This is a genomic window from Pedobacter sp. GW456-11-11-14-TSB4, assembly GCF_059424425.1.
This window is the reverse complement of sequence record NZ_JBWKZK010000001.1, coordinates 230,685-288,355: the sequence shown is the minus strand read 5'-3', so window position 1 is coordinate 288,355 and position 57,671 is coordinate 230,685. Positions and strand designations below refer to the sequence as shown.

Below are 57,671 nucleotides of genomic sequence, written 5' to 3'. Positions count from 1 at the left end.
ACATCGGTTTTACTGATGTAGAAGTTGCTGCAAAATTGCAGATTGGAACTATTCGCTTGAATTCTGCTTCAAATGCTTTAAGCGATGTAATTATTACTGGTTACACCAATTATAAGAAAAACCAATCGGCCAATGCAAGCACATTAGTTGCTGCAGATAAAATTAATACTGTGCCGGGTTTAACTTTAGACCAGATTTTACAAGGTCGTGTACCTGGTATGAGCGTTATTTCTAGCTCAGGTCAGCCAGGTCAAAGCGCTTCGGTAGTTATTAGAGGTATAGGAAGTGTAAATGGAACTTCATCACCATTGTATATTTTAGATGGAGTGCCTATAGAAGCTGGTTTTTTTCAAACAATTAACCCCGAAGATATTGAGAATGCGACTGTTTTAAAAGATGCATCTGCTAAAGCATTATACGGGTCTAGAGGTTCAAATGGTGTGGTGGTTTTAACTACAAAAAAAGGGAAAGCAGGTAAATTGGCTGTTGATTATGCTTCACAGTATGGTTTTTCTAATTTAAGTAGACCAAATTTCGAGATGATGAATGCTGCACAGCGTTTACAATTTGAAGAGGAAATAGGAGCTTCATTTGGTAGAAATATTGGCCCAGGATGGACGTACTCTCCAAAAAACCCTACTTATGCAGCTGGTACAACTGCAACACGTGCTCGTGCCGATTTTATTATTGATAGTTTAAGAAACAGCAATACAGATTGGAGAGATATTTTCTTCCAAACAGGTCAATTCCAAGAGCAACAAGTTGCCGTAAGTGGTGGAAGTGAAAAATTGCGCTTCTATAATTCATTAAATTATTATCAACAAGAAGGTGTAGCTAAACGTACTGGTTTAGATCGCTATGCGCTAAGAAGTAACCTTGATTTTAACGATGGCAAATTTAGTGGTGCAGTTAATCTTTCGATAGGTTATTCTCAATCTAGCTTTACCGAGGGCGAAGGTGGTACAGGTGCTGGAACTGCAATGGCATCAGTATATTATGCTTTGCCTTATGAAAAACCATATGCTTCTGATGGCACTTTGGTTCATCCAGGTAATAGGTCTTCTTACTTTATATTAGATCAGCGAGAAGGAACACAAGGTTTAGAGCGTTTGCTAAATTCATCTGATAAAACGGAACAGTTAAAGTCTATTATCAGTACTTCATTTGCTTATCAAATTTTACCAGAATTAAAAATTACAACTAGAGCAGGTATCGATTACAGAAACTCAACAGATCAGGTTTTCATCAATCCAGATTCTTATTATGGATCTCGAAGTGTTGCTAATACTTTAGGTGGTAGAGGTCGTTTTACCGAAGGAAGTAGAAGAAACTTTAATTTAATTTCAACTTCGGGTCTAACTTTTGCAAAAACCTTAAATACAAAACATGATTTTGAGGTTTCTGCATTTTATGAATATGTGTATAATAACTTCAATTCTTTTGGCTTTAGCGCTTATGGTATTGATGGTCGTTTACCAGAAACTCCGGCAGGTGCAACAAATGGCAGTGCAACATTTTTACCTTCGGTTTCTGGTGGTAAAACCAGAAGCGCTTTGGCATCAATAATGGGTATTGCTCGTTATACTTTTGATGAGAAATATACCTTAACCGGAAGTTATCGTTACGATGGATCAAGTAAAGTTGCACCAGCAAATAGATGGCATGGCTTTTACTCGGTAGGTGCAAACTGGAATGCAAAAGCTGAAGATTTTCTAAAAAATGTTGCTTTAATTTCAGATCTACGTATTAGAGCAAGTTATGGTACAACAGCAAGTCAGTTTAGTGGCGATTTCTTATACCTGCCAACTTATTCGGTTAGTACAAGTTATGGCGGTGTAGCGGGTATCAGGCCAGTTTTAGCAGGCAATCCTAATTTTGATTGGGAATATGTTGATGAATTTAACGTTGGCTTTGATTTAGGAATGTTTAGAGGTAATAGACTAAGAGTTAGTGCCGATTATTATAACAAAATCACTAATAACATGTTTATCGATCAACCACCTTCAATTACTTCGGGTTATTCTACTTTACAATTAAGTACAGGTAAAATGAGAAACCGAGGAGTTGAGTTTGATGTTAGCGGTGATGTAATTAAAGCTAGAGATTTTGTATGGACAATTGGTGTAAATGCCGGCTACAATAAAAACAAAGTGTTAAAAGTAACAGATGTAACCGATTCATATCCTGATGGCGACACACGTATTTTAAAAGTTGGTTTACCGTACGGAACTTATTTCGCACCAGACTGGGCTGGCGTAAATCCGCAGACTGGTGAGGCTCAGTATTACAATTTGGATGGCACAATTACCACTGCTTACAACGTTAATACACAAAGCACAACGAATTCTGGTAGTTTATATCCAACATTTACTGGCGGCTTTAATACCTCATTAAGTTACAAAGGTTTTACAGCTTCGGCGTTATTCTCATTCGTATCTAATGTAATGAGATGGAATAATGAAGATTTTTATAACGAAAATCAGCGCTATGCAACCAGTAACCAAACGGTAAGAATGTTAGAAGACAGATGGAAACAACCAGGTGATAATGCAATTTTGCAAAGATTTGATATTCCAAGAAACTTTACTTCTAAAGACATTCAGGATGCATCATTCTTAAGATTAAGAAACGTAAACTTAGGATACGCAATACCTAAATCAATTTTAGAAAAAACCAAGTTTGTAAAAGGAGTTAGGGTTTTTGTACAAGGACAAAACTTGTTTACTTGGACAAGCTGGAGAGGTTTAGATCCTGAGAACAATTCAGTTTCCGGTCGTTTCCAATATCCGAACACCAGAACATACACTGCAGGTTTAAATGTTAACTTTTAATACATACAACAATGATTAATAAGATATATAAAAAATACATCCTTGTATTTACTTTGTTGGTAATCACAGCATCCTCATGTAGTAAGCTAGATTTAAGCCCAACAGATTCAATAGATCCAACAAAAGCTTTTCGTAATGCTAGCGATATCAATTTAGGTTTAATTGGTGTTTATGCATTAGTAGACAATTCAATGGGAACTTTAAGCTCTACAGTTTCAGATGAAAACACTTTTCCAACAGAAAACACTGTTGGTAACAGCGATGCTTTCAGGTGGCTGTATAATGCAGGTAGCGGCTCAGTTACCTCATTTTATAACAACAACTATATTGCTATTGATAGAACAAACAGAGTTTTAGAAGCTATTAATAATTTAACTTTTACTGGTGCTGATGTTGCATTGGCTGCAAGATATAAAGGCGAATTATTGGCATTGAGAGCATATTTGCATTTCGAATTATTGAGAGCTTATGCATCATCATATCAGGCAGGCGCAATGGGTGTGCCTTATATGGAAACCTCAGTAATTAGCTATCCGGCTAGAGATAATTTTGAAACTGTAATTGCAAAAGCAAAAAATGATTTGTTAACAGCAAAAGGTTTATTACCAACAACTTTTACAGATAAAACCAGAATTACTAAAAATGCGGTTTCGGCCATTCAAGCTCGTGTTGCATTGTACGAGAAAAACTGGGCAGAAGCAATTACTTATTCAACAGAAGTGATAGCAGCTTTGCCTTTAGCTACAAAAGCTCAGTTTCCGGGTATTTGGACAGATGCAAATGATAACGAGGTTGTTTGGAAATTGAAACGTGTAGGTACAACCGATTCTAGAGTTGGCGATTTCTATTTCAGACAAACCGGAGGTATTGTGCTTTATGCGCCATCATTTAAATTGATTGGCACTTTTGATCAGGCAAATGATTTGCGTTTCCCTGCATACATCAAGTTTGATGCAACTCGTACTGGTATTAAATCTCAATATTTAGTTAACAAATATATTGGAGGAACAGCTAGCGCACCTGGATTAACAGATATCAAAATGTTTAGAACAGGAGAAATGTATTTAATTAGAGCAGAAGCTAGAGCAGAATCAACAGGTGATGCCGCAAGCGATATCAATACCTTACGTGCAATAAGAATTAACAATTATGTAAACTCAACTTTTGCAGATAAACAAGCGCTAATTGATGCTGTTTATGCAGAGCGATTTAAAGAACTGGCTTTCGAAGGCCATCGCTTTTTCGATTTAAAAAGAAGAAACTTGAGTGTACAAAGACCAGCAGCAGACGCGGTGAATGCATCGGGTGCAGTTACTTTAACATCTAGTCAAGCTCAATATGCATTCCCAATTCCTGCATTAGAGATTTCTGTTAATAAAAACACCAAGCAAAACCCGCTTTATTGATTAATTATTTTTGGGGAAGAGATTTTTTCTTCCCCAAAATTTTAAAATGCTACTATGAAAAAGTCACTTTTAGTTTTGCTTTTAGCAGCTGGAATATCATTTACAAGCTGCGGAAAATCAACCGACAAGCCAACTCCAGATCTAACAACATCACCGGTTGTTGTAAATCCTATTGTTACTAGGCCAGGTTCAATTGGCATTATTGGCGATAGTAGCAATGTAGTAAAACCTACAACAAGCGGTTTAGTTTTAATGGGTGGTGGTGCCGATGTAGAGGCTGCTTTTAAATGGATGATTAACAAAAGTGGCGGTGGCGATGTAGTAATTTTAAGAGCTACAGGAACTGATGCGTACAACCCTTTTGTAAATGGTTTAGGAACCGTAAATTCTGTAGAAACCTTACTCATCAATTCTAAAGAATTGGCTAATAATGATATTGTAGCCTATATTATTCGTAATGCAGAAATGATATTTATAGCTGGCGGCGACCAATCTAATTACATGAATTTTTGGAGAGGAACTAAAGTAGAGCAGGCCTTAAATTATTTGTTAACTGAAAAGAAAGCGCCAGTTGGTGGCACTAGTGCTGGCTGCGCAATTTTAGGCAGCATATATTATAGTGGCGAGAATGGAAGTACAACTTCTGCAGTTGCTTTAGAAAATCCTTTTGATGAAACTATTAAATTGTACAATAACGACTTTTTGAAAGCCCCTTTTTTGCAGAATGTAATTACCGATCAGCATTATTTAGCCAGAGAACGAGAAGGAAGATCGATGGTGTTTTTAGGCAGAATTTTGAAAGATTGGAACGTGGCCGCAAAAGCTATTGCAGTTGACGAACGTACAGCAGTTTGTATTGATGAAACTGGAAAAGCAAAAGTTTTTGGCGATTACTCGGCAACAAGGCCATATAGCAATGCCTATTTTTTGGCTACCGACATTAATAAAAAGCCAGAAAGCCTGCTAGCCAATACCAAGGTAAATTGGAACCTTGCAGAAAAAGCAGTGAATGTTTATGAAATTACTGCATCAGAAAATGGAAGTGGAAATTTTAATGTTGCTAATTTCAATTTCACAGAAGCAACAGGTGGTAAAGCTTTTTGGTGGTGGGTAAATAACGGAGTGCTTGTAAAAAAGGCTCAGTAGTTTCATTTCTAGAAGCGCAGTTTAGGTAGTAACTATGAATGCTACACCTGCTTTACACTTTATTTTTTGCGTATTTTACTGCTAAAAATTGGGTGTGAAGTGATGATAGAACCGCAAAAAGATACCGTTCCAATCAGGGCTAAAGTTCAGGGCTTGTGCAACTTAAACCCCTCATAGCTGCACAAGCTTGTGTTTTTAAACCTGATGGAAATGGAAAACCCGGATCCCGATTTTTATCGGGTGAGGATTTGAAATGAACAGCAGGACCGAAGCCAACAAAAGAGCTTCGATGCTGCTTTTCGAAAAATAAAATAAAAATGTTTGTCAGTCTGACTTCCCGAAAGATCAGGATAATTATGGAAGAATAAAATGTTAATTATGAGAAGATTTTTTTTAACGGTAGTTTGTTTAGTTATAGCAATAGTTGCTGAAGCTCAAAATGCAAAAGGTAGTTTGTTTATTATTGGTGGAGGTGATCGTTCTGATGCTTTGATGCAACAAATGCTTAATACGGCTAATTTAAAACCTAACGATTATATCATTGTGCTGCCCATGTCTAGTGAAGTGCCTGATGCAGGTTTCGAATTCTTTTCTAAGCAGATGAAAAAGCTAAAAGAAGGAGTAGTAATTAAAAATTTCAATTTTGCAAAGCACGATGTAAATGACAAAAAGTGGATTGACTCATTAACAGGAGCAAAGCTGATTTATATTTTAGGAGGCGATCAAAATCGTTTCATGAAAGTTGTTTTGGGTACACCAATTTATACAGCCATACATAGCGCTTATAAAAATGGTAGTACAGTTGCAGGTACAAGTGCCGGTGCTGCGGTAATGAGTAAATACATGATTACCGGAAAACACTTAATAGATACCGCAGCTAAAGATGGTTTTAATAAGCTTTGGCATCAGAACATTGAATTTTCTGAAGGACTTGGACTTTTGCAAAATACCATCATCGACCAACATTTTATTAAGAGAAACAGATATGGTAGATTAATTTCGGCATTGGCAGCTCATCCCGAGATGATTTGCGTGGGTATTGATGAGAGCACAGCAATTATTGTACAAGGTAGTAAAGCTAAAGTGGCTGGCGATAGTCAGGTTTTAAAATTTGCCAAGCCTAAAAACTTACAGACTACCCAAAAAGGATTAATTAAATTTAACCAATCAGAGTTTGGTATTTTTACAGAAGGCGATATTTTTCCGATTAAACCTTAGTTTATTTTTTATCGAGTTGATCTTCTGTGTACGTAGTAACTGTTTTACCGCCAACTTGTTCGGTACGCTGTTGAGTTAAAACAATGCTGGTATTTCGCATAAATTTAATATTCCAAGTTGCTGTAGGCGTGGTATTGTAGGTTATATTTTCTCCGGCAGCATCTATGGTGTAACCAACAGTTATACCTCCTCTAGTATATTGCCCTTCTGCGGTATAAACTAAGGTATCAACAGGCAAATACGGTATGGTATCGTTTCTTACAGTGTCTTTAAGGTTCTCAATTTCGATAATAACCTGGTTTTTTAGCGGCCATTTGCCTATAAACTTTTCTTTTACAAAATCTGCTCCAGCAATTTCATCTTCTTTTTTACAAGCATAAATTACCATTATAAGAGTTGCTAACAGAATTGTTGTAATTTTAAAATTTTTCATTGTTGCCATTTGCTAAGTAAAGATATAAATGCTAACGTCCTTTTTTATCAATTGTTGATACTTTTTAGGCTAAAATTTAAAAAAATCATTAACCCAAAAGAAAATTTTCTATATTTCACGTTGTAATTAATCCCGATGAAGCATATTTTCTCCAATTTAACTTTTCAAGTTTTAGTAGCCATTTCCTTAGGTATTTTAGTAGGTGTATTTTATCCTGGCTTCTCATCTTATGCCGAATTAATTAGCAAGAGTTTTATTAACATGATTAGCATGTTAATTGCGCCAATTATTTTTTTTACCATTGTTTTAGGTATTGCCCACATGGGCGATATGAAAAAGGTGGGAAGAGTAGGTGGCAAAGCTCTATTGTATTTCGAAATTGTAACTACCCTTGCCATTATTATAGGGATGGTTGTTGCCAACGTTTTAAAGCCTGGTGTTGGTGTAAATGTGCCAACTGGCGATGTGACCAAAATTGCTACTTATACAGCACAAGCAGGAGAAATCAATTGGTTGGAGTTTATTGCTCATATTATTCCGAAAAATATATTTGAGGCTTTTACCAAAGGCGAAATTCTGCAGATTTTGTTCTTTGCTATTTTGTTTGGTTACGGCTTAAATAAGATGGGAGAAGCTGGTCATTCGGTAATCAGCACATTTGATAAAATCTCGAAAGTTTTATTTAACATCATGAAAGTGGTGATGCGTGTTGCCCCAATTGGCGCATTCGGCGGAATGGCTTTTAGCGTTGGTAAATATGGTTTAGGTACTTTACTGCCAATGATGAAGCTAATGGGAGCAGTTTATTTAACGTGCTTTCTATTCATTTTTGTAGTGCTAAACGCCATATGCAGGTATTACAAATTCAGTTTGTGGAAATATTTAAAATACATTCGTCAGGAGATTTTAATTGTTTTGGGTACATCTTCATCAGAATCGGTTTTGCCGAGTATGATGAAAAAGATGGAGGATATTGGCTGCGAAAAATCAGTAGTAGGTCTGGTAATCCCCACTGGTTATTCATTTAACTTAGATGGAACTGCGATTTATTTAGCCATGGCGGTGATCTTTTTAACCCAAGTTTTTAATGTAGATTTAACTTTAACGCAGCAATTATCTGTAATGGCAATTTTAATGGTAACCTCTAAAGGTGCCGCTGGTGTTACTGGGAGTGGGTTTATAGTTTTGGCGAGTACGTTAACGGCTTTAAAAATTATGCCTGTTGAGCATATTGCGATTTTACTAGGTGTAGATCGATTTATGAGTGAGGCAAGAGCAATTACCAACATGATTGGAAATGGTATTGCCACCATTGTAATTGCCAAAAGTGAAAATGAATTTGATGAAGAAAAGTACTTGCTGGCAACTAATCCGGTTGCAATAGAAAAAGCAGAAGAGGATCATTTTTAACCTCACCCCAACCCTCTCCTTAAGGAGAGGGAGCAAGCTTGTCATTCAGATCCGCCATGGCGGAGAATAATCTCTATTAATAATTGAGTTATTAGAAAAGCAGTCGCAGTTCACATATTTAAGTTAGTCGGGCTTTTTTGCTTAATCTTTTTTGATTGCCCTTCGATTACGCTACCGATTAAAATCGGCACACGTCAGGATAACAATCAAAAAAGGATATCGCAACAATCCCGTTTAATTAACAAAGGCTTTTGCAACTATTATGCACTTACTAAGTTTGATGGGCTGATGTGCTGGAGAAATCGTCAGTCTAAACACAATGGCTCCATCAATTATGTGTTTATGTTGGGCGAACTGCGTTGTTTCTCGTTTAGCCAAAGGCACAAAACTTCGTAATCTAAACCCGACAGGCGTGTAGGTATTTGTCACGCTGAGCTTGTCGAAGCGCAAATACCGAAGCAATGGCGGGGCTACATTTCTCGAAGAAATACTGCCATTCTTTTTCAAATTATTAAAAAGATAAGAGTTATATTTTCATCTCCCATCTTCCATTTTACATTTACTAACACAAATTATACAATTATATGCCTTTTGCATTTGACATTCTATTTCAATTAGTTTAAGTTTGCAACAAAAAAATAGATATAATGAGTGTTTTAGTAAATAAAGATTCAAAAGTAATTGTTCAGGGTTTTACTGGTAACGAAGGTACTTACCATGCTGAGCAAATGATAGCTTACGGTACAAACGTTGTTGGCGGGGTAACACCTGGTAAAGGCGGTCAGACACATTTAGATAAGCCTGTATTTAATACAGTTAAAGATGCGGTTGATAAAGCTGGCGCTAATGTATCTATTATTTTCGTTCCACCTGCGTTTGCTGCAGATGCAATTATGGAAGCTGCTGAAGGCGGTATTAAAGTAATTGTTTGTATTACAGAAGGTATTCCAACTAAAGACATGATTGCTGTAAAATCTTACCTAAAAGGAAGAGATTGCCGTTTAATTGGTCCGAATTGCCCAGGTGTAATTACTGCTGATGAAGCTAAAATTGGTATTATGCCAGGTTTTATCTTTAAAAAAGGTACAGTTGGTGTGGTTTCTAAATCTGGTACTTTAACTTACGAAGCGGTTGACCAAGTTGTTAAAGCTGGTATGGGTATTACTACTGCAATTGGTATTGGAGGCGACCCAATTATTGGAACAACTACTAAAGAAGCGGTTGAATTATTAATGAACGATCCAGAAACTGAAGGTATCATCATGATTGGTGAAATTGGCGGTGGTATGGAAGCTGAAGCTGCTTTGTGGATTAAAGAAAATGGTACTAAACCAGTTGTTGGTTTCATTGCTGGTCAAACTGCGCCTCCGGGACGTAGAATGGGTCATGCTGGTGCTATTGTTGGCGGTGCTGATGATACTGCAGCTGCTAAAATGAAAATTATGGCTGAGTGTGGTATTACAGTTGTTGAAAGCCCAGCTGAGATTGGTGCTGCAATGGCTAACTTGTTGAAAAAGTAATTTTTAACCAAATATATTTTAAGAGCGTTTCACATTTTATGTGAAGCGCTTTTTTGTTTTATTATGGTTTAACCGCGAAGATGCAAAGTACGCTAAGTGGTGTCTTTTAGTTTTTTGATTTGCTGATAACGACTTCTCTCTATCTTATGTTGCTTGGCGCTCATAGCGTTCTTTGCGGTTAATTTTTATCTAAAAAGGTTTGACGCTCAAATGAAAATCAACAGACAATGATTGATTATATTTGTTTTACTTGTAAGTAAAATCTAAAGCGAACGGCAAAACGTATATAACTTACAAAACACACGAGATATGAAAAAGATGATCAATAAAACATTTTTGGCACTGTGCCTGTTGATTTCTACAGGTTTAGTTGCATGTGCGCAAAAGAAACAAGAAAAAGAAACCACTTCAAAAACGACCAAGAAAATGGAATACAATAAATTAACCAAAGAAGAAGAAGATGTAATTGTTCGCAAAGGAACTGAGTGGGCGGGTACCGGTAAATATGATAAGTTTTTTGAAAAAGGAACTTACATCTGTAAACGTTGTAATGCACCACTTTACGAATCGGACACCAAGTTTGATGCACATTGCGGTTGGCCAGCTTTTGACGATGAGATTAAAGGTGCGGTAAAAAGAATTCCAGATGCAGATGGAAGTAGAACTGAAATTGTATGCGCAAAATGCGATGCCCACTTAGGTCACGTGTTTGTGGGCGAAGGTTTAACAGCTAAAAATACCCGCCACTGTGTGAATTCAATTTCGATGACATTTGTGCCAGCTACCAAAAAATAAATAATCAATTTGTTTGATTGTGAAATGCCTTAGCGAAAGCTAGGGCATTTTTTTTTGCTCTGGCCTTCCAGCGTTTTGGGTTTTTCTTATAATGAAATATAGCTATAACAAATATAGTTTTGTGTTCTATAAAGAAGTGAATACCATAAGGAAAAGTATCAAGAGGAACAATCGTAACCTTGTTAAGGTATCTGATTTGAAAATTTAAAGGATATTCTGAAAGATAATTGAGTCTAGAATTTAAATCGGCTTCAAATCTAAGTGATAATTTTTCGGAGATATCTTTGTATCAATCTATAGCCTCTAGCGTATCATACAAGGCTTACTCGGTAATTTCTAAATTATAGATCAAGATTTGATGTGTTGTTTAATTTTACTTTTAAACTCGTCTAAATTATAAAGTTCTGATTCGCCTTTTTCTAGCTTTTCAATTCTTTCTTCAACAATTGATAGCTGATCATCAGTTATCAAATAGTTTTTATCAAACAAGCTAGATTGTAAAAGATCTATGATGGATAGCTTCTCATCATCATTTAATTTAAGTAATGCAGCTGTATTAATCATTGTAATTAAATATGATAAATTTTGAATTTTTATGAAACACATTCATCTAGCATATTTAATGAAAATCTCAATAAAAAAGTAATTTGTATATTTGCCATCCGCTTACTAAATAATATGAGGATTAAGTTTACACTCTTGCTTTTATTTTGCTTAGGTTTTACATGTGCATATGCGCAAGAAAATCTAGCTAAGCAACCTGATACCGTTGTTAAAACTATCTTCACAACTTACTATGCCAAGAAGTTCGAAGGTAGAAAAACATCAAGTGGTGAAAGATATAGAGCCGCAAGGTTCACAGCAGCTCACCTTACACTCCCTTTCGGTACGTTAATTACTGTTAGAAACCTAGTTTCTGGAAAAAAAGTTACTGTAAAAGTCAATGATAGAGGTCCGCATAGCAAGAAATTTTCATTAGACTTATCGCAGTCTGCAGCCAAAGCTTTAGGCATTTACAGGCTTGGTTACGCTAAAGTTGAGATCAGTTACGCTCGACCGAAATGATTTAAAAAATTAGTTGTTAGAGCTCATTTTTTAAACTTATTAACACTTCTTTTGATTCTGTAGCCCCTTAAAAAGAAATAATTAGCTTTTTTTCTCCCTTTTCTGACAAAATTTTGATTGAAAAATCACCATAAACCAACAACATGTTAACAACTTTGCACGGTAAAAAATCGTTCAAATTCTATATTTGTATTAGTTACTCAACTCAGTAAGAGTGAAAAGGTTAAGCTTTTTCTCGCAAAAAAAGCTTACCAAGAGAAGTCGATAAAGTTGTTATAATTCTGCCTTCCAAAAGTAGAACAAAATTTTCCTTCTTTTCTTTGCCCGGTTCCACGCCGGGCTTTTTTATTTAAAATAAAAATTGTTGTCTTTGGTCTAGCAAAACTAAGCAGTTTAATTATTGTTTCATAAAAAAGTAGTTACTTTTTATGAACAATTCATATAATGATAAAAAATGCTTTAAATCTGTGTTAGAGTTAGATTTTTGAATTAGATTAAAAAAGCTGTGGAGAACTTAATTGGTTTCAGGTGTAGAATTAACAAATTATATGATTTCTAATAATAATATTTTCATCAGTTCATTATATTCAAAAAATGGCGTGTTACAACTCACTTTTTAAACTTATTAACACTGCTTTTGATTCTGTAACCCCTTAAAAAGAAATAATTAGCTTTTTTTCTCCCCCTTTCTGACAAAATTTTGATTGAAAAATCAGTATAATTCAACAACATGTTAACAACTTTGCACGGTAAAAAATCGTTCAAATTCTATATTTGTTAAACAAAGTTCTTTAAAGGAAACCACACAAAATATTATTTAAGTCCTTAATATTTAGTTGATTGAAAAACATCGAAATTTCAATGTTTTTAAAATTCTTGCAACTAAATAGGTTTTTGTTGGCGGTTATATTTTGATAGAACTTTTAAGAGTAATGATTTACTTCTAATTGAAGTAAAAGTTAAAGCAATTTCTAAACGTTATAAATTTTGAGCTAATGGAGAACGAATTACTATTAAGAGAAAACAAAGACAGATTTGTGCTTTTGCCAATTAAGTATCCTGCAATTTGGGAGATGTACAAAAAAAGCGAAGCAAGTTTTTGGACCGCAGAAGAAATTGATTTATCTGATGACCAGAAGCACTGGGATAACTTAAATAGTGGCGAGCGTCATTTCATTTCTCACATCTTGGCTTTCTTTTCTGCTAGCGATGGTATTGTAAACGAAAACTTAGCTGTAAATTTTATGAGCGAGGTACAGTTGCCAGAAGCTCGTTGCTTTTATGGTTTCCAAATTATGATGGAAAACATACATGCAGAAACTTATGCGCTGTTAATTGATACATATATTAAAGATCCAGAAGAGAAAGATCGTTTATTCCATGCTATTGATACTGTTCCGGCAGTAAAAAGAAAAGCAGAATGGGCTCTACGTTGGATTGACAACGGAAACTTTGCTGAACGTTTGGTAGCATTTGCTGCAGTAGAAGGGATTTTCTTTAGTGGTAGTTTCTGTTCTATTTTTTGGTTAAAGAAACGCGGTTTAATGCCAGGCTTAACTTTTAGTAACGAGCTAATCTCTAGAGATGAAGGCATGCACTGCGAATTTGCTTGTTTGTTGTACAGCATGTTAGAGAACAAATTGTCTGAAGAACAAGTACATGGAATTATCCGCGATGCGGTAGAAATTGAAAAAGAATTTGTAACCGATGCTTTGCCTGTTGCCTTAATTGGGATGAATGCAAAATTAATGAGCCAATACATTGAATTTGTTGCCGATAGATGGATCAGCGAATTAGGTTATAAAAAAATATACGGCGCTACCAATCCATTCGATTTTATGGAGATGATTTCGCTACAAGGAAAAACTAACTTCTTCGAGAAAAGAGTAGGTGATTATCAAAAAAGTGGTGTATTAACCTCTACAGAAGATAAAGCACAAGCTTTTTCACTAGACGAAGATTTTTAGAAATTGATTGAATGAGAACAGGATAGATTGATTGAATTAGGCGGTACGCAAATATTCATTCATCCTAAATTCCCTCATCCAAAATTAAAAAAGACAAAGGTTAAATAGAAGGTTAGGGAGCTGTTTAACTAAAGAAAATAATTATTGAATTATAAGATTTAACATATAGGATTTGTCTCAAATCTCATATCTCAAATCTAAAATCTGATTAAAAAATGTTTGTAATTAAAAGAGATGGCCGCAAAGAGCCAGTAAAGTTTGATAAGATAACCGCTCGTATAGAGAAGTTGTGTTATGGTTTTAACGCCGAATTAGTAGATCCAATTGATGTTGCCAAAAAGGTAATTGAGGGTTTGTTTGATGGTGTTACCACTTCAGAGCTTGATAACTTAGCTGCAGAAACAGCTGCCTCTTTAACTACCAAACATCCAGATTATGCGTTGTTGGCATCGCGTATTGCGGTTTCTAACTTGCATAAAAACACATTAAAGTCGTTTTCTAAAACGATGGAAATGTTATATACGTACATTGATCCAAAAACAGAAAAACCATCATCATTAATTGCAGAAGATGTTTGGAAAGTAATCAATGAAAATGCTGAAATCTTAGATAGTACAATCATCTATGATAGAGATTTTGGTTTTGATTATTTCGGTTTCAAAACGTTAGAAAAATCATATTTGTTAAAAGTTAATGGTGCAATTGTAGAGCGTCCTCAACATTTATTTATGCGTGTGGCGGTTGGTATTCACAAAGAAGATATCGAAAGCGCTATTAAAACTTATAACTTAATGAGTGAGCGTTGGTTTACACATGCTACACCAACTTTATTTAACGCAGCAACACCAAAACCTCAAATGTCATCATGTTTCTTGTTAACCATGCAAGATGATAGTATTGAAGGTATTTATGATACCTTAAAACAAACTGCTAAAATTTCACAAAGTGCTGGTGGTATTGGCTTAAGTATCCACAATATCCGTGCTACGGGAGCTTACATTGGTGGCACAAACGGCACAAGTAATGGTATCGTACCAATGCTAAAAGTATTTAATGATACAGCTCGTTACGTAGATCAAGGTGGCGGTAAACGTAAAGGTGCTTTTGCTATTTATTTAGAACCTTGGCATGCAGATATTTTCGCTTTCTTAGATTTACGTAAAAACCACGGTAAAGAAGAAATGCGTGCTCGTGATTTATTCTACGCACTTTGGGTTTGCGATTTATTTATGCAACGTGTTGAAGAAAATGGCGATTGGAGTTTATTCTCGCCAGATGAAGCACCAGGTTTAGCAGATTGCCATAGCGAAGAGTTTAACGAACTTTATACGCGTTACGAAAAAGAAGGTAGAGCTCGTAAAACTATCAAAGCTCAAGAACTTTGGTTTGCCATTTTAGATTCGCAAATTGAAACAGGTACACCATATTTGTTGTATAAAGATGCAGCAAACAGCAAATCTAACCAACAAAATTTAGGTACAATTAAGTCGTCTAACTTATGTACAGAAATTATTGAGTACACCTCTAAAGACGAAGTTGCAGTTTGTAACTTAGCTTCATTGGCTTTACCTCGTTTTGTAATCAATGGCGAATTCGATCACCAAAAACTATATGAAGTAACTTACCAAGCTACTTTAAACCTAAATAAAATTATCGATTACAACTATTATCCTGTAATCGAAGCACAAAACTCTAACTTCCGTCACCGCCCAGTTGGTTTGGGTGTACAAGGTTTGGCCGATGCATTTATTTTATTGCGTTTACCATTTGAGAGTGATGCTGCTAAACAATTGAACAAAGAAATTTTCGAGACCATTTATTTTGCTGGTATGACAGCATCTGCAGATTTAGCTACTAAAAATGGTGCTTACGAAACCTTTAAAGGTTCACCACTATCTAAAGGTAAGTTCCAATTCGATCTTTGGAATGTGAAGCCAGATAGCAACCGTTGGGATTGGGAAGCTTTACGCAAACGCGTGATGAAAACCGGTGTATACAACTCATTGTTAGTTGCACCAATGCCAACTGCTTCTACCTCACAAATTTTAGGCAATAACGAATGTTTTGAGCCGTATACTTCAAATATCTACACCCGTAGAGTATTAAGTGGAGAGTTTGTGGTAGTAAACAAACATTTATTAAAAGATTTAGTAGCTCTAGGTTTGTGGACACCACAAATGAAAGACAGAATTATTTTGGCAAACGGATCAATCCAAGACATTGCAGAAATTCCAGATTACATCAAAGAATTATACAAAACAGTTTGGGAGATCAAGATGAAAAACATCATCGACATGTCTGCTGATAGAGGTGCATACATTTGCCAATCTCAATCACTTAACTTGTTCATCAATGCACCAAATACTTCAAAACTAACTTCAATGCACTTCTACGCATGGAAAAAAGGATTGAAAACTGGTATGTACTACTTACGTACTCAAGCTGCTTCTCAAGCTGTTAAATTCACCGTAGAAAACCAAGGTGGTAAAGCAATTGAAGCTGTAATTCCGGCAACTATACCGCAAAATCAAGTTGCAGAAGAAATTGTAGACGGACCAGTTTGCTCAATGGAGGAAGGTTGCATTAGCTGTTCGGGATAACGCCTAAGTCCTCTAAAGTAAACTTTAAGCAGTATCGTCATGCCGAATTTATTTCAGCATCTGTTTTGCAGGAAGACATAAATCTAATATTTAAGTAAGGTTCTGGACATAAAGTTCAGAACCTTATTTTTTGTTCATACTTTTGCTTTTAGTTAGATAATTCGCTTGTAAATGGTTCACTGATTTAGTGCGCCAAAACAATGAACTAATGAACTATTGAACCAATGAACACTTCTCTACATAGCAAACACGAAATCATTCCCTGCGAACGTTGCGGAACGGCTATTGAATGCAAGGCAAATTCTTACACCAAATGCCAATGCAGTGTTGTTCAATTAACAATTAATGAGGTTCAGCATATCTCCGAACTTTACGACGGCTGTTTATGTGCTAAATGCTTGTTCGAATTGCAGCAAGAATATAGAGATAGTTTGGTATAATACAATTACGAATTTTCTAGAACTGTAGTGTGGCATAATTTCGCCAATTTTTGGTGTGTATTTTTTGAAAACGAATATCAGTATTTCATTGGCTCTGCAGTCCCGCCATTCGCTACAATCTTTTTATGTTCCTTCGACAAGCTCAGGATGACACATTAAAAGTATTTCCGCTTTTGTCGGGTTTAACAATCAAAGTTTGTAGGTCTTGGCAAATTGCAACCCCTCATAGTTGCATAACCCTTGCATTATAAACCCAGATCACCCTATCGGTCGGTGTCTCACCGACCGAAACTAAAGCAATAATAAACGTGGCTTTTATTCTAGCAGGTTTAATTCACAAAGTTCGTAGGTCTTGGCAAATTGCAACCCCTCATAGTTGCAAAAGCCTTCATTAGCTAAACTGGATAGCAGTGAAAATACTTTTTTGTTTTTAACCCTACTCGTCATACCGAAATGAGGAACGATTGAGGTATCTGTAAGTTCGCAGTAGGTACAGAACAGATTTCTCCCTGCGGTTCGAAATAACGAAAACAAAAAAGATTGCAACGAATAGCCAGACTAACATTAATCTTGGTCACTGCATTTGCTTTTCTAATGTAAATTTAAATTTTAGATCCAGTCTTTCATCTTTGTTCCTTAATCCTTAATCAAAATTGTTAATTTTGCAGTTCAAATTTTTATACGGATGAGCAAAGTAAAAGTTGGCTTGGTGCAAATGACTTGTACTAAGGATAAACAAAAAAATTTAGAAAAGGCGATTGCGCAAGTACGAGTTGCTGCAGCAAAAGGAGCACAAATAGTTTGTTTGCAAGAGCTTTTTACATCATTATATTTTTGCGATGTAGAAGATTACGACAACTTTGATTTGGCAGAGAAAATTCCTGGTCCGAGTACTGATGCTTTGCAAGATGTTGCGAAAGAATTAGGTGTGGTAATTATTGCATCCTTGTTCGAAAAACGTGCAGAAGGTTTATACCACAATACAACCGCTGTTTTAGATGCAGATGGGAGCTATTTAGGTAAATATCGCAAAATGCATATCCCAGATGATCCGGCTTATTACGAAAAATTCTATTTTACTCCAGGAGATTTAGGCTACAAAGTTTTTAAAACTAAGTTTGCCACTATTGGTATCTTAATATGTTGGGATCAATGGTATCCAGAGGCTTCGCGTATAACCGCTTTAATGGGTGCAGATATCATGTTTTATCCTACTGCAATAGGTTGGGATACCACCCAAGATGAAGAAACGAATAAAGATCAATATAATGCTTGGCAAACCATACAACGTTCGCACTCGGTTGCTAATGGCTTACCAGTAGTTAGTGTAAACCGTGTAGGTTTTGAGCAAGAAGGCAGAATGAAGTTTTGGGGCGGCAGTTTTGCAACCAACGCTCAAGGTAAGTTATTGTACTTAGCATCGCACGAAAATGAAGAAACCGAAGTGGTAGATATCGACCTTAAACAGAGTGATTATATCCGTAAACATTGGCCATTTTTAAGAGATAGAAGAATTGATTCTTATCAGCCAATTACGAAAAGGTATATTGATGGGGATTAGGAAAGTCAGTAAAGTCCGAAAGTCAGTAAAGTCTGTAAGTCGGGAAGTCCGAAAGTGTGAAAAGTCGGAGAGAGGTTTTTCAAAATAGCATAGATGTCGTATATTTCAGTTTACCTAAATTAACTACCTATGGCATTTAAATTTGAAAAACTAAAAGTATGGCAAAAAGCTTTAGACTTAGCTGACGAAATTGATAAGATGACTAAAACTTTTCCTAAGGATGAAATCTATGTTTTAACCTCACAAGTAAAGAGAGCTGCTGACTCTATTTCCTTAAACATAGCTGAAGGCAGCACTGGACAAAGTAATGCTGAATTCAAAAGGTTTTTGCGATATGCGCAAAGGTCTGATATTGAAGTAGTAGGTTGCTTGCACCTAGCCAAAAGAAGAAAATATTTAAACGAAAATCGTTTTTTTGAACTTTATGTAGCTTGTGAAGAAGTTCTAGTGATGATAAACGGTCTAATAAAATCATTAAGTTAATGTCTGAACACACACATCATAAATCTGAGCGCCATACTTCTGCATCAAAAACTTCCAGACTTTCGGACTTTCCGACTTTCCAACCCTCGGAAACGCCAAAGGCTAAAGGCTACTCATTCCCTGCCGAATGGGCTAAACACGAAGCAACATGGTTAAGTTGGCCACATAAAGAAGCAAGTTGGCCAGGTAAAATTGAAACGATTTATAAACCATATTGTGAGTTTATTAAAATTGTAGCTACTGGCGAAAAAGTTCGTATCAATGTAAAAAACGAAGAAATGAAAGCTTTTGCAATCTCAGAATTGGAGAAAGTAAATGCAGATTTGAGCCAAATTGAATTCTATTTTAATGAAAGTAACGATGCTTGGTGCCGCGATCACGGGCCAGCTTTTGTGGTTAAAGGAAATGAAAAGGCAGTGGTTGATTGGGGTTACAATGCTTGGGGAGGTAAATATCCGCCGTTTGATTTAGATGATGTAATCCCTACTAAAATTGCCAAACATTTTAACTTGCCATTGTTTACACCAGATATTGTAATGGAAGGTGGATCGGTAGAGTTTAACGGAGCAGGCACAATTTTAACAAGTACAGCTTGTTTATTAAACGAAAACAGAAATCCGCACTTAAATAAAGAGCAAATAGAAACGTATCTAAAGGAGTTTTACGGAGCCGAACAAATACTGTGGGTAGGAGATGGCATTGTTGGCGACGATACCGATGGCCATATTGACGATATTACTCGCTTCGTAAATGAAGATACTGTTTTAACTGTGCTAGAAAGTAATCCTTTAGATGAAAATCATTTGTTGCTGCAAGAAAACTACGAGGCCTTAAAAAAGATGACCTTATTAGATGGAAGACCTTTAAAGATTGTGAAATTGCCAATGCCATCGCCAGTAATTTTTGAGGATACACGTTTGCCAGCTTCTTACGCTAATTTTTACATTGCCAATGCCGCGATTATTGTACCGATTTTTGATGATGTGAACGACCAAATTGCGCTAGATATTATTCAAGGTTGTTTCCCAGATAGACCAGTTGTAGGTATTAATTCTGTTGACATTATTTGGGGATTAGGAAGTTTTCATTGTTTAAGCCAACAAGAGCCAGCGGTGTAAAAATTATGCTCACACTAGATCGAATTATCATATTTGGAGATGATATTGAAGCTCTGAAAAATTTTTATCAATATCATTTAAATTTGCAACTGATTGAAGAAATTGCCAATGAATGGGTAGTATTTAAAGCAGGTCGAATTGAAATTGCATTTCATCGCATTGGCCTAGCTTACAGAAATGATGAGCCTTTTAAGGCGGAAGGTAATACAAAACTTATATTTAATGTTCATCAAGATTTAAACGATTTTAGAAATACATTAATAGCAAAAGGTGTAAAAATGAAAGAGATTAAATCGTTCCAAGAAATAGATTTTCTTTTTTGTGATGGGCAGGATATTGAAGGAAATGTATTTCAGTTATGCCAAAAAAAGGTATAATTTCTTGCTTTAAATATTAACTTTACAACATTAAAATATATCAACGTTACAACATTTCATTATGAAATTATTAGAAGGAAAAACAGCACTAATAACAGGTGCTTCAAAAGGAATAGGTCGAAAAATAGCCGAAAAATTTGCAGAACAAGGTGCTAATGTGGCTTTCACTTATCTATCATCTGTAGAAAAAGGTGAGGCTTTAGAACAAGAATTACAAAGCTTTGGTACAAAAGTAAAAGGTTACCGTTCTGATGCTTCTAAATTTAATGAAGCAGAACAATTGATTACTGATATTGTTGCAGAATTTGGAACAATTGATATCGTAGTTAACAATGCAGGTATCACCAAAGATGGTTTGTTAATGCGTATGAGCGAAGAAAACTGGGACGACGTGATTAACGTTAACCTTAAATCAATCTTCAATGTAACCAAAGCGGCATCTAAAGTAATGATGAAAGCTCGTAAAGGTGTTTTCATTAACATGAGCTCTATTGTTGGTGTTACGGGTAACGCCGGACAGGCAAATTATGCAGCTTCTAAAGCAGGCATCATCGGTTTTACTAAATCTGTAGCTAAAGAATTAGGCTCTCGTAACATTCGTGCAAACGTAGTTGCTCCAGGTTTTATTCGTACAGAGATGACGGAAGTATTAGACCCAGCAGTTGTTGCAGGATGGGAAAAAGACATTCCATTAAAACGAGCTGGCGAAACAGAAGATATTGCTAATGTTTGTGTTTTTTTAGCTTCAGATATGAGCGCATACGTAACCGGGCAAACTTTATCTGTTTGCGGTGGCATGCTATAAATTAGATATAAGGAATTAGATAAATAGGTGCGAGTTTATAATTGCACCTATTTTTTTATGTTTTGAAAGTGAAAGTCAAAAGTTCTTGGCTTCATTAGCCCCGCTTTCCATTACAACAAATTCTTTTATCCCGAAATCGGGAAGAATTTGTTTTCATTTCAATCGGGCTTATTTAACAACGGTTGTTGCAATTCGCAGTCTTTTTATTCTTCTATATCATGGTTATGAGTTAAAGGTTTTGGAACGGATATGTATGTTCCTTTGCTAATTACGTAATCTATTTTATTTTTATATGTGGTGAAAATTTGATATCCGGATTGTAAGGTTTTCCAAAATGCTATATGTTCAGGATATTGTTTTGAATATTTAGCCATATTCGAACCTGTCATTCTAAAAGGAAAAATATAAACAGGAATATCTTTTTGTCTATTATTTCTAGCTTCAACCGCTAAAATGTAAACTTCTTTAATTTTATCATCAGTTATAGGGATACAACCAACTGTTTTACAATCACCATGAATGTAGATCTCTCCGCCAGTTTTTCTATTCTTTCCAGTTCTTAGTTTATCAACGGCATTCGGATAATCTATCCCTAAAGAAAGATGGAAATTGCTCATCGGATTGAATACATTGATTTTATAAAAACCTTCTGGGGTTTGTAAATCGCCTTCCACAATTTTTGGTCCTAACTTGCCAGAATGCGCACAAAAGTCATAGGTTTTAAACAATTTGAATTGATTTTTTCCATTAGCTTTAAGCCAAATTTCTAACTTTCCCTCTGCTTTATAAGCAGTTAAAAGTAAGGCATAGCTACTCGTATAACCCGCTTTATTCAATTCTTTTTGTAAGCCTTCACCCTTTTCATTAAAAGCATTACTAACACGCTCAAATTTAAGCTGATTTTGTTTAAAGTTACTTTGGGCAATTGCAGAAGTGGCAGTCATAAATAAGAGATTAAATAGATATAAATACTTCATTAAAACGTTAATTAGGTATTTAATAAACAAATTACGATGTATTTTTTAGAAAATTAGCATCTTTACGTTTAAGCTATGAGCAATTTTTTTTCAGCAACTTCTCTCTTCACTTTTTTAGCTTGCCTTTTATTAGGTTGCGCTTACGCTTGGGTTTTATATTCCACCAATAAAAATTTAGCTAGAAATTTAAGATATGGCTTAGCTGCGCTAAGAATTTTTGTAGTTACATTTATTACTTATCTTCTTTTTGCACCACTTGTAAAAACGGTAAGTTACAATCCAGAAAAACCCATTATAGTAATTGCTAATGACAACTCCATTTCTGTTAAGGCAATTGAACCTAAAGGTTTTGATCAAAAAAAATATCAGCGAGATTTAAGTTCTTTAGCTAATATTTTAGCAGAAAAATACGAAGTTATAACTTACAATTTTAGCGATAGTGTAAAAGCAGGATTGGACTTTTCTGGCACTGGTAAATTGAGTAATGCATCGGCATTTGTAAACAAAATAAATGATGAACTGCTAAATAGAAATGTGGGTGCAGTAATTATGGCAAGCGATGGCATTTTTAATCGCGGCGGTAACCCACTGTATGAACTAAATAAAATTAAAGCGCCAATTTACACCATTGCCATGGGCGATACTATTGCCAGAAGGGATGTATTAATAGCAAATATCAATTACAACAACCTTGCATATCTTGATAATGAATTTACATTAGATATTCAAGTTCAAGCTTTTGATAGTAAAGGAGAAACAGCAGAAATAACTATAGCAGAAAATGGAAAAACTGTTAGGAAGCAAAGTTTGAATATAGATGCCAGTAGCTTTGTTAAAGATGTTCAAGTTAAGCTTAAAGCAAATAAAATTGGAGTTCAAAAATATACCATCAATATAGCTCCTTTAAAAAACGAAATTACTACCAAAAATAATTCTCAAACCATTTTTATCGAAGTAATTGACGGTAAACAAAAGATTTTGCTGGCATCTGCGGCACCACATCCAGATTTGGCAACCTTTAAACAAGCTATAGAACAAAACAAAAACTATGAAGTTACTTTAGCATTGGCTGATGATTTAAACATAATAGATCCTAAGTTGTATAGTTTAGCTATACTTTATCAGCTACCAAATCAAGGTAATATTTCAAATTCATTGTTAACTAAGCTTAATAATTCTAATATATCAAGATGGTACGTAATTGGAGCGCAAACTAATGTTGCTAACTTAAACCAAGTACAAAAAATATTAAATTTAAGTAGCGGTGGAAACAATTTGCAAGAAGTGTTTCCTTATTTAGAACCTAGTTTTACAGCATTTAATTTAGATGTGAATAGCCTAAAGATTTTAAATGAATATGATCCTTTGTTAATGCCTTTTGGTAATATCAGGATTAATGGAAATTATACAGCAGTTTTTAATCAACGCATTGGCAAAGTAAATACGCAAAATCCAATGCTATTTTTTACAAATGAAAATGGTAAAAAAGTAGGTTTTTTATTGGGCGAAGGTATTTGGAAATGGAAATTAGAAGAAGCTAAAAACGAACAAAATATCCCTCTGGTTAACGAGCTAATTAGTAAAACTGTTCAATATCTTTCTGTTAAAGATGACAAAAGAAAGTTTAAAGTTTACACCAGCAAAAGTACCTATGATGAAAATGAGGAAGTTATTTTAAACGCAACTTTGTATAATGATGCTTATGAACCCGTAAATACTCCAGAGGTAAATTTGCAGCTTAAAAACGGCGAAGGAAAATTTTTTAATTACACTTTCTCTAAGTATGGTGCTGCATATCGTTTATCAATTGGCAATTTAAAACAGGGCAATTATAGTTACAGCGCTAAAACAAATTTGGGAGATAAACAATATGTTGCCGCTGGTGCTTTTTACGTAAATGCCTTAATTGCAGAATATCAACAAACTACGGCAAATCATCAATTGCTCAATACCATGGCGCAGCAAAGTAATGGTAAAATGCTAATGCCAGCTAATTTATTGAGCATTGCTAATGAAATTGAAAAAAGTGGGCAAGCAAAAACCATCAGTTATGAAGATAGGAAGTACGAGGAATTGATTAGCTTAAAATGGATTTTTGTGCTTTTAATGAGTTTACTCTCATTAGAATGGTTTTTTAGAAAGCGGAACGGGGAAGCCTAATGGAAATTACAACTACATATGCAATTGAAATTTTAGGGACAATTTCGTTCGCTATTTCGGGCACGTTTGCAGCCATGCAGAAACGTTTAGATCCTTTTGGTGTATTGATTATAGCATTTGTAACCTCTATTGGCGGTGGTACAGTTAGAGATTTGCTATTGGGTGATACTCCCGTTGCTTGGATGCGTAACGTAAATTACTGCTTGCTTATTTTAGTTACCTCTATGCTTACCATGTTTTTTAAAACTCAGATTAAAAAATTTAAGGTTACGCTATTTCTTTTCGATTCGCTGGGTTTAGGTTTATTTACTTTAGTTGGAGTGCAAAAAGGAATTGTTTTTGGTTTAGAGCCAGGGATTTGCGTAGCATTAGGTACCATAACAGGTTGTTTTGGTGGAATTATTAGAGATACACTTTTAAATACTATTCCTTTAATTTTCAGGAAAGAGATTTACGCAACTGCCTGTATATTAGGTGGCATATTGTATTTCGCTTTGCTTTATTTTAACTTAAAAGCCGATCTAGCCAAAATATTGGTTATTGCTTTTATTACCACCTTAAGAATTGTAGTGGTTAAATATAAATTGGCCTTGCCTAAGTTTGGGTATTAATGACCTGGTGGATATAAAAAACTTTCTAATTTGCCTTTTTGATATGCTTCAGACAGCTGCCAAAGATCATTGCTCCAAGTTTTTTTGTTTTCTTGATCGTTCAAATATGGTAGCACGATATTCATGGTGCCTAATATTAAAGTTTTCTGATCTTTAGTTTCTTTGTTTGCTAATGTAAACTTAGTTAAAGCAGCCATGTACATCAGCATTAAGTCTGTATTTGTATTAAAATAACTGGTTTCCTTTTCGCCTAGATAAAAGGTATAATCAGGTGTTCCGTTCATCCACTTTAATAAAAACTGTCCAGCGTCTGCTCTATTCTTATTTTTTTCGTCAATAGATGTCCTAAAAAGATATTTTATCGTATTAGAAAGCGCTGGCTCGGCATCTTTGTAATGAACTCGCTTATTGAGTTTAATTTGTTTAAAGTTGGGCAAAACCTGAGCGAATGAGCTTAAGCATGAGCAAAGTAAAAAAATAAGAATTAGCGCTCCTCTCATTTCATAAATGATTAATCTGCTTTATTAAAAAGTTATGAGAAATTTTTTAACAGTTTATTTTTTTTCTTCCCCATTTACAATTACAAAAACATCTTCATTGTCTTTTTTCATGAAATATTTTTCTCGGGCAAATTTTTCGACAGTATTTAAATTGCTATCTAATTCTTTTAAGTCTTTTTGTACAATTGCAATTTCTTTAGTGTAGAAATCTTTTTCTTGCTGCAACTTATTTACTTGTGAGCGGTATTCGTATTGAGAAATCATATCATTTTTATCAAAAAACATCATCCACACTGCGAAACCCATTACAGTTAAAAAGTATTTATTGCGTAAAAGTTCTAGTAATTTCTTCATCAAACAAGAGATTAGCGATATGAGATTAGTGATAAAATCAGATCTATACAAATATAGTATTAAAATAAAACATCCGAAGGTTTTAAATCTTCGGATGTTTTGCAAATAAGTTTTTCAACTTGTTAACAATAAAATAAGCCATCATTTCGAAACGGAGCTTTGTGGAGAGAGAAATCTTTTATTCTGTAGTGCTGAACTAACAGATATCTCGGTCGTGCCTTCCTCGAAATGACGAATATTTTTATTTTTTAGCGTATTTAAAGTTTTTGCCGATAAAGCGAGCTGCTTCACCTAATTCTTCTTCAATACGTAACAACTGATTGTATTTTGCAATCCTATCAGAACGAGAAGCAGAACCGGTTTTAATTTGTCCACAGTTTAAAGCTACTGCTAAATCTGCAATAGTTGTATCTTCAGTTTCACCACTTCTATGGCTCATTACAGATGTATAACCACTATTTTGTGCTAAACTTACTGCATTAATCGTTTCAGTTAAAGAACCAATTTGGTTAACTTTTACTAAAATTGAGTTAGCAGTTTGGGTATCGATACCAGTTTGTAAGCGTTTCACATTGGTTACAAACAAATCATCACCAACTAACTGTACTTTATCACCAATTTTATCAGTTAAGCTTTTCCAACCTGTCCAATCGTTTTCATCCATGCCATCTTCAATAGAGATAATTGGATATTTTACAGACAAATCTGCTAGATATTGAGCTTGTTCTTCGCTAGTGCGAATTACACCTGTAGCACCTTCAAATTTAGTATAGTCGTATTTACCATCTTTGTAAAACTCAGATGCAGCACAATCTAATGCTAAACAAATATCAGCACCTGGTTTGTAGCCAGCTTTTTCAATTGCTTTTAAAACGGTTTCAATTGCATCTTCAGTTCCGTCAAAAGTAGGAGCAAAACCACCTTCATCACCTACTGCAGTAGATAAACCTCTATCATGTAAAATAGCTTTTAAATTATGAAAAACCTCAGTTCCCCAACGTAATGCCTCAGAGAAAGAAGGAGCGCCAACTGGCATAATCATAAATTCTTGGAAAGCAATAGGAGCATCAGAGTGAGAACCACCGTTAATGATATTCATCATCGGTATTGGTAAAGTATTGGCATTAACACCACCTACATAACGATATAATGGTTGTCTGCTTTCTGCAGCGGCAGCTTTAGCAACAGCTAAAGAAACACCTAAAATTGCATTAGCACCTAATTTTCCTTTATTTTCTGTACCATCTAAATCGATCATTAATTTATCGATTAACACTTGCTCAAAAACATCAACGCCTTGCAAAGCTTTAGCAATAACAGTATTTACATTTTCAACGGCTTTTAAAACACCTTTACCCATGTAAGTCTTTTTGTCGCCATCACGTAATTCTACTGCCTCGTGTTGGCCAGTACTTGCTCCAGACGGAACAGCAGCACGACCCATTTGGCCATTCTCGGTTATCACTTCAACTTCTATCGTAGGATTACCTCTTGAATCGAGGATTTGTCTTGCATGGACATCAATTATTAAACTCATTTTATTTTGGTTTTGATTATAAATTTACCTTAGTGTACAATGTACAATTAGTTAAGGCTTTTCCAAAGTTAAAATAATTTTTAATCTTTAAGAGTGGAACATTGTTTTTTTTATCAATTTTTGATTTAAGTAAAGATTATCAATCGATTGAACAAAAAAAAAGCCATTCAACGATTTGTTAAATGGCTTGTGTAAATGTTTTTACTGCTTACTTTTTGCTAGCAAAATAAAACTTGTAAACTAAGCCTGCAAGTATAGCGCCTACAATTGGGGCAACCCAAAATAACCATAATTGGCCAAGAGCTTCGCCACCTACAAAAAGGGCTTGACTAGTACTACGGGCAGGATTTACAGAAGTATTTGTAACAGGTATGCTAATTAGATGAATTAAAGTTAAACATAGTCCGATTGCTAAGCCTGCAAAACCTTTTGGAGCACGTTCATCTGTTGTGCCTAAAATTACCAGAAGAAAAATAAAGGTTAATACAACTTCAGTTACTAAAGCTGCGTGCATGCTAAATTTACCTGGAGATAATGCGCCATAGCCATTGGTAGCAAAGCCTCCTACGCTACTGCCATTGCCAGTGGCTATGATGTATAAAATTGCTGCACCTGCAATACCTCCTAAAACCTGAGAAATAATGTATGGGGCTAAATCTTTTGTTTCTAACCTGCCAGCAACCCAAGCACCAACAGATACTGCAGGGTTTAAATGTGCTCCAGAAATGTGTCCGAATGCATATGCAATGGTAACAACTGTTAAACCGAAGGCTAAAGACACGCCTACAAAGCCAATACCTGCACCTGGATAATTGCAGGCTAAAACGGCACTGCCGCAGCCACCAAGTACTAACCAAAGTGTACCAATAAATTCTGCTACTAGTTTTTTCATTATAAAGTTTGTTTAAGTTTCGATTCAATCGGTAGCTCAACTAAACTTTAAATGAATGTAGCGTTAATCTATTCCATTTTTTGTTTGGCTGCTATCCACCAAGTAATCTCGTCAACAAAAACTTTTGCTTTTTTATCTGTTGCTTCTTTATCACTTGGTTGGCCATCTTCGCTAAATGTTTTTTCTATAGTTGCCACCGGAAACATAGCAGGTACTACTAAAGCTCCGATTTTCCAAAGGGTAAATTGCAGAGAGGTAATTACTTGCGAGCCAGCAAAAGCACCTGCCGAAACAGTAGCAATGCCAATTGGTTTGCGTTTCCATTCGGTATACAATAAATCAATTACATTTTTTAAACTAGCCGGATATCCACCGTTATATTCGGGAGTTACAACTATAATACCATCGGCATTTTTAATCTCATTTGCAAAAGATAACATCTGTTCTGTAGGTGTGGAGATGAATTTTAAACGCTCTTCGAATATGGGAAAATCGTATGCCTTTAGATCTATGATTTTTGTCTCGGCTATCTCATTTTCTTCTATATAATTCTTGAAATATAGGGCTACACGATGGCTATTACGGCCATTTCTAATGCTTGATGAAATGATAGCTATGTTTTTCATGTACTTAGTTTTAATGGTTTAAATATTCAAAAAGTTGCTTATTGTAATGATAACAAAAAAATAAGAATACTGTTGTTGAAAATATAAATCAGATAAAATAGGATGGGGATTTTTTTGCTCGTAAATGGAAAAAAATAACCCCTTTAAATTAATCGATAATTTGAAAAGCAGCAATTCTTTTCATGGCAACATTAGCCCCATCGTTCGCTAAATCTTTTTCTCAAATCCTGAAGGGGATTAAAGAAAAAGTATATCGCTACCACTGGGTTTAGAGTTAACGCTGTTGCTTTTGGCAGGTTTTATTAGCAGGAGCAATAAATATAGCCCTGGCTGAAGCGGTACCCTGCAGCTAGGAGAGTAACGACGAAGCGAAGCGTACAAGCGAAAGACAGGAACACAGTTTATAGAAAAGCACTGTGATTGCGCTTCAAAAAACTTAACTTCAATTATTCCCACTTAAAGGTTTTTACAGCAACTGCATAAATTGCAATGCCCCAAATAACCATAATAAGTATTTGCTGTTTCACATCCCATAATCCGGCGCCTTCAAAAGCAACTTTACGCATGGCATCATTTAAATAAGTTAAAGGCAAGGCTCTGCTTATTGGTTGTAACCAAGTTGGAAATGCATCTATAGAGAAAAATGTGCCTGATAATAAAAATTGCGGCAGCGTGATGATGTTTGAAATAGGCGGGATGGTACTTTCACTTTTAGCAATGCCCGAAACTACAAAGCCGAAACCCATAAAAACCAATACGCCAAGTGTAGATAAAATGAGCATATTTAGCACCGTTATGGCGCCATGAATTAACGTAAAATGGAAAAAGAAATGACCAATTAAAATGATAAAAAGGGCACCTAACAAAGCAAAACCAATGCGAGCTATACCTTCACCAATTACAATACTTGAACGTTTTACAGGCGTTGCAAAAAAACGTTTAATCACCAAATTTTGGCGCAAACTAAAAAATACAAATGCGGTACCGAAAACACCTGTGCTTAACAACGAAAAGCCTAATTGACCGGGTAAAATGAAATCGATGGTGCGATATAACCTGCCACTAACTGTACTCGCCCTTATTTCAGTAACGGTTGGCTTTAAATTTTGGGTGTTTAAATTGTAAGAAATCTCGTTTAAAATAGATTTTAAAATATTGCCTTTATCTAAAGATGCAGAGGTATAAGTTACATTTGTAAAATAGGCTGGTACGCCATTTGGGTTTTTGTCTACCTTAATTACGGCATCATAATTACCTTTTTCTAGCTGACTGTCAATGTTTTTTTGGCTGTCGTTTTTAGTTAATCTAACTAAACCAGTTTTCTCTAGTGCAACAACTATTGGGTTTTGCATATCAGAACCAGGAGCTAAAGCAATATCTAATTTAGTGCCGCCGCCACCTAAAAAGCCAAAAACTAAGATAAAGATAAGCGGAAAAGCTAAAGTGAAAACAACTGCAGAAGGACTGCGCATTATGGAGCGAAAACTTGCCTTGGCTAATGCTAACGTAGCTTTTGTGTGACTATACGGAGTATTCATTTTTTTTAAATTTAGATAGTTCGATTTAATTAGATGCAGATTTAGTTTTAACCTTCACGCCACTCTTGGCCAGTTAGATTGATGAAAACATCTTCTAAATTGGCTTTTTTAACTTCTTTTTTTCTTTCAAAGCCACTGGCTATTAGGTTATCAATCAATTGATCTGGAGTGTCTAGCGCTATAATTTTACCTTTTTCTACAAAGGCAACCCTGTCGCATAATTGCTCGGCTTCATCCATGTAGTGGGTGGTAATAACTACTGTAGTGCCTTGGTTGCGGATTTCGGAGATTAAATCCCATAGATTTCTACGAGCTTGCGGATCTAGCCCGGTTGTGGGTTCATCTAAAAAAATAATTTTTGGAGCGTTAATTAATGTTGTGGCGATAGAAAAACGTTGTTTTTGTCCGCCAGATAAAGCTTTGTATTTTGCTTTAGCTTTGTCTTGCAGATTTACCTTAGCAAGCATTTCCATCGGTTTTGCATCTACACCATAAAGGCCCGAAAAAAGTTCTAAAAGTTCTACTAAGTTTAAGTTAGGGTAATAGCCCGCAGCTTGTAGCTGAACGCCTATAATTCGTTTAATTGAACTTGGGTCTTTGTCTACAGAAAAGCCATCAACAATAACTTCTCCAGCTGTTTTTTGGCGCAAAGTTTCTATAATTTCTAACGTAGTTGTTTTGCCAGCTCCATTTGGGCCTAATAAACCAAAAATTTCATTTTCGTAAACATCAAAGGTTAAACCTTGTACTGCTTTAAAATCATCGTAATTTTTCACGAGATCTTTTACACTAATGATGACATTTCTTTTTTCCATTATTTTTATTTGATAGCGTTAGGCTGTTATGTTTCTAGTGCTAAAGTAAGAAGCTTTAAATGAATTTTATCTGAGTGGCAGTAAAATGTCGATAAAATGATTTTTAATCGGGATGAATGGTTAATTGTCTGGAGCAGGATTTACAGGATTGTAGGATTTTGAAGATCACAATAGGTAAAATGATTTTTAATTAAAAAGGATGTTTGTAATAACAAACATCCTTAATATTACTTTATGGGATTTTTCTAAACGATAAATTGTTAGTTTATAACAATTCAACTTCCCAGCTCAACATCTTGCCAACTTTCCTTTCAAATTACCAAGTTAAATCACCTTTAATTAAGCCAACAAAATCATCAAATAAATAACGAGAGTCATGTGGGCCAGGAGATGATTCTGGGTGATACTGTACCGAGAAAGCTTTTTTGCCTTTTACACGAATTCCTTCAATAGAATCGTCATTTAAGTTTACATGTGTAATCTCAACTTTATCAGATTTTCTTACTTCATCTGGTATAACACCAAAACCGTGGTTTTGAGAAGTTACTTCGCAGTGATCTTTAATAATATTTTTTACTGGGTGATTTAAACCACGGTGACCGTTAAACATTTTCATTGTTCCAATTCCGTTGGCTTCAGCTAATAACTGATGGCCTAAACAAATACCAAAAAGAGGCTTATCAGCTTCTAAAATAGATTTCACTGTATCAATTGCATAACCCATAGCTGCAGGGTCGCCAGGGCCATTAGATATAAAATATCCGTTAGCTCCCCACTCATCCATTTCGGCAAAGGTGGTTTTAGCTGGATAAACTTTTACATAAATATCCCTGTCATCAAAATTGCGGAGAATATTTTTCTTAATACCTAAATCTAATGCTGCAATTTTATAGTTAGCTTCTGGGTTTCCGTAATAATATGGTTCGTTTGTACTTACGTGAGATGATAGCTCTAAGCCACTCATGTCTGGTACATCAGCTAATTTCTTTTTCAACTCTTGCAAATCAGTAATTTCAGAAGAAATAATAGCGTTCATTGCTCCTTTATTTCTAATGTGGCGCACCAAGGCTCTAGTGTCAATTTCAGAAATACCTACAATGTTTTCATTTTGAAAATTATCTTGAATAGATTCTGATGCTTCTTTTCTGCTGTAAATGATATTGTAGTTTTTACAAACCAAACCAGCAATTTTAATTGAGCCAGATTCGATTTCTTCTTTGTGCATGCCATAATTACCAATATGTGCATTGGTGGTAACCATAATCTGACCAAAATAAGAAGGGTCTGTAAAAACTTCTTGATAGCCGGTCATGCCCGTATTAAAACAAATTTCGCCAGTTGTAGTGCCAATTTTGCCAGCAGCTTTACCATAAAAAACAGTGCCATCGGCCAATAACAAAATAGCGGGTAACTTTGTGTAGTTAGTCATTTGAAATACAATAAGAATAGAATGTGAAAAACTTCTTCTCGGTTAAGAGAGGATTAAAAAAAGCGAAAAAAGAATGGAATTTCTTAACGGTTTTGCCGTTTTTGTAAGTTAAAATAGAAATCTGATTGAACTCATTCATTTCAGGATACAAAGGTAGTTTTTTGATTGGTTTATTCAATATTTTTTTGAAAAAATACTGTGCCTCTTTCCTATAATAATATTTTACTAAATAGACACATCATACGCTGAGTTTTTACATTATTATAAGCGTGCTTTGTTGTTATGGTTTGTATAAATCTTTGTTCCTTTTACAATAATAAAACCTAATTTTGTTTTACAAAACAAACAACATGTCTGTAAACAAAGAAATTAAGCGGATTACCACCCACATTTTGCAAGAAATGAAACAACGTGGCGAAAAAATTGCCATGTTAACCGCTTACGATTATTCGATGGCAACCATTTTGGATGATGCCGGATTGGATGTTTTATTAGTCGGCGATTCTGCTTCTAACGTAATGGCCGGCCATGAAACTACCTTGCCAATTACTTTAGATCAAATGATTTACCACGCTCAGGGTGTTGTACGTGGTGCCACCAGAGCTTTTGTAGTGGTAGATTTACCTTTTGGCTCTTACCAAGGAAACTCAAAAGAAGCTTTAAATTCTGCCATCAGAATTATGAAAGAGTCTGGTGCCCACGGTGTAAAATTAGAAGGAGGTATTGAAGTTGTAGAATCTATACAACGGATCATTACCGCTGGTATACCTGTAATGGGGCATTTGGGCTTAACACCACAATCTATTTACAAATTTGGCACTTATACCGTTAGAGCAAAAGATGAAGAGGAAGCAAACAAATTAAAAACTGATATATTAGCCCTACAAGATGCAGGTTGTTTTGCTGTTGTTTTAGAGAAAATTCCGGCTAAGCTGGCAAAAGAAGTGAGCGAAAGTTTACACATACCAACAATTGGCATTGGCGCAGGACCAGATTGTGATGGGCAGGTTTTGGTTGTTAATGACATGATTGGCTTAACTAAAGGTTTTAGACCAAGATTTTTACGTCAATACTTAGATTTATATGAGGGCATTTTAGGTGCTGCAAAATCATACATTAATGATGTAAAAGCTAAAGATTTTCCGAACGAGAAAGAGCAATATTGATTTTGGAGTTGGGTTTTTGAAGTTGATTTGAAAAACAGTTTCAGTGCTCATCGGATACATCTGCCCCGCTTTTCGTTTCAATCTTTTTGTCAATGTCATCCTGAGCTGGTTGAAGGATTATACAACAAAAAGGATTTTCACTACAATCGGGTTTAAATAACAAAAGCTTTTTCTACAAAACAGGATCTTGATACTTGATACTGAATACTTGATACTAAATACTTGATACTACGAAATGCCAATAACCGAAGCAGATATTTTATACGAAGACAACCACTTAATTGCCATAAACAAGCGCAGCGGAGATATTGTTCAAGTTGATGAAACTGGTGATGAGCCTCTGGATGAAATGGTTAAAAAGTACATTGCAACAAAATACAATAAACCAAACGGAGCTTTTTTAGGTGTGGTGCATCGTTTAGATAGACCAGTGAGTGGTGTAATTTTATTTGCTAAAACAAGCAAAGCACTTGAGCGAATGAATGCGGTTTTTAAAAATCGAGAAGTGCGTAAAACCTATTTTGCGGTAGTAAGAAACAAGCCAGCTAGGTTAAGTGGTAATTTGGTTCATTACCTCATTAAAAATCCTCAAAAAAATGTGGTTGCAGCCTATAACAAAGAAGTTGCTGGTAGCCAAAGGTCTGAGCTAAATTATAAATTAATAGGAGAGTTGGGTGGCTTTCATCTATTACAAGTGAACCCAATAACTGGTCGCTCGCACCAAATTAGAGTTCAACTTTCTACAATGGATTGTCCAATAGTTGGTGATAACAAGTATGGTTATCCTCGCGGCAGCAGAAAAGGTAGTATTTGTTTACACGCTAGGCAGTTAGAATTTATCCACCCTGTGCAAAAAGAACCTGTAAAAATATTTGCCCCATTACCTATTGATGGCTTTTGGGAAAGGTTTGAGCATTTTAATGTAGAAGATTAATTAGCGGCAATCTGCTTTTTTAAAAACCATTGATTTGCCGAAAATGAGTTTAGATCTATCTTTAAAAACCGTTTTGCCATCTTTTTCTTCTACCTCACCAAAACCCTCTATAAGTTCATTATTTTTCATCAGAAATACCACTTCACGTACCGATTCTGATCCTTCCGATTCAAATGTATAATCAACAATTAAGGTATCTCCTTTTATTTCGCCCTCAATAATGCCATTATTTTTATCTTTTTCGTACAATTTGTAACTCAACTCACCTGTAGCAATCCCATTTGTACTGATGTAGTTTATTCTAGCGGTATCGTTGCCCTTAATAAAAGCATAACAATGCGTTTCGCTAATTTTTACATTATCAGTTGTTGATTTTGAATTATTTGATTGGTTTTGTTGATTGCTTTCGCCTTGGCAGGCAGTAAGTATCAATGCAACAGCAGCAATAGGGATAATGGATCTGATCATAAATTATTTAACAAAAACAGTAGGGAAATGTTTAGTTTGCTTTGTACAAGATAGCACAAATTAATTGATTTGAAAATGCCCAAAAATAGAAAATCCCGAAAAATATCGGGATTAACTAAATCAATCATAAATGTATTATGAAAATCTTACCAAACGTAGGTGCCTGCGGATCCTTTAGGCAATGTTGTTGTAACTATTTTACCGTTAAATTTGATATTAAAAGTTTGGTCATTTGAGCTCGTATTCATTACTACTAAAGCTTTTTTGCCATCTGGTGTTTTAAAAGCAACATTACTTAGTACACTATTTAAGGTAGAGCCAATTCTAACTGAACCCGGCCTAACAAATTTTGATGCATGAGCAATTACATAATATGCTACATTTCTAGATACACCAGGAGCAATAGTAATTGCACCTAAACAACTTGTACAGCCGCCATCTGGCGTATGAGGATTATAATTTGCATCAGCAGCTAAGTTCCATTCTAAGACATTTCTGCTCCAATTTCTTGTGGCTCCCACAATTAAAGTAGATATATGCCATTTTAAATCCTCAGCAAAATTGCTTGGCCCGCCAACCCACTGCTCGGTAAAATAAATGTTTTTATTTGGATAAGCATTTCTTACAGTACTTAGTGCAGAAATATTACCACCATACAAATGAAACGCAGAACCATCTACATATTTGCTGGCAGCTACATCAGCTAAAATCTCCATCGGATAGTCTGGTCGATCTGCATTGTGATCATAAACAATAATTTTAGTTGTAATGGCTGCCGCTTCAAATGCTGGCCCTAAAGCCGTTTTTATAAATATTGCTTGGTCTTTAGCTTCCATGGACATACTTGGATTATTGCCCGGGTGCAAAGGCTCATTCTGAATGGTTATGGCATCAATTGTTATGCCTTGCGCCTTCATAGCTTGTATGTATTTTACAAAGTATTTAGCGTAAGCAGTGAAATATTCAGGTTTTAAACTTCCTCCCTTAAACGAATTGTTGGTTTTCATCCAAGTTGGCGCAGTCCATGGCGAGCCTAAAATTTTAATATTCGGATTGATGGCTAAAATCTTTTTAAGGATCGGCACTAAATCTGTCATCTCAGCTGCAATGCTGAAATTATCTAAATTCACATCAGTCTGGCCAGTTGGGCGATCATTATAGGTAAAAACGTTAGCGCTTAAATCTGATGCTCCAATGCTTAATCTCAAATAACTTACTCCAATTGCACTACCATCGGTGCTAAATAATTCTTTAATCAAAGCATCTTTATCAGCAGCAGGCAGGTTATTAATTAAAGTTGCGCTACCGCCCGTAAGTGTGTAGCCAAATCCATCAATAGTCTGAAAAACTTGTGCTTCATCTATTTCAATTGTTGAGTATGAATTATTGGTAGCAGAAAAATTTAGCTCAATATTTTGCTTTTGAAGCAATACTGATTGATCGCCTTTGGTAAGCCAAAAACTCACATCGCTTGCTACAGGATTGGCAACAGGCGGCTCTGGAGTAACCTTTCCGGTTTCAGTACTTTTCACACCTTTTTTGCAGGCGCATGAAGCTAAAACAATTAGTAATGAAAAAAATAGGGTTGATGGATATCTCATTTTATAGGGAATAGTTAAATTTTATTTTTTTATTTCCTAACTGAACTTCAAACTCTCCTGGTTCGGTAACTTTTTTTAATTCAGAATTGATAAAGCCAATATCGTCTGACGTAATTTTAAAAGATATAGTTTTGCTTTCTCCCGGCTTCAATTCAATTTTATCAAATCCTTTAAGGCGTTTTACATCCGGACTAATATCACTTGCCAATAAGTCTGAAATAAACAGTAATACACTTTCTTTACCTAACACTTTGCCCGTATTACTTACATCAACACTTATGGTTAAAGTTTGTCCTTTTTTTAAGGTAGATGAACTTAATTTAACATTACTGTAAGTAAAAGTGGTGTAGCTTAAGCCATGGCCAAAAACATATTGAGGGTTGTAATCTGCATTATAGTTATAAATTCCTTCTGCAGTTTCTCTAGATTCTGATGGTTTATGGTAGTAAGTAAACAAAGCATTTGGAAACTGTGGGTAAGTATAAGGCAATTTACCTGATGGATTTACATCGCCATATAAAATATCTGCCAATGCGTTACCACCAAAGTTACCTGGCAAATAGGTTTGCACAATAGCCGACATTTTTTGCTCAAACTTGCTTATAATGCGTGGTCTGCCTTCGTTTAAAACTAAAATGATTGTTTTGCCTGTTGCAGCTAATTTTTGAGCTAACTCAGTTTGTAAATCAGATAAGTAAAGATCGCTTAAATTACCTGGAGTTTCTGTATATGAATTTTCGCCTAAGCAAAGTACAACTACATCAGCATTTTTGGCTGCCGCGATGGTTTCTTCAAATTGGTCGGCATATTCATCGTAATATTTGCCATCCATTTTATAGCTTACACCTGGTAAATAGGTTACGTTTTGTTTGCCAATTTTGTTTTGTAAAGCTTCTAAAATTGTATTGTATTTTGATGCAAAATCTTCTACTTTTTCGCCTTGCCAAGAGTAAGTCCATGCACCATTTAAGGTACGCATTGAGTTAGCATTTGGTCCAGTTACTAATATTTTGGCTGTTTTGTTTAATGGTAGAACGTTGTTATTGTTTTTTAATAAAGTAATAGACTCTGCCGCGGCTTGTTGCGAAGCTTGCTCAAACTCTACACTGCCAAATTTTGGATAATCTTTAACGTTGGTTGTTGGTTTGTTAAATAAGTCTAACTCAAATTTAACCGTTAATATTCTTCTAACAGCATCGTCAATTCTACTTTGTTTAACTTTTCCTTCCTTAACAAGCGCAATTAAATCATCGCAAAATGGTTCGTATTGATAAGCAACCATAGACATATCTATACCAGCATTAATGGCCTTCATAACAGCTTCTTTGTTGTCTTTCGCAACTCGATCTCTCTTGTATAAATTCTCAATATCTCCCCAATCTGTTACCACTAAGCCTTTAAAGCCTAATTCTTCTTTTAATAAAGTAGTGAGGATTTTATAATTTATATGCACAGGTACGCCGTTAATTAATCCAGAATTGATCATTATTGTTTTGGCGCCGGCAGCAATTGCAGCTTTAAATGGTGGCAAGTGATATTCTCTGAGCGCTTGGTCTGAGATAATTGCAGGCGTTCTGTCTTTGCCAGAAACTGGTACTTGATAACCTAAAAAGTGTTTGATAGATGCAGCTACTTTTGTTGGGTCTGCAATGTTGTTGTCTTTGCCCTGAAATCCATAAACCATTTGTTTGCCAAGCTCAGTAATTACATAAGGATCTTCACCAAAACTTTCCCACTGGCGTGGAAAGCGTGGATCGGCACCTAAATCTAATAATGGAGAAAATGCCCAAGGAATAGAACTGGCTCTAGTTTCGTAAGCGGTAATTTCTGCACCTTTATAAACTAAGGCACGATTAAATGTAGCTGCTTGACCAATTTGTTGTGGGAACATGGTTGCACCATCAGTATATGTTTCGCCATGTATGGCATCAATGCCGTATATAACCGGAATGGCATTTTTGTTGCTCATAGCGGTTTTTTGAATTTTTGTAATAACTTCTAACCAATGTTGCGGCGTTCTAGCTCTATTGTTGGATGCATTTATAACGGAACCCAATTTATATTGTACCAAGGCTTTTTGCATAGCCTGTTCATCTAACATAAAAGGTTCATCGCTACTAAAACGGTCTTTACCTTTTCCAATTACATCTAAAGTAATTTGAGCCATTTGACCTACTTTTTCTTCTAAAGTCATTTTGGCCAATAAAGCGTTAACTTTTAATTCTAAGGCAGTTTGTTTTGGTTTTGGTTGTGCAAAAATTTGTAGACTAATAAGTACGAGCAGCAATGAAGTGCCAAACCTTTTGATGTTCATGTTCTATTTTATATTTGGTTTTAAAAACTTAAAAATAGATGTAAACTATTGGTTAAGCAATGATGCAACTATGGTGTAGGGTCAAAAGAGGAAGTGCTAAATTAAAAAAACCTCTTTCCTTAACTCCTTAAAAATGGCTTTAAATATTGATGGAGGCTGTTTTAAAAGTTTTCAGCGAAGCGGATGAAGATCTAAAATAAATAGGCCTTGTTGTGGTAAAGTATAGGTACTAAAAAGTAGATTGCCTTAAAATAAAGGTGAAAAATCAAACAAAGGACCTAATTCTTGTCATCTAAAAATTCATCAGTAAAATGTTGCTTGTGTTTAGGCTGAGCAAATTTATCATCATTAAAATTTTTAGAATTTCCTTTTGCTATAGATAATGATTTCCACTGTGTGTTGCAAAGCATTTTGCCTAAAAAAACAATTTGCCCAACATGGTAAGGATAATGGGCCAATTGTCTATTAATTGCTTCGGTTACGGTATGTCCTTGGTTTCTGATATAAATCTCTTTATTTAGATCATCGGGTTTCAAAGTTTCTATTGCATCGAATAAACATTGCCAACCTTCATTCCATTTTGATAACATTTCTTGTCTTGAGATCAAATCATTTTCAAATTCAGCATCTCTTTGGCGCCAATTTTTCTCACCGTCGCTGGTTAAAAAATCTGTCCATCTTGATAACATATTGCCCCACATATGTTTTACAATAATAGCAATGCTATTGCTTTCTTCGTTAACTTGATAAAACAATTGATCATCCGTTAGTTGAGCAAAAGTGTTATCGCCTAACATTTTGTAATAGGTAAATTGCTTTTTAATACTTAGTAAATAATCATTTTCCATTATTCATTTACTCTAATTAACGATCCATTTTTAACATTACTATTGTCTATCTCAAAAATCTGTTTTCCAACGGTTGTTGCATTTGCTAAAGCGTTATTTGCCTTTAAATCTAAAAATCTATCTATAGATGCAAAACTATCTTTGTTTGATTTACGAATTTTAGCTTGCATTCCGGTATCCACAACTCCTGGATAAACCGCTATAATTTTTACTCCATTTTCAACTTTTTCCTGTTCTAAAGCAATGGTTTGGGTCATCATATCAATTGCTGCTTTGGTGGCACAATAAACCGTCCATCCCGAGTAGGGTTTGTAGGCAGCACCCGATGAGATGTTTATGATATGTTTTTTAGCTTTCCAATTTTTGGTTAATGAAATAAAAGCGGATATAAGTAGGAGTGGAGCAACTGTATTAAGTAAAACGGTTGATTCTATATCAGTAATGTCTTCTATTTTACCAATTTTACCTAATGTGCCAGCATTATTTATCAATGTTATTTTTTCAACTTCGTTAGCATCAATTTTTTTAAATAACTTAGAAATTAGGGTTTTAATTCTATCAGTTTTACTCAAATCATAAGGTAGTTGAGTAATTTTTGTTAATTTATGATTTACGCTTCTGGCAATGGAAAATACCTCATAATTGTCTGCTAAGTAAGCGTCGATAATGCCTTTTCCAATTCCTTTACTTCCGCCAGTAATTAGTAAGATTTTGCTCATGATCAAATATAACAATGTCTACTCGAAATAGCAGAAATTCCATTTAATCTCCTCGTTAAATCAGGTATTTTTCGAAACAAATGCTATTTTCAATTCCAATATACTGGCCATAGTTTGGGGTAATTTGGTAACCTAATTTTTGATATAGGGCAATGGCATCATATTGTTTTTTGCCTGTTTCTAAAACACATTTTGTATAACCTAACTCTTTTGCCCAATTCTCTAAGTCATTTAAAATTGCAGTAGCAATTCCTTTTTTTCTGCCATTGGGCGAAGTAAACATTCTTTTTATTTCCATGGCATCAGCTGAAAAAGCCTTTATCGCTCCACAGCCAATTGCAGTATCATTTTCATAAGCAATAACTACATGGTTAATCTTGTCAACTTTGTTAAATTGATCATAAAATGCATGTTCATCGCCATCCGTTATTGCCAAATAGGCATCAAGATCACGAATTAAGGTGGTAAAATCTGAGTGATTTGAGTTGGTTCTTTCTAAATTTAGCATAGCTAAAAATAAAATAAATTCTATCCTTTTGCTAAAGGTAGGTTAATTAAAAAAGTTGTTCCTTTTCCTAATTCACTTTCAACATTAATTTTGCCGCCATTTTGCACAATCATATCCTTACATAAAATTAGGCCTATCTGATAGCCTTTTTCTCCAGAAGTGCCAATACTTGTTTGATGAGATAATGTAAACAGATTGTTTTTAGTTTCATCATCCATTCCTCTACCCGTATCGCTAATGCTGATTAAAATATCATTACCTGTAATCTTGGCATCAAAACTTATCAAATCGTCTGCATTGCAAAATTTAACTGCGTTAGATAGTAGGTTTCTAATTACAATGTTAATCATGTTGCGATCTGCGTAAACATCGATGTGAGTAGCAATTTTATTTTTGATCTTTATATTTTTAGCCCTTACTTGCGAATCAATCAAACTTAAATTCTCTTCTACAATGGTTAATAATTTAAAATTTTCAGGGTTGATATTTATTCCCTCTAGCTGACTTTTTGCCCATTCTAATAAATTATCTAAGAATTCTGCAGTACTGTAAATAGTATCACCCAATTTACCTAATAAATTATTGAGTTCATTTTTGTTTAGATCGCCTTTATGATATAGCTCAAAAAGCATTTTTAGGTTGTTTAACGGACTTCTCAAATCATGAGATACGATAGAAAAGAATTTATTTTTAACAGCATTTAATTTCTCTAACTCAAAATTTTGAGACGATACAATATTCATCTGTTTTAAAAGCTCTTCATTTAATGAGCTCAACTCTTCATTAACTTCTGCAATTTCTTGCTTTTGTTTTTGCAGCTGCGAATTGCTGGTTTTTTTCTCAGCATTTCTTTTATAATAGAGCACTAGCAAAACAATTACAACAATTAATAAAAATGTTATAATTCCTATGGCTATGGCATAATCAGAATTTTTAGCGATAATTTGCTTGTTGCTGCGCTCGAGGTTTTTATTGTCAGAATTAATTCGGTGAAGATCATTGATAATTACACCTTCTTTAACTTGATTTTGGTTTAAGCTGTCTTTAACTTCAATATAATTTGTTTGCAGTTTTAAGGCTTCTTCAAATTTGTTTTGAGCAGTAGAAATTTCTACCAATAATTTAAGCGCTAATGAGGTAAGTCCTTTTGATTTGCTTTCGTAAGATTTATCTAATGCCAACTGACCAGTTTTTTCTGCGTCTTGATATTTTTTTAGCTCTAAATAATTATAGCCTAATGACAATAATACAGCAGTTTGTTGATAAGGATTTTTTACAGCCTCATTTTTTTTTAGGGCTAAAAGTAAATGTTGTTGGGCTTTTTTATAGTTCTTTTCAACATGATAGATTTGTCCAATGCCCCAATTGCTAAGCGCAATACCACTTATATCGCCAATTTTTTCGCGTATGGCTAAGCTTTGCCTGTAATAAGCCATTGCTTGTTTAGGTTTACCCAACTTACGGTTCGAGTTGCCTAAAGAAAATAAAGCATTTCCTAGGCCAATTTCATCTTTTGGATTTTCTTTAACATCATCTAAAACTTGTAGAAAATAATTATGGGCAGTTTTATATTCTTCTAAATCAAAATAAATTGAGCCTAAATTGATCGTATTTTGAGTAATTCCTTTTTTGTAATTAAGCTTTCGGTATATCTTTAACGATTCTTCATAGTTTTTTACCGCTTCTCTTTTTCTTTCAAGCCTATCATAAGCGTAGCCGATGTTTGCGTAAGACCTAGCTATCCCATTGGTATAATTAATCTCTTTAGCTTTTTTAAATCCGAGCTTAAAAAAATATAATGCACTATCTAAATTACTTCTAATACCATGTGAAATTCCCATGTCTAAATAAGCATTTGCAACAGCAGAATCGATGTTATTCTTTTCTGCAAGAATTTTGTATTGGTTTGCGTAATAATATTTTTTAATAGGATCTACTGCAGAATATGCGGCAGATAGTTTTCTCATGATTACAATTTGAGCACTATCAGTATTAGCTTTATGGAGTTGAGCTAACAATTCATCAACTCTGGTAGTTTGGGCAAAGCCCGAAAAATTTAAAAAAAATAGGAAATAGAATAGAATTAGTCTTTTTATTAGCGTAATAGCTTTAGGCATATGCGAGCGTTACTTTAGGGATGAGTATGGCATACTGTAAGCTAAAGTTAGCAATTTATTTGTTTAAACAAATAAATTTTATTCCCTTATGGAGTAAAATCTTCATGTTAATCAAATGTAGAAGAGGCTCTTAATGCAATAAATGAATTATTTTATCAAATGCTGATATTTTTCACGGTTATCAAACATAATCCAAAATAAAACCAGTGCAAATGCTGCGGCAATATGGAACCCGCTGGTAACAGTAACTGTGTTTGTTAAAATAATGCCAATCATTACCGGAAAAACAACTAATGCACCCAAGGCTCTGGTTTTCGAAAAAATAATTAATGCCCCACCCAAAATTTCTACAACAGCAACTAATGGCATAAGCCAACTTACAGCCATCATTCCTGTCATTGCTTTAACTAAGTTTTCAGGCATATGCTCTGGCATTGGCATGTAATTAAAAAATTTATTTAAACCTGCATTAATAAAAAAAAGGCCAAAAATTAGGCTTAAAACGAATGTTATTTTTTGTTTCATGATAATTTTGTTCATTAAATTTATCTTAAGCTAAAGCTAAATAATTTAATGAAGTAATTGAGGGTTAAAAGGGACAATTTTCATGGGCATTTGTTCTTTTTAATTAGTGGATTAAGCCATGAAAATAAAATTTCCTATTCTTAATCTATTGGTGATTACGAAATACAATTAGCTGGCAATTTCTTTCCTAATTCTACTTAATGAAGTATCGGTAATACCTAAAAAGGTGGCTATGTGTTTTAAAGAAATATTTTGAACTAGGTTAGGTTTGTTTTTAATGAGTTTTAAATAACTTTTTGATTTAAATTAATTTAAGTTATTTCTCTTCCCTTTTAACCAATAAAACTTCTTCATTGTCTAAAATAAGATAACCTTGCTCATAACAAAAATAATAGACCTGACCTTTTTGAGTGGCGTAAGTGTGCGTGTGGTAATTAAAATCAAAGCCTTTACGAATCAAATGATCGCGTTTTAATTTAATTTTTCCTTCCGGATTTTTGTTTCTTAAGATATCTCTGTTTTTTTTAAGAATACGATTCACCTCATTTAAATAGCTATTTTCTTCGGTGCGTATTTTATTATTATAGTTGGTGCGGCACTGGTCGTCGCAAAATTTTTTATCGGCCCTGCCATTTAAAACAGCATTGCAGTCTAAACAAAAACGTTCCATAAAAATTGGTTTAAGCTAGGGCTGATGATTTAAAGCTACAAATTATTTTGAATTAGATAAAAAAATAAAACTGCTTTTAAGGTGATTAAATAAGGTTTATCCGTGTATAAACGTTTATACACGGCTATAAACGTTTAATATCCGACAAATATTTTTAGCTGTTTGCACCTTTGTATTGTCGATAGCGGTGGTCGTTATTGTTCGTTAAATAATTAGAAACTTAATTTTAGAAATCGTGGAAAATGTAGTAAACAAAGTAGTATTGAGCGGCTGTGCAGGTAGTGATGCAGAACTCAGAGTAATTGGTGGAAATAGTAAATTAGCTCGTGTAAATATGGCTGTAAATGAAAGTTACAGGAACGCTGCAGGTGAAGAAGTAAAAAAAACACAGTGGTTTTCGCTAACTTTTTGGGGAGCAAAAGCTGATGTAGCAGAATTGAAAATTAAAAAAGGCACTCGTTTTAGTATTGAAGGAAGGTTGCAAAACAATAATTACGAAGCTAAGGATGGAACAAAACGTTATACTACGGAAATTGTAGTTGATGAAATTGCGATTAAAGAATTGGTTGCGGCTAATTAGCGTTAAACTTTAAAAATAGAGACAGGTCAAATTAAAATGATCTGTCTCTATTTTAACAATCTCTGTTCAACTTTTATTGATCCATTCAGGCTTTTAGCTTCAATTTTTGCTTTACAGATCGTAAAATAAATTCATAGTGAGGTAAATTCGGCGTTCCGTCATTCTCAATTTATTTCAGCATCTGTTTGCAAGAAAGAGCTCGTTTTGAAGTAGCGGAAAGTCTCAATGATTTTAGATTTTTATAGTGTTAATCTAATATTTGCATAATAATTTCTTTTCATAGCTGGATTAAAATAACGATTTGCAGCAGCATTTAAATCATTGCCCAAACTATAAGTTTGATTAAGTAAATTGTTTATACCGAAAGAAACATCTAAAGCTATTTTGCCAATATTAAGATTTCTAATTCCGGTTTTAAGATCTGCTAAATGATATTTGTCTGCAAAGGCAGTGTTTGCATCATTTAAAGGGATGCTTGAAGTATAATTGTGTTGAGCAAAAAGATAAAATCCTTTAATAAAATTCATTTCTAAGCTGCTTACCACAGTATGCTTTGGTACACCAGTTAACTCATTTCCTGAAAAGTCATTTCCTGCATTTTGAAATTGATCAAATTTGAAATGGCTATACGCAAAACTATTTCTTAGTAAAAGGCCATTTAAAAATGATTTATCTTCTCTCTTAATTAGCCATAAACTGCTTTCTAATTCAGTGCCTAACTGTTTTGTGCCTCCAGCGTTGATAAAGAATTCCGTATCATTTTCATTTAATCTTCTTACAATGGCATCTCTTAGATTGAAGTAAAAAATATTACCATCAATATTTAACATTTTGTTTTTGGTTTGATAACGTAAACCAGCTTCGTAATTCCATCCAGCTTCGGCTTGTAAATTATTATTGATGATGTTATCTGATGATCTAACTTCGGCTAGGGTAGGAGGGGAATAACCTTTGCTGATTGAAGTTCTAACACTTATGGTTTCATTAAAAAGATAAGAGGCAGCAAACTTAGGCATCAATCGGGCCGAAAAGTTTCTGTTTTTCTCTGCAACTGCAACAGGGAAGAAACTTTCATAGTTGTAATTAAAGAAGTTTAAACTTGAGGCAAGTTCTACCAGAAGTTTTTTATCGATATCAAAATTTAACTTCAAAAACCCAAAAGTCTGGTTGGCTCTTAAATCATCAGAAGCAATTAAATTGGTAGCAATCCCTTGTGCATTTGCAAAATTGTTAACACTTGTATTGGTGCTTGAGCTTTCTACGCCACCTTGAATGTTATATTTAACATGATCTGTAATTGTAGTAAATTCTACAAAAGACCTTAACCCTATAGTGTTTTCTTTCCGCTTTTCATAATTGGTAATAAAAGGATTTTCAAAATCTGTATTAGAATAAAATAGTGCTAAAACATGATTGAAATGTTGGTTTAAGGCATAAGTATTTGATAGTCCAGCAAAAAAAGTTTTGTTATAAATGCCCGCTTGTTGTACAATAGCGCCGGGTAAGGTTGCTGTAGCTGGTCGTGCTGCTTTTGGGTTATTTGCAAACTGTGCTGCGGTTAATCCACCAGGTGTTTGGTAATATAAATCGCTATAAAAAATTAGCGCTTTTAATTTTCCTTTTACGCGGTAATCCCAATCATGTGAAGTTTGAATATATCGTCTTTTGAGCGCACTATTTGCTCTATAGCCATCGCTCTGCTGATATCCGCCAGTTAAATTAAAGCTGTAATTTTTAAGGCTTTGACTGATACTTGCCGTTTGATGAAACAATCCATAAGAACCTGCGGTAGTTGACAAGCTCAATTCATTTTTGTTTTTTAACACGGAATTGATCAACAAAGCGCCACCTGTATTTGCGCCGAAAATACTAGCTTCCGGACCTTTATAAATCTCTAAACTACTAATGCCAATCATATCTAAAGAGTTTAGATAGGTATTTCCACCTGCATCAGTTAGTGGGAAATCATCAAAATAGATTTTAACATTTCTGATGCCAAAAGGTGATCTTAATAGGCTGCCACGAAGAGATAATCGGTAACTACCTGGAGAACGTTCTTCCATTCTCACTCCAGGTGAAGTATTTACTAAGCTTACTAGTGAATTTGAAGGTTGATTTTTTATCTGATTGCTATCTAACAAACTCACCGCACCCAATGCTCTTAGTAATGGCTGTGGATTGTAGTAACCTTTTACTCTTACTTCATTAAGGCGTTTTATGGTGTCTGTTTGAGCAGATGCGCTAATATTGATAAGAAATAAGAGAGCGAATAATATTTTTTTCAAGTTTCAATTTTTATTTCGTCAGATTTGAGTGAGGGACGGCTGAAATAGCTCTTAAAATGGAGAAAAATCTTATTCACAATCAACAGATTTCTCCTCGTTCCTCGTTGGAAATGACGGTTTGGATTATTTAAGTTGAGCTTGTCGAAAATTTAGTAAATATTATTCGACAAGCTCAGAAAGACAAATGATTTTACTTTGCAGCAACTCTCCAAATAATTCCGCTAACATCATCTGCAACCAATAAAGCTCCATCTTGTGCTACTGCTACACCAACAGGTTTACCATAAACTTCTTTTTCGTCTTTAATAAAGCCAGTTAGAAAGTCTTCGATTTTGCCACTTGGTTTGCCATTTTTAAATGGAACGAATGCAACTTTATATCCAACAAATTGTGAACGGTTCCATGATCCGTGTTGCCCGATAAATGCACCACCTTGATATTTAGCTGGAAATTTTTTAGCCGTATAAAAAGCTAAACCTAAAGATGCAGTATGTGCGCCCATTGGTACATCAGGAACCAAAGCTTTAGCAACCAATTCTGGTGCTTGCCCTTTTAAACGAGGATCTTCATTTTGTCCGAAATAAGAGAATGGCCATCCATAAAAAGCACCTTCTTTAACGCTAGTAATATAATCTGGCACTAAATCATCTCCCAATCCATCACGTTCGTTTACTGCTGTCCACAACATATTTGTGCCTGGAGCCCAAGCCATACCAACTGGATTACGCAAACCGCTACCATAAATTTTTTCTCCAGTACCATCTGGATTAACTTCTAAAATTGCAGCTCTTCTAATTTCATTTTCTAAACCCTTTTCTGCAACATTACTACCTGAACCTACAGAAACATATAATTTGCTTTGATCTGGTTTAACAATTAAATTTCTAGTCCAATGGTTATTGTAACCTCCAGCAGGTAATTCTAAAATCTTTTTGCCTTGACCAGTTATTTGTGTATCACCAGTTTTGTAAGGATACATCCAAATGCCATCTGTATTGGCTACATAAAATGAATTACCAATAAATGCTGCTCCAAAAGGCTGATTTAATCCTGCTAAGAAGGTAGAAATGATTTCTGGCTTGCCATCTTTATTGGCATCTCTAAATAGCATAACTGTATTTACACTTTTACCTTGCACTTCAGATTTTGCTTTACCGCTTATTTCATTCGCAATTTGCTCAACTTTAGTTCGTTGAGAGTTCGATAATACTACAATTACATCACCATTTGGTGCAACTACAATATTTCTCGGACTTTTCATTCCTTCGGCAAATTTGGTAACTGTAAACCCAGCAGGTGCAGTTGGCGTTTTGCCTTCTGGCCATGGCACAACCTTACTAAAATTGGTTTTACTTGCTTTTGTATCAGCCTCTGGTAATGCTACAGTAATACCTGCCCCAGTTTTAACAGTTGCTGCAGGTGTTGTTTGGCTATAAGATTTTACACCGCTACCTAAAAGGATAACAGCGGTTGAAAGTGTAATAGAAAGGAATTGATTTTTCATAATTTGATTAATAATTATAATCTAACAGCCAAATGTAGAAGTTGTTTTTCTGAATTTTGCATAATAAAATCATGTATTGATTTTGTTGCGCTGAAAGCCCTTGCGGAGTTTATTTTTTTGGATGCCCTGGTTTGTGTCTCCACTAACCAAATACTTAGAACTTCAACCTCCAACTCAATAATTCCTCTTCATCTTCACTAACTTTTTCAAAATTATTTTTGGCTAAAATACGCCATGATGCTTGATTATTCCTTGCTGTTTGTGCAAAAATAGATTTTACATTGTCTTGTCTTTTTGCCCATTCAATTATACAAGCAATAGCCTCGGTCATGTAGCCTTTCCTTCTATAATCTTCATAAATGGCATAACCAAATTCAATCTCGCCATCTTCTGCGGGTTCGCCAACAAAGCAAATATCACCAATCATTCTACTTTCTGCTTTTAAAATTATAGCCCAAAGGGTTAAAAATAGATGGTTTTTGCCAGCATCATCCATATTAGGTAAAATTGTCTCTGCTAAAGCCTCTTTTATTGATGGTGTAATTTCTTTTTGGGTTGGGTTAAGTTTAAGCTCTCGTTCCAACGAGCCATCATTAGCTATATATTTAATGAGCTGCTGGTGGTTTAGTGGTTTTAGGATCAGGTTTTCGCTAGAGATCATCGTCGTAAATTGATTGCCAAGATAAACGATTTTAAGTTGCTATTGTTCGTTACATTCTTTAAATTTTTTGAAGAGCAAAAGCACTGCTCGTCGGTTACAGCAGTCCCGCCATCGCTACAAGTCCTCGGCTCGTTCCTCACCTGTGGGCTTTTCGCTTTGTCGGGTCTAGGTTACTTAGGTTAACCTTACTATAATAAACCTGACAGCAGCGAGCACGTAGTGCAACCCTTGTGGTTGCCAACGGAGTAAAGCGGATGGCAGGACTTTCGTAACCTATGAAATACCGAACCTTGCTTTTTAAAAAAATCAATTCTAATTCTGTAGCATTAAGAGCAAGGCATGGCGGCGAACCGAGGCGAGATTGAGCGACGGGTATTTATAAATCGAGCTCTAAATCTATAATTAACAATTCAATGTCTTTAATTTCAATGGTTTCTTTTATCTTTAGGCGATTTTAAGAATTGCTAAGTTATTTGGTTAATTCTACTTAAATAAATATAAAAATTATGTCGAATACTTCTAAGATTATCTATACCAAAACAGATGAAGCGCCAATGTTGGCAACCTATTCTCTACTTCCAATTGTACAAGCTTTTACAGCTTCGGCAGGCATAGCTGTAGAAACCAGAGATATTTCATTAGCTGGAAGAATTTTAGCAAACTTCCCAGAATATTTAAAAGACGATCAAAAAATTGGTGATGCTTTGGCAGAACTTGGTGCTTTGGCAACAACTCCAGAAGCTAACATCATTAAATTACCAAATATATCTGCTTCAATTCCGCAATTGGTTGATGCCATTACAGAATTACAAGCGCAAGGTTATGCTTTGCCTAACTATCCGGATAATGCAAAAACTGATGAAGAAAAAGCCATTAAAGCAAAATATGGTAAGGTTTTAGGTTCGGCTGTTAACCCAGTTTTACGTGAGGGTAACTCAGATCGTAGAGCGCCAAAAGCGGTTAAAAATTATGCAAAAGTAAATCCACACTCGATGGGAGCTTGGTCGGCAGATTCTAAAACACGTGTAGCTAGCATGAGCGAAGGTGATTTTTATGGTTCTGAGAAATCTGTAACTGTTGAAGATGCTACTCAATTTAAAATCGAATTTGTGGCAGAAGATGGAGTGGTAAGTGAATTGAAAGGTTTAGCTAATTTAAAGGCAGGTGAAGTTATTGACTGTTCGGCTTTAAGTTTAAGTGCTTTAAAAACATTTGTAGCGAAAGAAATTGAAGCTACAAGAGCAGAAGGAACTTTGTTATCGGCTCACTTAAAAGCTACGATGATGAAAGTTTCTGATCCGCTAATTTTTGGCGCAATTGTAGAAGTTTATTTTGCAGATGTGTTTACAAAATATGCTGATTTATTTAAAGAATTAAATATAGAAACTAGCAATGGTTTAGGCGATGTGTATGCAAAAATTGCTGGTCATGCGCAACAAGAAGAAGTAGAGGCGGCATTAGCAGCAGCTATTGCAAACGGGCCAGCTTTGGCAATGGTTAATTCTGATAAAGGAATAACCAATCTACATGTACCAAGTGATGTGATTGTAGATGCTTCTATGCCGGCAATGATCCGTACATCTGGCCAAATGTGGAACGCAGCAGGTAAACCTCAAGATACAACAGCTTTAATTCCAGATCGTTGTTATGCTGGTGTTTACACAGCAACAATTGATGATTGTAAAGCAAATGGTGCTTTTGATGTGACCACAATGGGTTCAGTACCTAATGTGGGCTTAATGGCACAAAAAGCAGAAGAGTATGGTTCGCATGATAAAACTTTCCAAGCAAAAGCAAATGGAACTATCCGTGTAACTGATGCTGATGGTAAAGTTTTCTTTGATCAGAAAGTGCAAACTGGAGATATTTTCCGCATGTGCCAAACTAAAGATGCGCCGATACAAGATTGGGTAAAATTAGCTGTTAATAGAGCTCGCTTATCAGAAACTCCAGCTATTTTTTGGTTAGATGAAAACAGAGCTCACGATAGCCAGATTATTGCAAAAGTGAAAAAATACCTAGCTGATCATGATACCAATGGATTAGATATTCAAATCCTTGCTCCGGTTGAAGCTACAAAATACACTTTAGAAAGAATTAGAAAAGGTCAGGATACGATTTCAGTTACTGGTAACGTATTACGTGATTATTTAACAGATTTATTCCCGATTTTAGAATTAGGAACTTCTGCAAAAATGTTATCTATTGTGCCTTTAATGAATGGCGGTGGTTTATTTGAAACTGGTGCTGGTGGTTCTGCTCCAAAACACATTGAACAGTTTATTGAAGAAGGATATTTACGTTGGGATTCATTAGGTGAATTTTTAGCCTTACAAGCTTCTTTAGAGCATTTGGCTCAAACACAAAATAATCCTAAAGCGCAAGTTTTAGCTGATGCATTGGATGAAGCAAATGCTTTATTCTTGGCAAATGATAAATCGCCAGGTAGAAAATTGGGTACAGTTGATAACCGTGGTTCTCATTTTTACTTGGCTTTATATTGGGCACAAGAATTGGCAAACCAAACAAAAGATGCTGAATTACAAGCTAGATTTGCACCTTTAGCAAAAGCTTTAACAGATAATGAAGCTAAAATTGCTGAGGAGTTAATTGCTTCGCAAGGCAAACATCAAGAAATTGGTGGCTACTATCATCCAAATGATGAGTTGGCATTTAAAGCGATGCGCCCAAGTGAAACGTTAAATAATACTTTGGCAAGTTTGTAATTTATTAACCACAAAGAAACAAAGATCGCAAAGGTTAATTCATAGTTTTTGCTTATCAATTCAAAAACTTGGCTGGTGTCCCCACCAGCCAATCAAAATATTAGTCGTAGCATCTCGCTACGACTTTTTTGTTTTAACCACAGATACACACCAATGAACACAGATTTTATATCTAATTCGAAAATCTGTGTTCATCCTTTTTATCTGTGGTTAATTCTCTATCAAATCTAAAACCTATGTTTGCTATCTACCTATGTGGTAAAAAGATGATTTGCTAATTGTATTATCTATCCACGACTTTTTTGTTTTTAAACTAATGTATTTTTAATTCACTTTTTGTCATTCCGGGGAACGAGGAATTCCTATCTATTTGTTATCTAAACTTAATTTAAAAAAGCATTAGCACTGACAAGCCACCACTTATTTGTTTTAAACACAGATACACACAGATGAACACAGATTTTATATCTAATTCGAAAATCTGTGTTTTCCTTTTTATCTGTGGTTAATTCAATATCCATCATACGCAAAAAAATTCTCAAACAAATAGAATATCCACTTCGTTATATTCATACTAAAACATGGAAATTATGAGCACAGATAATCAAAATCAACCAAAACCAGCCAACGATAAATTACATCCGAGTGATTTGGGTGAAACCAAAGATTTTAATGATTTGTCTTTCGACAAAGACAAACAGAGTTACGAGTTCGATGTAAAAGGGGAGGACAAAGATTATGATCACCCAATGCCTTATGAAACTGTACCAACAGGAGCAGTAGACGATAACTCAACATTCGATGAAGCTAATCCTTACGTTGGTGATGAATATGCCACAGATGAAGAAAAGGTTAATGATAAGTTAGATGAATTAGGAATGCACATCGATACCAAAGGTGAAAGTGTATTGCTAGATCCTGAAGATGAACTTTTAGCCAGAACAGAAGAAGACTTTAGAGACGATTTAGATGAAGAAGGTTACCCTAAAAACGATACGCCAGTTAACAGTTAACAGTTGGCAGTTTTCAGTTTGACAATTGAGAATTGGAAACTGTGAACTGATTAAGGATTAATATCAAGATTAAACCTTTTTCTTAATTCTTCTAATTGCGGATTTTTATCAACCAAGTGAGTATACTTATCTTTGTTGGTATAAATCCGCTTTTTTGTATTATTTTCAGCTCTTTTGCTGTTAAGTTGGATATCAAAATTCTTCAAACTGCTTCTCAAAAAATTCAGTATATCAACTTTTTCATTTTGTAAAGTGCTTTCTAAAGCAGAATTTTCTACCAGAACCGTAATGTTTGTTCCCTCAATAATAGGTTCGTTATTCATTAAGGTAAACAAATGAATTTTATGCTCATCATTTGCCTTTTGAGTATAAACTTTCCAAAGTTCTAAAAACTGTTTGTCGGTAAATGGCTGCTTTTCGTTTCCCGAAATTAATTGTGGCCCTTTTTCTTCATCGCCTGTTGCAATGCGTTCTAAATCTGTCAGCGATGGGATTAACGAAGCTGCATTTTTTGCATGAACTGGCTGTATCTTTATAGACCCAACACTTGGTAAGCCACCAACTGGTTTTGGTGTAAGTTCTGGAGCTTTAGTTGGCGGAGGAATGCTAATGTGATCAGGCAATGCCTCAATTGATGGCTGAGGTTTTGAAGACAGATTTTCTCCAATTTCCAACTTTCCATCTTCCCGACTTTCCGACTTCCCTACTTTCTGACTTTCGGTCTTCCCATCTTCCCGACTTTCCGACTTCCCAACTTCTCGACTTTCAGACCTATTTAAAGTTTTTTTTTTATCCTGATCTAAGTCAGTTGCTGTAGGTTGGTTTGCAAGTTGTATTACCGAATTAACGTGGCACATTTTAATGAGCGAGAGCTCTACCTGCAGCCGTTGATTTTTACTGTTTTTATAAATTAAATCACAAGCGTTGGCTAAATTTAGGGCTGTTAAAATAAAACCTAAGTCGGCAGTTTTGCTTTGCGTTAAATATTTTTGCTTTATATTTTCACTAACCTCTAAAAGCTGAACAGTCTGCGCATCTTTAGCCACCAATAAATTTCTAAAGTGACTGGCTAAGCCGTTAATAAAGTTATTGCCATCAAAACCATTATTTAAAATTTCGTTAAATAAAAGCAAAGCCTGGCTTACATCGCCATTGCTTAAATAATCGGTAAGTTTAAAATAATAATCGTAATCTAAAATATTTAGGTTATCGATAACAGATTTGTAGGTTAAGTTTTTATTGGTATAACTTACAATCTGATCAAACATCGAAAGCGCATCACGCAAACCGCCATCCGCTTTTTGCGCAATAATGTGCAAACCATCAGCTTCAACAGCAATACCTTCGCGTATCGCAATCTTGTTTAGGTGACCAGCAATGTCCTCAACTTGTATCCTGTTAAAATCAAAAATCTGACAACGAGATAAAATGGTTGGTAAAATTTTATGTTTTTCGGTAGTTGCTAAAATAAATATTGCATAACTGGGTGGTTCTTCTAAAGTTTTCAAAAAGGCGTTAAACGCACTTTGCGAAAGCATGTGAACCTCATCTATGATATAAATTTTGTACTTGCCAGCTTGTGGTGGTATCCGAACCTGCTCAATTAAACTTCTAATGTCATCAACAGAATTGTTAGATGCCGCATCCAATTCATGGAAATTAAAAGAGTTGCCGCTTTGAAACGAAACACAACTTTCGCAAGTTCCGCAAGCCTCTTGTTCTGGTGTTAAATTGGTGCAATTAATGGTTTTGGCCAAAATACGGGCACAAGTAGTTTTTCCAACTCCACGCGGTCCGCAAAACAGAAAAGCTTGGGCTAATTGGTTGTTTTTAATGGCATTTTGTAAAGTTCCGGTAATATGCTGCTGCCCAACTACGGTTTCAAACGTAGCCGGGCGATATTTACGAGCCGAAACAATAAAATTTTCCATTGGCACGAAAATAGGAATTTTTTAATTGTTGGGAGATTGAAAAGTTTGAATGTTGAAAAGTTGCTAAGTTCAATTGTTTTTGAAAATGAAAGGATCAAGCTTTTCCGTAACTACAGTCCTTCTCTCCGCTATTATTCCCGATGAAAATCGGGAGATACCGCTGCGATAAGGTTTATTGAACAATGGTTTGTGCTTTTCGGTAAGTGCAAACTGCCAACTGCCAACTGCCAACTCAACAAACTACTTAATGACCGATTTTAATTCCTTGCGATATTGCAAGGCACTTTTGCCAGTAAATTCTTTAAATAATTTATTAAAGTGACTAAAATTATGGAACCCGCTTTCGTAACTCACAATGGCAATACTAATCGGTTTTTCTGCCAATAGTTTCGATGCATGTACAATTCTGTATTCGTTTACAAACTTGGTAAAAGTTTTTTTGGTCATCTTTTTAAAATACCTGCAAAACGATGGCACGGTCATGCTGGCTCGTTCTGCAATATCTTCTAAACTAATCTCTTCTTGAAAATGATCTTTTACATAATTAAATACCATGTTAATTCTATCATTATCTTGTACCTGCATTTCTAGCGAAAAATGCTGTGCATTTAATATGGTATAATCTGAGGCTTGCTCTAGTTCTTTTAAAACAGATAGCAAAGCCAATAATTTTTCAAAAGACCATAAGTTGCTCATTTTTTGCAAAATCGGTCCAACCAATTTCATGGTGTCTTTGCCAAAGGCTATACCATATTTAGCTTTCTCAAATAAATTAGCAATGCCTTTGGTTTCTTTTAAGGTTAAAAAATCTTTACCTAAAAAATCTGGAAGCATTTGTATCACCACCTCATTTTTATTTCCTGTTGTCTCGCTTGTAAAACCGCAGTGAGGTAAATTACTTCCAATTAAAATTAAATCTCCCTCAGTATAATACGAAATATGGCTACCAATTTGCCTTTTACCCGAACCTCCATTTACAAAAACCATTTCAACTTCTGGATGATAATGCCATACATGCGCCTTATTGTTGGTGTTCTCGTTAAATTTTGAATAAGAGAAAGAACTACCAAAAGAAGGTTCAACAATTTCGAAACTTGGTTTTAATGTTTTCATTTAATGTAAAATTAACATAAAAAATATGTTGTATTGTTAATATTATTTAAAATTTTTATTAAATGGGTTAATATAGCATACAAATTGGTGAATATGACATAAAATAATAGATATTTCGATAACTACATTTGTAATGTAAATATTTTACTATTCATTTAAACGAAAAATATTATGAAAAATCTATTAAAAAACAGTTTGATTTTAGCTTTTGTGTTATTTTCTACTATCGCTTTTGCTGATGATGCGAATATTACGGTAAAAGTTAAATCCGAGAATGAAAAATCGCTTATTTTTTCATTAGATGAGGCTCAAAAAATAAATTTGTCAATTTATAGCTTAAATGATGGCATTATTTACGAACAAAATATTAAAACTGATAAGGCTACAACAAAAACATATAATTTAGAAGCTTTTCCTGATGGCAACTACATTATCAAATTAGAAAATGAAGAGAAGTTAATAGAATATGAGGTAAATATTTTTAAAGGTAAAACCTTAATTTCTGATCCAATTGTTACCGAATTTTTTAAACCAATTTTAATTAAAGATGCAGATTTTGTAACTATTGATATGAAGTATGTTCCTCATGGTCCGGTAGAAGTTTTAATTTTTAACGAATATAACGATGAGATGTACTCAAAATCTTTTGCTAGTAAAGTTAATGCAGTTAAAAAATTCAACATTAGTAAAACTGATGCAAAACAACTTACTTTTTTAATAAAATCTAAAAATCACGAGTTTATTGAGACAGTAACTTTAAAATAAAATCAACTTCATTAAAGGAGATTGTGTTTTGCGAAACAAATATTTTTCTAAAATGCCTATTCTGAAAAGATTAGGCATTTTTTTATGGTTCAAAATACTTAGTTTTATTTGAAAGTAAATTTAAGCTCATCGAATAAATTAAACCCTAACTTAAATCATGCTAAAAGAATTTTCCTATAAACAATTTGGGAATATTGAATTCAGTAAAAAAGCAATTGAAGAAACGCCATTCAATTCGATATCGGAACATATTAAAATTCTATTTATCCCAAAAAATGCCACTATTCAAGTAGATTTTAAAGAATTTACTATGGAAACCGATGCCTTATTGTTCATTAACCCAAAAGTGATTGTAAAACCATGTGAAACCATCAATGGTAAGCTAATTTACTTTAATAGAGATTTTTATTGTATCGAAATACATGATCAAGAAGTTGCTTGCGATGGGATTTTGTATAATAATGTTTTTGAAATTCCATTTGTTAAATTAGATGATACTCAGTCGAGGGATGTTCAAAATATCATTCAAGAAATCAAAATTGAGATGAATAATGTTGATGCAAATACTGAAGAAATGCTTCGAATATTATTGAAACTCATTATTCTTAA

At 34.7% G+C, this 57,671-nt stretch carries 50 protein-coding genes (2 of these 50 cut by a window edge); 25 read left to right on the top strand and 25 right to left on the bottom strand.

Annotation, left to right across the window (positions count from 1 at the left end; genetic code table 11):
- The 4 genes from AC07XU_RS01305 to AC07XU_RS01290 all read left to right on the top strand — a co-directional run.
- Positions 1 to 2,831 carry the 3' portion of a TonB-dependent receptor gene (locus AC07XU_RS01305; protein WP_494941819.1) on the top strand. Its footprint begins 559 nt before the window's first position, so the window shows 2,831 of its 3,390 coding nt (coding positions 560-3,390); its start codon lies off the left edge, out of view; it ends in the stop codon at positions 2,829 to 2,831.
- 11 nt (positions 2,832 to 2,842) lie between these two features.
- Positions 2,843 to 4,237 carry a RagB/SusD family nutrient uptake outer membrane protein gene (locus tag AC07XU_RS01300; protein WP_494941818.1) on the top strand — a complete coding sequence of 465 codons (1,395 nt, stop codon included), beginning with the start codon at positions 2,843 to 2,845 and terminating at the stop codon, positions 4,235 to 4,237.
- Positions 4,238 to 4,291: 54 nt separating this feature from the next.
- Positions 4,292 to 5,383 (top strand): cyanophycinase, encoded by a 1,092-nt coding sequence (locus tag AC07XU_RS01295; RefSeq protein WP_494941817.1) that lies wholly within the window; start codon positions 4,292 to 4,294, stop codon positions 5,381 to 5,383.
- A gap of 378 nt (positions 5,384 to 5,761) precedes the next feature.
- On the top strand, positions 5,762 to 6,601 hold the full coding sequence (locus AC07XU_RS01290) for a cyanophycinase (RefSeq protein ID WP_494941816.1): 840 nt from the start codon (positions 5,762 to 5,764) through the stop codon (positions 6,599 to 6,601).
- A gap of 1 nt (position 6,602) precedes the next feature.
- Here AC07XU_RS01290 and AC07XU_RS01285 read toward each other — a convergent pair whose 3' ends face one another.
- Positions 6,603 to 7,034, bottom strand: a complete 432-nt coding sequence (locus AC07XU_RS01285; protein WP_494941815.1) for a hypothetical protein — start codon at positions 7,032 to 7,034, stop codon at positions 6,603 to 6,605.
- A 135-nt stretch (positions 7,035 to 7,169) separates the two neighbouring features.
- On the opposite strand from AC07XU_RS01285, the gene AC07XU_RS01280 reads away from it, so the two are divergent.
- The 3 genes from AC07XU_RS01280 (at position 7,170) to AC07XU_RS01270 (ending at position 10,759) form a co-directional block, all read left to right on the top strand.
- Positions 7,170 to 8,444 (top strand): dicarboxylate/amino acid:cation symporter, encoded by a 1,275-nt coding sequence (locus AC07XU_RS01280; RefSeq protein ID WP_494941814.1) that lies wholly within the window; start codon positions 7,170 to 7,172, stop codon positions 8,442 to 8,444.
- A 647-nt stretch (positions 8,445 to 9,091) separates the two neighbouring features.
- On the top strand, positions 9,092 to 9,964 hold the full coding sequence (sucD, locus tag AC07XU_RS01275) for a succinate--CoA ligase subunit alpha (RefSeq protein WP_494941813.1): 873 nt from the start codon (positions 9,092 to 9,094) through the stop codon (positions 9,962 to 9,964).
- A gap of 309 nt (positions 9,965 to 10,273) precedes the next feature.
- Complete coding sequence (locus AC07XU_RS01270) at positions 10,274 to 10,759, top strand: methionine-R-sulfoxide reductase (RefSeq protein ID WP_494941812.1); 486 nt, start codon at positions 10,274 to 10,276, stop codon at positions 10,757 to 10,759.
- Between the two features lie 348 nt (positions 10,760 to 11,107).
- On the opposite strand, the gene AC07XU_RS01265 is transcribed toward AC07XU_RS01270, so the two are convergent.
- Positions 11,108 to 11,323, bottom strand: coding sequence for a hypothetical protein (locus AC07XU_RS01265; protein ID WP_494941811.1), 216 nt, complete (start codon positions 11,321 to 11,323; stop codon positions 11,108 to 11,110).
- A gap of 114 nt (positions 11,324 to 11,437) precedes the next feature.
- Here AC07XU_RS01265 and AC07XU_RS01260 point away from each other — a divergent pair, with 114 nt between their 5' ends.
- The 9 genes from AC07XU_RS01260 to fabG all read left to right on the top strand — a co-directional run bounded on the left by AC07XU_RS01260 (position 11,438) and on the right by fabG (position 21,175).
- On the top strand, positions 11,438 to 11,824 hold the full coding sequence (locus tag AC07XU_RS01260) for a septal ring lytic transglycosylase RlpA family protein (protein ID WP_494941810.1): 387 nt from the start codon (positions 11,438 to 11,440) through the stop codon (positions 11,822 to 11,824).
- Positions 11,825 to 12,819: 995 nt separating this feature from the next.
- Positions 12,820 to 13,791 (top strand): ribonucleoside-diphosphate reductase small subunit, encoded by a 972-nt coding sequence (locus AC07XU_RS01255; RefSeq protein WP_494941809.1) that lies wholly within the window; start codon positions 12,820 to 12,822, stop codon positions 13,789 to 13,791.
- A gap of 215 nt (positions 13,792 to 14,006) precedes the next feature.
- Positions 14,007 to 16,391 carry a ribonucleoside-diphosphate reductase subunit alpha gene (locus tag AC07XU_RS01250; protein WP_494941808.1) on the top strand — a complete coding sequence of 795 codons (2,385 nt, stop codon included), beginning with the start codon at positions 14,007 to 14,009 and terminating at the stop codon, positions 16,389 to 16,391.
- A 224-nt stretch (positions 16,392 to 16,615) separates the two neighbouring features.
- Positions 16,616 to 16,831 carry a cysteine-rich CWC family protein gene (locus tag AC07XU_RS01245; RefSeq protein ID WP_494941807.1) on the top strand — a complete coding sequence of 72 codons (216 nt, stop codon included), beginning with the start codon at positions 16,616 to 16,618 and terminating at the stop codon, positions 16,829 to 16,831.
- A 685-nt stretch (positions 16,832 to 17,516) separates the two neighbouring features.
- On the top strand, positions 17,517 to 18,392 hold the full coding sequence (locus AC07XU_RS01240; RefSeq protein ID WP_494941806.1) for a carbon-nitrogen hydrolase: 876 nt from the start codon (positions 17,517 to 17,519) through the stop codon (positions 18,390 to 18,392).
- 129 nt (positions 18,393 to 18,521) lie between these two features.
- On the top strand, positions 18,522 to 18,875 hold the full coding sequence (locus AC07XU_RS01235; RefSeq protein WP_494941805.1) for a four helix bundle protein: 354 nt from the start codon (positions 18,522 to 18,524) through the stop codon (positions 18,873 to 18,875).
- A complete protein-coding gene (locus tag AC07XU_RS01230; protein ID WP_494941804.1) occupies positions 18,875 to 19,993 on the top strand; it encodes an agmatine deiminase family protein in 1,119 nt (372 codons plus the stop codon). The genes AC07XU_RS01235 and AC07XU_RS01230 overlap by 1 nt, the downstream gene beginning before the upstream one ends.
- 5 nt (positions 19,994 to 19,998) lie before the next feature.
- Positions 19,999 to 20,370, top strand: coding sequence for a VOC family protein (locus tag AC07XU_RS01225; RefSeq protein ID WP_494941803.1), 372 nt, complete (start codon positions 19,999 to 20,001; stop codon positions 20,368 to 20,370).
- Positions 20,371 to 20,431: 61 nt separating this feature from the next.
- Complete coding sequence (fabG, locus tag AC07XU_RS01220) at positions 20,432 to 21,175, top strand: 3-oxoacyl-[acyl-carrier-protein] reductase (protein ID WP_494941802.1); 744 nt, start codon at positions 20,432 to 20,434, stop codon at positions 21,173 to 21,175.
- A gap of 203 nt (positions 21,176 to 21,378) precedes the next feature.
- On the opposite strand, the gene AC07XU_RS01215 is transcribed toward fabG, so the two are convergent.
- The gene (locus AC07XU_RS01215) at positions 21,379 to 22,152 is read right to left on the bottom strand and encodes a L,D-transpeptidase family protein (protein WP_494941801.1); all 774 of its coding nucleotides are present in this window, start codon (positions 22,150 to 22,152) and stop codon (positions 21,379 to 21,381) included.
- Positions 22,153 to 22,227: 75 nt separating this feature from the next.
- Between AC07XU_RS01215 and AC07XU_RS01210 the strand changes: the two genes are divergently transcribed.
- Together AC07XU_RS01210 and AC07XU_RS01205 are read left to right on the top strand one after the other, a co-directional pair.
- Positions 22,228 to 24,312 carry a hypothetical protein gene (locus AC07XU_RS01210; RefSeq protein ID WP_494941800.1) on the top strand — a complete coding sequence of 695 codons (2,085 nt, stop codon included), beginning with the start codon at positions 22,228 to 22,230 and terminating at the stop codon, positions 24,310 to 24,312.
- Positions 24,312 to 24,923 carry a trimeric intracellular cation channel family protein gene (locus tag AC07XU_RS01205; RefSeq protein ID WP_494941799.1) on the top strand — a complete coding sequence of 204 codons (612 nt, stop codon included), beginning with the start codon at positions 24,312 to 24,314 and terminating at the stop codon, positions 24,921 to 24,923. The genes AC07XU_RS01210 and AC07XU_RS01205 overlap by 1 nt, the downstream gene beginning before the upstream one ends.
- On the opposite strand, the gene AC07XU_RS01200 is transcribed toward AC07XU_RS01205, so the two are convergent.
- The 8 genes from AC07XU_RS01200 to carA form a co-directional block, all read right to left on the bottom strand.
- Entirely contained in the window at positions 24,920 to 25,423 is a 504-nt protein-coding gene (locus AC07XU_RS01200) for a hypothetical protein (protein ID WP_494941798.1), read from the bottom strand. The two genes, AC07XU_RS01205 and AC07XU_RS01200, sit on opposite strands and share 4 nt — an antisense overlap.
- A 54-nt stretch (positions 25,424 to 25,477) precedes the next feature.
- A complete protein-coding gene (locus AC07XU_RS01195; protein WP_494941797.1) occupies positions 25,478 to 25,777 on the bottom strand; it encodes an FtsB family cell division protein in 300 nt (99 codons plus the stop codon).
- Positions 25,778 to 26,018: 241 nt separating this feature from the next.
- On the bottom strand, positions 26,019 to 27,314 hold the full coding sequence (eno, locus tag AC07XU_RS01190; RefSeq protein WP_494941796.1) for a phosphopyruvate hydratase: 1,296 nt from the start codon (positions 27,312 to 27,314) through the stop codon (positions 26,019 to 26,021).
- Positions 27,315 to 27,522: 208 nt separating this feature from the next.
- Positions 27,523 to 28,206, bottom strand: coding sequence for an aquaporin Z (gene aqpZ / locus AC07XU_RS01185; RefSeq protein WP_494941795.1), 684 nt, complete (start codon positions 28,204 to 28,206; stop codon positions 27,523 to 27,525).
- A 68-nt stretch (positions 28,207 to 28,274) separates the two neighbouring features.
- Entirely contained in the window at positions 28,275 to 28,832 is a 558-nt protein-coding gene (locus AC07XU_RS01180) for an NADPH-dependent FMN reductase (protein WP_494941794.1), read from the bottom strand.
- Positions 28,833 to 29,278: 446 nt separating this feature from the next.
- Positions 29,279 to 30,370, bottom strand: coding sequence for an ABC transporter permease (locus AC07XU_RS01175; RefSeq protein ID WP_494941793.1), 1,092 nt, complete (start codon positions 30,368 to 30,370; stop codon positions 29,279 to 29,281).
- 47 nt (positions 30,371 to 30,417) lie between these two features.
- Complete coding sequence (locus AC07XU_RS01170) at positions 30,418 to 31,185, bottom strand: ABC transporter ATP-binding protein (RefSeq protein WP_494941792.1); 768 nt, start codon at positions 31,183 to 31,185, stop codon at positions 30,418 to 30,420.
- 316 nt (positions 31,186 to 31,501) lie between these two features.
- Entirely contained in the window at positions 31,502 to 32,614 is a 1,113-nt protein-coding gene (carA, locus tag AC07XU_RS01165) for a glutamine-hydrolyzing carbamoyl-phosphate synthase small subunit (protein ID WP_494941791.1), read from the bottom strand.
- Between the two features lie 350 nt (positions 32,615 to 32,964).
- Between carA and panB the strand changes: the two genes are divergently transcribed.
- Positions 32,965 to 33,780, top strand: a complete 816-nt coding sequence (gene panB / locus AC07XU_RS01160; protein ID WP_494941790.1) for a 3-methyl-2-oxobutanoate hydroxymethyltransferase — start codon at positions 32,965 to 32,967, stop codon at positions 33,778 to 33,780.
- Positions 33,781 to 34,015: 235 nt separating this feature from the next.
- Positions 34,016 to 34,714, top strand: coding sequence for an RluA family pseudouridine synthase (locus tag AC07XU_RS01155; protein WP_494941789.1), 699 nt, complete (start codon positions 34,016 to 34,018; stop codon positions 34,712 to 34,714).
- On the opposite strand, the gene AC07XU_RS01150 is transcribed toward AC07XU_RS01155, so the two are convergent.
- The 9 genes from AC07XU_RS01150 to AC07XU_RS01110 form a co-directional block, all read right to left on the bottom strand.
- Positions 34,715 to 35,182, bottom strand: coding sequence for a hypothetical protein (locus AC07XU_RS01150; RefSeq protein WP_494941788.1), 468 nt, complete (start codon positions 35,180 to 35,182; stop codon positions 34,715 to 34,717).
- A gap of 146 nt (positions 35,183 to 35,328) precedes the next feature.
- A complete protein-coding gene (locus AC07XU_RS01145; protein ID WP_494941787.1) occupies positions 35,329 to 36,783 on the bottom strand; it encodes a glycoside hydrolase family 30 protein in 1,455 nt (484 codons plus the stop codon).
- 1 nt (position 36,784) lies between these two features.
- Positions 36,785 to 39,097: a glycoside hydrolase family 3 N-terminal domain-containing protein gene (locus AC07XU_RS01140; protein WP_494941786.1), complete on the bottom strand. Its 2,313-nt coding sequence runs from the start codon at positions 39,095 to 39,097 to the stop codon at positions 36,785 to 36,787.
- Between the two features lie 278 nt (positions 39,098 to 39,375).
- Entirely contained in the window at positions 39,376 to 39,945 is a 570-nt protein-coding gene (locus AC07XU_RS01135) for a DUF1572 domain-containing protein (RefSeq protein ID WP_494941785.1), read from the bottom strand.
- Positions 39,945 to 40,664 carry an SDR family NAD(P)-dependent oxidoreductase gene (locus AC07XU_RS01130; RefSeq protein WP_494941784.1) on the bottom strand — a complete coding sequence of 240 codons (720 nt, stop codon included), beginning with the start codon at positions 40,662 to 40,664 and terminating at the stop codon, positions 39,945 to 39,947. Before AC07XU_RS01130 ends, AC07XU_RS01135 begins: the two co-directional genes overlap by 1 nt.
- A 55-nt stretch (positions 40,665 to 40,719) precedes the next feature.
- On the bottom strand, positions 40,720 to 41,172 hold the full coding sequence (locus tag AC07XU_RS01125) for a GNAT family N-acetyltransferase (RefSeq protein WP_494941783.1): 453 nt from the start codon (positions 41,170 to 41,172) through the stop codon (positions 40,720 to 40,722).
- 20 nt (positions 41,173 to 41,192) lie between these two features.
- The gene (locus tag AC07XU_RS01120) at positions 41,193 to 43,289 is read right to left on the bottom strand and encodes a tetratricopeptide repeat-containing sensor histidine kinase (protein ID WP_494941782.1); all 2,097 of its coding nucleotides are present in this window, start codon (positions 43,287 to 43,289) and stop codon (positions 41,193 to 41,195) included.
- Between the two features lie 147 nt (positions 43,290 to 43,436).
- Complete coding sequence (locus AC07XU_RS01115) at positions 43,437 to 43,814, bottom strand: DoxX family protein (RefSeq protein WP_494941781.1); 378 nt, start codon at positions 43,812 to 43,814, stop codon at positions 43,437 to 43,439.
- 316 nt (positions 43,815 to 44,130) lie between these two features.
- Entirely contained in the window at positions 44,131 to 44,484 is a 354-nt protein-coding gene (locus tag AC07XU_RS01110) for a hypothetical protein (protein ID WP_494941780.1), read from the bottom strand.
- 235 nt (positions 44,485 to 44,719) lie between these two features.
- On the opposite strand from AC07XU_RS01110, the gene AC07XU_RS01105 reads away from it, so the two are divergent.
- Positions 44,720 to 45,064, top strand: a complete 345-nt coding sequence (locus AC07XU_RS01105) for a single-stranded DNA-binding protein (RefSeq protein WP_494941779.1) — start codon at positions 44,720 to 44,722, stop codon at positions 45,062 to 45,064.
- A gap of 239 nt (positions 45,065 to 45,303) precedes the next feature.
- Here AC07XU_RS01105 and AC07XU_RS01100 read toward each other — a convergent pair whose 3' ends face one another.
- The 3 genes from AC07XU_RS01100 to AC07XU_RS01090 form a co-directional block, all read right to left on the bottom strand.
- Positions 45,304 to 47,349, bottom strand: a complete 2,046-nt coding sequence (locus AC07XU_RS01100; protein WP_494941778.1) for a TonB-dependent receptor — start codon at positions 47,347 to 47,349, stop codon at positions 45,304 to 45,306.
- A 190-nt stretch (positions 47,350 to 47,539) separates the two neighbouring features.
- Positions 47,540 to 48,853, bottom strand: a complete 1,314-nt coding sequence (locus AC07XU_RS01095; RefSeq protein WP_494941777.1) for a PQQ-dependent sugar dehydrogenase — start codon at positions 48,851 to 48,853, stop codon at positions 47,540 to 47,542.
- Between the two features lie 154 nt (positions 48,854 to 49,007).
- Complete coding sequence (locus tag AC07XU_RS01090; protein ID WP_494941776.1) at positions 49,008 to 49,514, bottom strand: GNAT family N-acetyltransferase; 507 nt, start codon at positions 49,512 to 49,514, stop codon at positions 49,008 to 49,010.
- Positions 49,515 to 50,020: 506 nt separating this feature from the next.
- Between AC07XU_RS01090 and AC07XU_RS01085 the strand changes: the two genes are divergently transcribed.
- Together AC07XU_RS01085 and AC07XU_RS01080 are read left to right on the top strand one after the other, a co-directional pair.
- The gene (locus tag AC07XU_RS01085; RefSeq protein ID WP_494941775.1) at positions 50,021 to 52,240 is read left to right on the top strand and encodes an NADP-dependent isocitrate dehydrogenase; all 2,220 of its coding nucleotides are present in this window, start codon (positions 50,021 to 50,023) and stop codon (positions 52,238 to 52,240) included.
- Positions 52,241 to 52,830: 590 nt separating this feature from the next.
- Positions 52,831 to 53,253, top strand: coding sequence for a hypothetical protein (locus AC07XU_RS01080; protein WP_494941774.1), 423 nt, complete (start codon positions 52,831 to 52,833; stop codon positions 53,251 to 53,253).
- A 50-nt stretch (positions 53,254 to 53,303) separates the two neighbouring features.
- Here the strand turns inward: AC07XU_RS01080 and AC07XU_RS01075 are convergent, their stop codons facing one another.
- Complete coding sequence (locus AC07XU_RS01075) at positions 53,304 to 55,184, bottom strand: DNA polymerase III subunit gamma/tau (protein ID WP_494941773.1); 1,881 nt, start codon at positions 55,182 to 55,184, stop codon at positions 53,304 to 53,306.
- A gap of 240 nt (positions 55,185 to 55,424) precedes the next feature.
- Complete coding sequence (locus AC07XU_RS01070) at positions 55,425 to 56,297, bottom strand: AraC family transcriptional regulator (protein ID WP_494941772.1); 873 nt, start codon at positions 56,295 to 56,297, stop codon at positions 55,425 to 55,427.
- 171 nt (positions 56,298 to 56,468) lie between these two features.
- Between AC07XU_RS01070 and AC07XU_RS01065 the strand changes: the two genes are divergently transcribed.
- Complete coding sequence (locus tag AC07XU_RS01065) at positions 56,469 to 57,062, top strand: T9SS type A sorting domain-containing protein (protein ID WP_494941771.1); 594 nt, start codon at positions 56,469 to 56,471, stop codon at positions 57,060 to 57,062.
- A gap of 157 nt (positions 57,063 to 57,219) precedes the next feature.
- On the top strand, positions 57,220 to 57,671 hold the 5' portion of the coding sequence (locus tag AC07XU_RS01060) for a helix-turn-helix domain-containing protein (RefSeq protein WP_494941770.1). It continues 373 nt past the right edge of the window; only the first 452 of its 825 coding nucleotides appear in the window; it begins with the start codon at positions 57,220 to 57,222; the stop codon falls past the right edge of the window.

Coding starts and splice junctions, on each gene's coding strand:
- AC07XU_RS01300 (WP_494941818.1), top strand. CDS start 2,843: ATGATTAATAAGATATATAAAAAATACATCCTTGTATTTACTTTGTTG.
- AC07XU_RS01295 (WP_494941817.1), top strand. CDS start 4,292: ATGAAAAAGTCACTTTTAGTTTTGCTTTTAGCAGCTGGAATATCATTT.
- AC07XU_RS01290 (WP_494941816.1), top strand. CDS start 5,762: ATGAGAAGATTTTTTTTAACGGTAGTTTGTTTAGTTATAGCAATAGTT.
- AC07XU_RS01285 (WP_494941815.1), bottom strand. CDS start 7,034: ATGAAAAATTTTAAAATTACAACAATTCTGTTAGCAACTCTTATAATG.
- AC07XU_RS01280 (WP_494941814.1), top strand. CDS start 7,170: ATGAAGCATATTTTCTCCAATTTAACTTTTCAAGTTTTAGTAGCCATT.
- sucD (WP_494941813.1), top strand. CDS start 9,092: ATGAGTGTTTTAGTAAATAAAGATTCAAAAGTAATTGTTCAGGGTTTT.
- AC07XU_RS01270 (WP_494941812.1), top strand. CDS start 10,274: ATGAAAAAGATGATCAATAAAACATTTTTGGCACTGTGCCTGTTGATT.
- AC07XU_RS01265 (WP_494941811.1), bottom strand. CDS start 11,323: ATGATTAATACAGCTGCATTACTTAAATTAAATGATGATGAGAAGCTA.
- AC07XU_RS01260 (WP_494941810.1), top strand. CDS start 11,438: ATGAGGATTAAGTTTACACTCTTGCTTTTATTTTGCTTAGGTTTTACA.
- AC07XU_RS01255 (WP_494941809.1), top strand. CDS start 12,820: ATGGAGAACGAATTACTATTAAGAGAAAACAAAGACAGATTTGTGCTT.
- AC07XU_RS01250 (WP_494941808.1), top strand. CDS start 14,007: ATGTTTGTAATTAAAAGAGATGGCCGCAAAGAGCCAGTAAAGTTTGAT.
- AC07XU_RS01245 (WP_494941807.1), top strand. CDS start 16,616: ATGAACACTTCTCTACATAGCAAACACGAAATCATTCCCTGCGAACGT.
- AC07XU_RS01240 (WP_494941806.1), top strand. CDS start 17,517: ATGAGCAAAGTAAAAGTTGGCTTGGTGCAAATGACTTGTACTAAGGAT.
- AC07XU_RS01235 (WP_494941805.1), top strand. CDS start 18,522: ATGGCATTTAAATTTGAAAAACTAAAAGTATGGCAAAAAGCTTTAGAC.
- AC07XU_RS01230 (WP_494941804.1), top strand. CDS start 18,875: ATGTCTGAACACACACATCATAAATCTGAGCGCCATACTTCTGCATCA.
- AC07XU_RS01225 (WP_494941803.1), top strand. CDS start 19,999: ATGCTCACACTAGATCGAATTATCATATTTGGAGATGATATTGAAGCT.
- fabG (WP_494941802.1), top strand. CDS start 20,432: ATGAAATTATTAGAAGGAAAAACAGCACTAATAACAGGTGCTTCAAAA.
- AC07XU_RS01215 (WP_494941801.1), bottom strand. CDS start 22,152: ATGAAGTATTTATATCTATTTAATCTCTTATTTATGACTGCCACTTCT.
- AC07XU_RS01210 (WP_494941800.1), top strand. CDS start 22,228: ATGAGCAATTTTTTTTCAGCAACTTCTCTCTTCACTTTTTTAGCTTGC.
- AC07XU_RS01205 (WP_494941799.1), top strand. CDS start 24,312: ATGGAAATTACAACTACATATGCAATTGAAATTTTAGGGACAATTTCG.
- AC07XU_RS01200 (WP_494941798.1), bottom strand. CDS start 25,423: ATGAGAGGAGCGCTAATTCTTATTTTTTTACTTTGCTCATGCTTAAGC.
- AC07XU_RS01195 (WP_494941797.1), bottom strand. CDS start 25,777: ATGAAGAAATTACTAGAACTTTTACGCAATAAATACTTTTTAACTGTA.
- eno (WP_494941796.1), bottom strand. CDS start 27,314: ATGAGTTTAATAATTGATGTCCATGCAAGACAAATCCTCGATTCAAGA.
- aqpZ (WP_494941795.1), bottom strand. CDS start 28,206: ATGAAAAAACTAGTAGCAGAATTTATTGGTACACTTTGGTTAGTACTT.
- AC07XU_RS01180 (WP_494941794.1), bottom strand. CDS start 28,832: ATGAAAAACATAGCTATCATTTCATCAAGCATTAGAAATGGCCGTAAT.
- AC07XU_RS01175 (WP_494941793.1), bottom strand. CDS start 30,370: ATGAATACTCCGTATAGTCACACAAAAGCTACGTTAGCATTAGCCAAG.
- AC07XU_RS01170 (WP_494941792.1), bottom strand. CDS start 31,185: ATGGAAAAAAGAAATGTCATCATTAGTGTAAAAGATCTCGTGAAAAAT.
- carA (WP_494941791.1), bottom strand. CDS start 32,614: ATGACTAACTACACAAAGTTACCCGCTATTTTGTTATTGGCCGATGGC.
- panB (WP_494941790.1), top strand. CDS start 32,965: ATGTCTGTAAACAAAGAAATTAAGCGGATTACCACCCACATTTTGCAA.
- AC07XU_RS01155 (WP_494941789.1), top strand. CDS start 34,016: ATGCCAATAACCGAAGCAGATATTTTATACGAAGACAACCACTTAATT.
- AC07XU_RS01150 (WP_494941788.1), bottom strand. CDS start 35,182: ATGATCAGATCCATTATCCCTATTGCTGCTGTTGCATTGATACTTACT.
- AC07XU_RS01145 (WP_494941787.1), bottom strand. CDS start 36,783: ATGAGATATCCATCAACCCTATTTTTTTCATTACTAATTGTTTTAGCT.
- AC07XU_RS01140 (WP_494941786.1), bottom strand. CDS start 39,097: ATGAACATCAAAAGGTTTGGCACTTCATTGCTGCTCGTACTTATTAGT.
- AC07XU_RS01135 (WP_494941785.1), bottom strand. CDS start 39,945: ATGGAAAATGATTATTTACTAAGTATTAAAAAGCAATTTACCTATTAC.
- AC07XU_RS01130 (WP_494941784.1), bottom strand. CDS start 40,664: ATGAGCAAAATCTTACTAATTACTGGCGGAAGTAAAGGAATTGGAAAA.
- AC07XU_RS01125 (WP_494941783.1), bottom strand. CDS start 41,172: ATGCTAAATTTAGAAAGAACCAACTCAAATCACTCAGATTTTACCACC.
- AC07XU_RS01120 (WP_494941782.1), bottom strand. CDS start 43,289: ATGCCTAAAGCTATTACGCTAATAAAAAGACTAATTCTATTCTATTTC.
- AC07XU_RS01115 (WP_494941781.1), bottom strand. CDS start 43,814: ATGAAACAAAAAATAACATTCGTTTTAAGCCTAATTTTTGGCCTTTTT.
- AC07XU_RS01110 (WP_494941780.1), bottom strand. CDS start 44,484: ATGGAACGTTTTTGTTTAGACTGCAATGCTGTTTTAAATGGCAGGGCC.
- AC07XU_RS01095 (WP_494941777.1), bottom strand. CDS start 48,853: ATGAAAAATCAATTCCTTTCTATTACACTTTCAACCGCTGTTATCCTT.
- AC07XU_RS01090 (WP_494941776.1), bottom strand. CDS start 49,514: ATGATCTCTAGCGAAAACCTGATCCTAAAACCACTAAACCACCAGCAG.
- AC07XU_RS01085 (WP_494941775.1), top strand. CDS start 50,021: ATGTCGAATACTTCTAAGATTATCTATACCAAAACAGATGAAGCGCCA.
- AC07XU_RS01080 (WP_494941774.1), top strand. CDS start 52,831: ATGAGCACAGATAATCAAAATCAACCAAAACCAGCCAACGATAAATTA.
- AC07XU_RS01075 (WP_494941773.1), bottom strand. CDS start 55,184: ATGGAAAATTTTATTGTTTCGGCTCGTAAATATCGCCCGGCTACGTTT.
- AC07XU_RS01070 (WP_494941772.1), bottom strand. CDS start 56,297: ATGAAAACATTAAAACCAAGTTTCGAAATTGTTGAACCTTCTTTTGGT.
- AC07XU_RS01065 (WP_494941771.1), top strand. CDS start 56,469: ATGAAAAATCTATTAAAAAACAGTTTGATTTTAGCTTTTGTGTTATTT.